General features: G+C 67.5%; 46 protein-coding genes, 1 tRNA gene, 3 pseudogenes and 2 riboswitches (1 of these 52 running past the window's edge). Of the genes and pseudogenes, 20 read left to right on the top strand and 30 right to left on the bottom strand.

The window, feature by feature from the left end:
* The 3 genes from A6W98_RS16685 to truA all read right to left on the bottom strand — a co-directional run.
* Positions 1-907, bottom strand: the 5' portion of a protein-coding gene (locus A6W98_RS16685) for a methyl-accepting chemotaxis protein (protein WP_042463424.1). It extends 1,310 nt beyond the left edge of the window; only the first 907 of its 2,217 coding nucleotides appear in the window; it begins with the start codon at positions 905-907; the stop codon falls past the left edge of the window.
* Positions 908-1,013: 106 nt separating this feature from the next.
* Entirely contained in the window at positions 1,014-2,267 is a 1,254-nt protein-coding gene (locus A6W98_RS16680) for a glycosyltransferase 87 family protein (protein WP_042463421.1), read from the bottom strand.
* 570 nt (positions 2,268-2,837) lie between these two features.
* Positions 2,838-3,608, bottom strand: a complete 771-nt coding sequence (truA, locus tag A6W98_RS16675) for a tRNA pseudouridine(38-40) synthase TruA (RefSeq protein ID WP_042463419.1) — start codon at positions 3,606-3,608, stop codon at positions 2,838-2,840.
* A gap of 108 nt (positions 3,609-3,716) precedes the next feature.
* On the opposite strand from truA, the gene A6W98_RS16670 reads away from it, so the two are divergent.
* The 4 genes from A6W98_RS16670 (at position 3,717) to ileS (ending at position 10,172) form a co-directional block, all read left to right on the top strand.
* Positions 3,717-5,147 (top strand): YcjX family GTP-binding protein, encoded by a 1,431-nt coding sequence (locus tag A6W98_RS16670; protein WP_042463417.1) that lies wholly within the window; start codon positions 3,717-3,719, stop codon positions 5,145-5,147.
* On the top strand, positions 5,144-6,220 hold the full coding sequence (locus A6W98_RS16665; RefSeq protein ID WP_042463415.1) for a YcjF family protein: 1,077 nt from the start codon (positions 5,144-5,146) through the stop codon (positions 6,218-6,220). The genes A6W98_RS16670 and A6W98_RS16665 overlap by 4 nt, the downstream gene beginning before the upstream one ends.
* A 104-nt stretch (positions 6,221-6,324) precedes the next feature.
* Positions 6,325-7,080 carry a VPLPA-CTERM sorting domain-containing protein gene (locus tag A6W98_RS21710; protein WP_042463412.1) on the top strand — a complete coding sequence of 252 codons (756 nt, stop codon included), beginning with the start codon at positions 6,325-6,327 and terminating at the stop codon, positions 7,078-7,080.
* A gap of 188 nt (positions 7,081-7,268) precedes the next feature.
* Complete coding sequence (gene ileS, locus A6W98_RS16655) at positions 7,269-10,172, top strand: isoleucine--tRNA ligase (protein ID WP_042463410.1); 2,904 nt, start codon at positions 7,269-7,271, stop codon at positions 10,170-10,172.
* A gap of 101 nt (positions 10,173-10,273) precedes the next feature.
* On the opposite strand, the gene A6W98_RS16650 is transcribed toward ileS, so the two are convergent.
* The 4 genes from A6W98_RS16650 to fsa form a co-directional block, all read right to left on the bottom strand.
* Positions 10,274-10,696, bottom strand: coding sequence for a hypothetical protein (locus A6W98_RS16650; protein WP_042463408.1), 423 nt, complete (start codon positions 10,694-10,696; stop codon positions 10,274-10,276).
* Positions 10,697-10,852: 156 nt separating this feature from the next.
* On the bottom strand, positions 10,853-11,776 hold the full coding sequence (locus tag A6W98_RS16645; protein WP_042463406.1) for a tyrosine recombinase XerC: 924 nt from the start codon (positions 11,774-11,776) through the stop codon (positions 10,853-10,855).
* Entirely contained in the window at positions 11,773-12,480 is a 708-nt protein-coding gene (locus A6W98_RS16640; RefSeq protein WP_042463403.1) for a DUF484 family protein, read from the bottom strand. The genes A6W98_RS16645 and A6W98_RS16640 overlap by 4 nt, the downstream gene beginning before the upstream one ends.
* A gap of 47 nt (positions 12,481-12,527) precedes the next feature.
* The gene (fsa, locus tag A6W98_RS16635; RefSeq protein ID WP_042463401.1) at positions 12,528-13,181 is read right to left on the bottom strand and encodes a fructose-6-phosphate aldolase; all 654 of its coding nucleotides are present in this window, start codon (positions 13,179-13,181) and stop codon (positions 12,528-12,530) included.
* Positions 13,182-13,286: 105 nt separating this feature from the next.
* Between fsa and A6W98_RS16630 the strand changes: the two genes are divergently transcribed.
* A complete protein-coding gene (locus tag A6W98_RS16630) occupies positions 13,287-15,476 on the top strand; it encodes a primosomal protein N' (RefSeq protein ID WP_042465306.1) in 2,190 nt (729 codons plus the stop codon).
* A 3-nt stretch (positions 15,477-15,479) separates the two neighbouring features.
* Here A6W98_RS16630 and A6W98_RS16625 read toward each other — a convergent pair whose 3' ends face one another.
* The gene (locus tag A6W98_RS16625) at positions 15,480-16,544 is read right to left on the bottom strand and encodes a YeeE/YedE family protein (protein ID WP_042463399.1); all 1,065 of its coding nucleotides are present in this window, start codon (positions 16,542-16,544) and stop codon (positions 15,480-15,482) included.
* A gap of 128 nt (positions 16,545-16,672) precedes the next feature.
* Here A6W98_RS16625 and A6W98_RS16620 point away from each other — a divergent pair, with 128 nt between their 5' ends.
* Positions 16,673-17,914 (top strand): MFS transporter, encoded by a 1,242-nt coding sequence (locus tag A6W98_RS16620; RefSeq protein WP_042463397.1) that lies wholly within the window; start codon positions 16,673-16,675, stop codon positions 17,912-17,914.
* Positions 17,915-18,085: 171 nt separating this feature from the next.
* On the opposite strand, the gene A6W98_RS16615 is transcribed toward A6W98_RS16620, so the two are convergent.
* From A6W98_RS16615 to A6W98_RS20525, 4 genes are all read right to left on the bottom strand, one after another.
* Positions 18,086-18,964, bottom strand: a complete 879-nt coding sequence (locus A6W98_RS16615; RefSeq protein ID WP_042463394.1) for a 50S ribosomal protein L11 methyltransferase — start codon at positions 18,962-18,964, stop codon at positions 18,086-18,088.
* A gap of 41 nt (positions 18,965-19,005) precedes the next feature.
* Complete coding sequence (locus A6W98_RS16610; RefSeq protein ID WP_196760194.1) at positions 19,006-19,557, bottom strand: P-loop NTPase family protein; 552 nt, start codon at positions 19,555-19,557, stop codon at positions 19,006-19,008.
* Positions 19,558-19,587: 30 nt separating this feature from the next.
* Positions 19,588-20,238 carry a peptide-methionine (S)-S-oxide reductase MsrA gene (gene msrA, locus A6W98_RS16605; RefSeq protein WP_042463389.1) on the bottom strand — a complete coding sequence of 217 codons (651 nt, stop codon included), beginning with the start codon at positions 20,236-20,238 and terminating at the stop codon, positions 19,588-19,590.
* Positions 20,239-21,354: 1,116 nt separating this feature from the next.
* On the bottom strand, positions 21,355-21,900 hold the full coding sequence (locus A6W98_RS20525) for a C-terminal helicase domain-containing protein (protein ID WP_072071717.1): 546 nt from the start codon (positions 21,898-21,900) through the stop codon (positions 21,355-21,357).
* A 50-nt stretch (positions 21,901-21,950) separates the two neighbouring features.
* Here A6W98_RS20525 and A6W98_RS16600 point away from each other — a divergent pair, with 50 nt between their 5' ends.
* Together A6W98_RS16600 and A6W98_RS16595 are read left to right on the top strand one after the other, a co-directional pair.
* Entirely contained in the window at positions 21,951-22,292 is a 342-nt protein-coding gene (locus tag A6W98_RS16600; RefSeq protein WP_042463387.1) for a hypothetical protein, read from the top strand.
* A gap of 84 nt (positions 22,293-22,376) precedes the next feature.
* Positions 22,377-23,117 carry a M48 family metallopeptidase gene (locus tag A6W98_RS16595; protein ID WP_063490947.1) on the top strand — a complete coding sequence of 247 codons (741 nt, stop codon included), beginning with the start codon at positions 22,377-22,379 and terminating at the stop codon, positions 23,115-23,117.
* Here the strand turns inward: A6W98_RS16595 and A6W98_RS21270 are convergent.
* On the bottom strand, positions 23,065-23,322 hold the full coding sequence (locus A6W98_RS21270; RefSeq protein WP_155734774.1) for a hypothetical protein: 258 nt from the start codon (positions 23,320-23,322) through the stop codon (positions 23,065-23,067). The two genes, A6W98_RS16595 and A6W98_RS21270, sit on opposite strands and share 53 nt — an antisense overlap.
* Positions 23,323-23,848: 526 nt before the next feature.
* On the opposite strand from A6W98_RS21270, the gene A6W98_RS16590 reads away from it, so the two are divergent.
* Positions 23,849-25,318 carry a B12-binding domain-containing radical SAM protein gene (locus tag A6W98_RS16590; protein WP_042463386.1) on the top strand — a complete coding sequence of 490 codons (1,470 nt, stop codon included), beginning with the start codon at positions 23,849-23,851 and terminating at the stop codon, positions 25,316-25,318.
* Between the two features lie 68 nt (positions 25,319-25,386).
* Here the strand turns inward: A6W98_RS16590 and A6W98_RS16585 are convergent, their stop codons facing one another.
* Entirely contained in the window at positions 25,387-26,829 is a 1,443-nt protein-coding gene (locus A6W98_RS16585) for an MORN repeat-containing protein (RefSeq protein WP_042463384.1), read from the bottom strand.
* A 173-nt stretch (positions 26,830-27,002) separates the two neighbouring features.
* On the opposite strand from A6W98_RS16585, the gene A6W98_RS16580 reads away from it, so the two are divergent.
* Positions 27,003-28,664 carry an NAD+ synthase gene (locus A6W98_RS16580; protein WP_042463381.1) on the top strand — a complete coding sequence of 554 codons (1,662 nt, stop codon included), beginning with the start codon at positions 27,003-27,005 and terminating at the stop codon, positions 28,662-28,664.
* A gap of 156 nt (positions 28,665-28,820) precedes the next feature.
* On the top strand, positions 28,821-29,414 hold the full coding sequence (gene wrbA, locus A6W98_RS16575; protein WP_042463378.1) for an NAD(P)H:quinone oxidoreductase type IV: 594 nt from the start codon (positions 28,821-28,823) through the stop codon (positions 29,412-29,414).
* A 45-nt stretch (positions 29,415-29,459) separates the two neighbouring features.
* Here the strand turns inward: wrbA and A6W98_RS16570 are convergent, their stop codons facing one another.
* The 3 genes from A6W98_RS16570 to A6W98_RS16560 form a co-directional block, all read right to left on the bottom strand.
* On the bottom strand, positions 29,460-30,407 hold the full coding sequence (locus A6W98_RS16570; RefSeq protein WP_042463376.1) for a 1-phosphofructokinase family hexose kinase: 948 nt from the start codon (positions 30,405-30,407) through the stop codon (positions 29,460-29,462).
* A gap of 134 nt (positions 30,408-30,541) precedes the next feature.
* Positions 30,542-31,459, bottom strand: a complete 918-nt coding sequence (locus A6W98_RS16565) for an MBL fold metallo-hydrolase (protein ID WP_042463374.1) — start codon at positions 31,457-31,459, stop codon at positions 30,542-30,544.
* A gap of 117 nt (positions 31,460-31,576) precedes the next feature.
* Positions 31,577-31,987 carry a metallopeptidase family protein gene (locus A6W98_RS16560; protein WP_042463373.1) on the bottom strand — a complete coding sequence of 137 codons (411 nt, stop codon included), beginning with the start codon at positions 31,985-31,987 and terminating at the stop codon, positions 31,577-31,579.
* A 54-nt stretch (positions 31,988-32,041) separates the two neighbouring features.
* Here A6W98_RS16560 and gltX point away from each other — a divergent pair, with 54 nt between their 5' ends.
* Positions 32,042-33,367 carry a glutamate--tRNA ligase gene (gltX, locus tag A6W98_RS16555; protein WP_042463371.1) on the top strand — a complete coding sequence of 442 codons (1,326 nt, stop codon included), beginning with the start codon at positions 32,042-32,044 and terminating at the stop codon, positions 33,365-33,367.
* Positions 33,368-33,589: 222 nt separating this feature from the next.
* Positions 33,590-33,845: pseudogene (locus A6W98_RS22030) on the top strand (IS5-like element IS711 family transposase); the annotation flags it as partial.
* On the opposite strand, the gene A6W98_RS21265 reads toward A6W98_RS22030, so the two are convergent.
* Positions 33,806-34,252 carry a hypothetical protein gene (locus tag A6W98_RS21265; protein WP_155734834.1) on the bottom strand — a complete coding sequence of 149 codons (447 nt, stop codon included), beginning with the start codon at positions 34,250-34,252 and terminating at the stop codon, positions 33,806-33,808. The pseudogene A6W98_RS22030 and the gene A6W98_RS21265 overlap by 40 nt on opposite strands.
* Before the next feature lie 398 nt (positions 34,253-34,650).
* Positions 34,651-35,220 carry a gamma-glutamylcyclotransferase family protein gene (locus A6W98_RS16540; RefSeq protein ID WP_042463365.1) on the bottom strand — a complete coding sequence of 190 codons (570 nt, stop codon included), beginning with the start codon at positions 35,218-35,220 and terminating at the stop codon, positions 34,651-34,653.
* A 152-nt stretch (positions 35,221-35,372) separates the two neighbouring features.
* A riboswitch (glycine riboswitch) is annotated at positions 35,373-35,464 on the top strand.
* 4 nt (positions 35,465-35,468) lie between these two features.
* Positions 35,469-35,531, top strand: a riboswitch (glycine riboswitch).
* A gap of 81 nt (positions 35,532-35,612) precedes the next feature.
* Here A6W98_RS16540 and gcvT point away from each other — a divergent pair.
* Genes gcvT through gcvP form a run of 3 tightly spaced genes read left to right on the top strand, consistent with a single transcriptional unit; the run spans position 35,613 to position 39,978 of the window.
* A complete protein-coding gene (gene gcvT, locus A6W98_RS16535) occupies positions 35,613-36,743 on the top strand; it encodes a glycine cleavage system aminomethyltransferase GcvT (protein WP_042463362.1) in 1,131 nt (376 codons plus the stop codon).
* A gap of 12 nt (positions 36,744-36,755) precedes the next feature.
* Positions 36,756-37,115, top strand: coding sequence for a glycine cleavage system protein GcvH (gene gcvH, locus A6W98_RS16530; protein WP_042463359.1), 360 nt, complete (start codon positions 36,756-36,758; stop codon positions 37,113-37,115).
* Positions 37,116-37,128: 13 nt separating this feature from the next.
* Positions 37,129-39,978, top strand: a complete 2,850-nt coding sequence (gene gcvP / locus A6W98_RS16525; RefSeq protein ID WP_042463357.1) for an aminomethyl-transferring glycine dehydrogenase — start codon at positions 37,129-37,131, stop codon at positions 39,976-39,978.
* A gap of 57 nt (positions 39,979-40,035) precedes the next feature.
* Here gcvP and A6W98_RS16520 read toward each other — a convergent pair whose 3' ends face one another.
* Positions 40,036-41,268 carry a DUF2254 domain-containing protein gene (locus A6W98_RS16520; RefSeq protein WP_042463355.1) on the bottom strand — a complete coding sequence of 411 codons (1,233 nt, stop codon included), beginning with the start codon at positions 41,266-41,268 and terminating at the stop codon, positions 40,036-40,038.
* A 590-nt stretch (positions 41,269-41,858) separates the two neighbouring features.
* Between A6W98_RS16520 and A6W98_RS16515 the strand changes: the two genes are divergently transcribed.
* Both A6W98_RS16515 and A6W98_RS22025 read left to right on the top strand, forming a co-directional pair.
* Positions 41,859-41,934: transfer RNA gene (locus A6W98_RS16515), tRNA-Ala, on the top strand.
* A gap of 169 nt (positions 41,935-42,103) precedes the next feature.
* The gene (locus tag A6W98_RS22025; protein ID WP_081251977.1) at positions 42,104-42,361 is read left to right on the top strand and encodes an AAA family ATPase; all 258 of its coding nucleotides are present in this window, start codon (positions 42,104-42,106) and stop codon (positions 42,359-42,361) included.
* A gap of 182 nt (positions 42,362-42,543) precedes the next feature.
* On the opposite strand, the pseudogene A6W98_RS20520 reads toward A6W98_RS22025, so the two are convergent.
* Positions 42,544-43,237: pseudogene (locus tag A6W98_RS20520) on the bottom strand (IS5 family transposase); the annotation flags it as partial.
* 59 nt (positions 43,238-43,296) lie between these two features.
* Here A6W98_RS20520 and A6W98_RS21255 point away from each other — a divergent pair.
* Positions 43,297-43,545: pseudogene (locus A6W98_RS21255) on the top strand (hypothetical protein); the annotation flags it as partial.
* A 121-nt stretch (positions 43,546-43,666) separates the two neighbouring features.
* On the opposite strand, the gene A6W98_RS16500 reads toward A6W98_RS21255, so the two are convergent.
* The 9 genes from A6W98_RS16500 to A6W98_RS16460 form a co-directional block, all read right to left on the bottom strand.
* Positions 43,667-45,169 (bottom strand): amidase, encoded by a 1,503-nt coding sequence (locus tag A6W98_RS16500; protein WP_042463350.1) that lies wholly within the window; start codon positions 45,167-45,169, stop codon positions 43,667-43,669.
* A gap of 26 nt (positions 45,170-45,195) precedes the next feature.
* Positions 45,196-46,761, bottom strand: coding sequence for a gamma-glutamyltransferase (locus A6W98_RS16495; RefSeq protein ID WP_042463347.1), 1,566 nt, complete (start codon positions 46,759-46,761; stop codon positions 45,196-45,198).
* Positions 46,761-47,900: a M20/M25/M40 family metallo-hydrolase gene (locus A6W98_RS16490; protein ID WP_042463344.1), complete on the bottom strand. Its 1,140-nt coding sequence runs from the start codon at positions 47,898-47,900 to the stop codon at positions 46,761-46,763. The genes A6W98_RS16495 and A6W98_RS16490 overlap by 1 nt, the downstream gene beginning before the upstream one ends.
* A 91-nt stretch (positions 47,901-47,991) precedes the next feature.
* Positions 47,992-49,161, bottom strand: a complete 1,170-nt coding sequence (locus tag A6W98_RS16485) for a M20 aminoacylase family protein (protein ID WP_042463341.1) — start codon at positions 49,159-49,161, stop codon at positions 47,992-47,994.
* Positions 49,158-50,846 (bottom strand): ABC transporter ATP-binding protein, encoded by a 1,689-nt coding sequence (locus tag A6W98_RS16480; protein WP_042463338.1) that lies wholly within the window; start codon positions 50,844-50,846, stop codon positions 49,158-49,160. Before A6W98_RS16480 ends, A6W98_RS16485 begins: the two co-directional genes overlap by 4 nt.
* A 1-nt stretch (position 50,847) precedes the next feature.
* Positions 50,848-51,735 carry an ABC transporter permease gene (locus A6W98_RS16475; protein ID WP_042463335.1) on the bottom strand — a complete coding sequence of 296 codons (888 nt, stop codon included), beginning with the start codon at positions 51,733-51,735 and terminating at the stop codon, positions 50,848-50,850.
* A 1-nt stretch (position 51,736) separates the two neighbouring features.
* A complete protein-coding gene (locus A6W98_RS16470) occupies positions 51,737-52,678 on the bottom strand; it encodes an ABC transporter permease (RefSeq protein WP_042463331.1) in 942 nt (313 codons plus the stop codon).
* A gap of 112 nt (positions 52,679-52,790) precedes the next feature.
* Positions 52,791-54,392: an ABC transporter substrate-binding protein gene (locus tag A6W98_RS16465; RefSeq protein WP_042463328.1), complete on the bottom strand. Its 1,602-nt coding sequence runs from the start codon at positions 54,390-54,392 to the stop codon at positions 52,791-52,793.
* A gap of 25 nt (positions 54,393-54,417) precedes the next feature.
* Entirely contained in the window at positions 54,418-55,977 is a 1,560-nt protein-coding gene (locus tag A6W98_RS16460) for a M81 family metallopeptidase (protein WP_042463325.1), read from the bottom strand.
* 165 nt (positions 55,978-56,142) lie between these two features.
* Here A6W98_RS16460 and A6W98_RS16455 point away from each other — a divergent pair, with 165 nt between their 5' ends.
* Positions 56,143-56,922 carry an IclR family transcriptional regulator gene (locus tag A6W98_RS16455; protein WP_247904411.1) on the top strand — a complete coding sequence of 260 codons (780 nt, stop codon included), beginning with the start codon at positions 56,143-56,145 and terminating at the stop codon, positions 56,920-56,922.
* The last annotated feature ends 168 nt before the right edge of the window (positions 56,923-57,090 follow it).

Genomic DNA, 57,090 nt, shown 5'->3' with positions numbered 1-57,090 from the left:
CCGGAGCCGAGAAGACCTCGGCGGGGACATCGACCAGCGCAGCCCAGGTCGTGTTCATCCCCGGCGCCGTGAACGGATAGACCAGGCGGGTGGCGCCGTCGGGCATGTCGCGGATCACGCGCATCCGGCCATCTGCCAGCGCGGCCGAGATCAGCTTGCCCCCGTTTTCGTCATAAGGCTGGTTCAGGTCGGCGGGATCGGCACTGGCCAGCCAGTTGCCGCCCTGGCTTACCAGCATGGAACGGCCGCCTTCGAAGGCGGTCATGTCGTTCATCGTGGCGGTCAGATCGCCGAGCCCGATATCGACCCCCGCGATGCCCACGATCTGTCCATCGACGCGGACCGGCAGGGTGACGCTGGTCATCAGGAAGCCGCCCTCGCTCATATAGGGTTCGGTTATGCCGGAGCGGCCGGTCGACAGGGGCAGCGTATACCACTCGTTGTCGGTGTTGACGGTGAAGGTGGCATAGCTCAGCCCGCCGCTGTCGGACTTGTGCCACCAAGGGGCGAAGATGCCCTCGGGGTTCAGGCCGCCTTCGCCCGACAGCAACTGGTTGGTGGGGCCGTCCGGAATGCCGGCCATCCAGGCGCCGAAGATATTGTCGTACTGGCCGGGCACGCCTCCGATCATCGCGATGATGTCGGGCCGCGTGGCGCGGCCGGTCTCGATATAGCCCGCGAGCGCGCCGCCCATTGCGCTGCCGACCGAGGTGGCCTCGGTGATCTGGCCCGCGACCTTCTGGGCCAGCAGGCCGGCTTTTTCGGAGGCGAGTTCCATCACTTCTCGGTTGACCCGCTGCGAGGATTGCCAGCCGCTGTAGAGCGAATGCCCAAGAACGATCGCCGACACGGCCACCCCTGTGACAAACAGGAGCTTGCCCGAAACCGTTCCAAACAGATGTGCCACTTGCCGCCTCCGTATTGCATCCCTTCGGTCTTTGCGCTGTCTGTCTAAACAAGCGGTGAAGGGCTTCACGGCGATTGCCTAAAACTCGAAGAAACTCTGCCTTGGGCTAGATTCGCGGCACGACCGGGGCGGTCACTGGGCTTTGCTGTGACCGGGGGCGCTGGCCGAGGCCGTAGAGGATCAGAAAGCCCGCGCTGCAGGCCAGCACGGCGTCGACAAGGACGACATGGTTCGCCGTGCCGGGGACGGGCAGCAGATCGAGCAGGGCCGGGCGCCAGATCAGCAGGGCCGGCACCAGCAGCAAGGTCTGAACCGTCCGGGGCAGATGGGCGGCCAGCGCCAGGACAAGCGCATAGACGGCGAAGTCATAGCCCTTGTGAGCCGACACGAAGGCCCCGGCGAGGCAGGCTCCGGCCAGCATCGGTATGCTCCAGTCGCATTGCGCCGGGCGCCGCCGTGCCAGCGCCCGTCCGGCGGCGGCAGATATGACAAGCGCGACTGCCAGTATCGCGATCCCCCGCGGATGGCTCCGCCCCCAGTCGAGCAGCCCGGGCAGGCCGTAAAGCAGTTCGGCCCTCGCGAGCTTGCTTGTCGCGCTCCCTGCATGCACCTCCAGCGCATGCAGGTAGTCTGAAAAAATCTGCGGATCGGCGAGGGTCAGCGCCGCCGCGGCGAGAAGGACGAGACCGGCCAGCAGACCCTTGGCTCTGGCCAGCCGCGCGGGCGGCATCAGTACCGCCACGACAAACCAGATCAACGAGAGATGCGGTTTCAGCGAGCAGAGCACCGCGCCCGTCAGGAAGACAGCGGCGCGGCTGTCGCGAAGGCCGAGATGGACGAGGCAGATCCCGAGCGCGACCAGCACGCTGGGCTGACCCACATAGAGCGCGCCGGCGGTCCCGCCGATCGAGACACCCAGCGTCACCCAGCAGGCGCGTAGCAGCCGGGCCGGGCCGTCGACCGCTGTGACCCGGGCGACCTGCCACAGGGCCAGCGCAAGCAGCGGCACGGTCGCCGCACCTATCGCGCTCCAGTAAAGTCTGGCCCCGGCCTCCGGGAGCAGCCCCATCGGAAAGGACAGCAGAAAGATACCCGGAGGAAAGACGAATGGGGCCATATAGTCCTGGCTCAGGCTGTCGGCCCAGCAGGCGGTGAAATTGTCGATGTCATAAGGCGACATCCCGTTGAAAAGGCAGTTTGTCCCCGCGATCAGCCAGGCCGTGTCCAGATGCCGCGACGGTCCGTCCGCGAAGATGGCCTTCCAGAGCGTGACGCCGCAGCCGAGCATCACCAGGAAAACGGAGAGGCAGGTGAAAAAGATCTGCCGATGGCGGGGCAGAAAAGCGCTTTCTGACGGCATGAGCGATCCGGAAATGACTGATCTAAAGAGAACGGCAAAAACGCGACAAGGATGCACAACGCGGTATGTCCGATCAAGTTGAGAAAGGACCATTTGAGCAGAGGCCGGGGCACGTCGGGAAAGCACCGGGGGTGGGCGCCTCGTGATCCATGTCCTGGGGAGGGGCGCGTTACCGCTTTGGCGCGTGTTTCGCTTGGCGCCGAAAGCTCGGGGCGTCCCTCGATGCCGGGACATATGTCTTGCGAAACATGGGGAGGTCTTGCCCGGATCTTTCGACCCCCCCCCCCCACAGACTGGGGCCGAAAGGACAAGGGGGGCGAGGGTTTCCCGCGGTCACGATTTCCGTGCTCCGGAGCCGTCATGTTTTGATATGGTTCAGACGCCTTCGGTTCGATCTTTTGAAAGGCGAGGCTCTCATCGCGTTCCAAAGCCGGCAGCCGTGGCAGAGAGGGCGCGGTTTACCGAAGCGACCGCGCGCGCTTGCAGTTGTCGGTGCGCCGCGCGTTGAAAGCGGGCGAATACGCGGCGCCGGGCCGTGACGCCGCAGTGTTAGGCTTTCGCAGGGGGCAGTCAGGTGTCGAAAGGCGACGGGTCGTAGCGCGCTGCGGCGAGGTACAGCCCGTCGGGCGGGCAGACCGGGCCGCAGGCGGCGCGGTCGCAGGCCTCGAGGGCCGCCTTGACGTCTTCGGGGGCCCAGGCACCCGCGCCGACCCGTTCGAGCGTGCCGACGAAGCTGCGCACCTGATTGTGCAGGAAGCTGCGGGCGCGGACGTGAAAGCGGAACTCGCGCCCGCCGGGATAGTCCAGCTCCTCGATGTCGAGCGCGTCGAGCGTCTTGACCGGCGAGGCAGCCTGGCAGAGCGAGGCGCGGAAGGTGGTGAAATCGTGCCGTCCCAGAAGATGCCGGGCCGCCTCCTGCATCGGCGCCAGCGCCAGCGGATGGCCCACCCGCCAGATGTGGCCCTTGTCATGCACCAAAGGCGCCCGGCGCGAGACCAGCCGGAACAGATAGCGTCTTTCCTGGGCCGAGAAGCGGGCATGGAAATCGTCGGACACCGCGGCGCAGGCCACCACCGCGACCGGATGCGGTTTCAGGTGATGGTTCAGCGCCTCCGACAGGCGGAACGGGTCCCAGTCCTTCGCCATGTCGCAATGCGCGACCTGACCCAGCGCATGCACGCCCGCATCGGTGCGCCCCGCCGCCGCGATCGAGGGCAGGTCGCGTTCCAGCCGGGCCAGCGCCGCCTCGACCGCGCCCTGCACCGAGGGGCGGTCGGCCTGGCGTTGCCAGCCGGAAAACGGCCTGCCGTCATATTCGAGTTTCAGTGCATAGCGGGGCATGGCGCCCCGGTTACCGCGACAATCCTTCCTTGGCAATCGGGCCGCTTGGGGGCTGGCAGTGGCGGCGCTGCGTGATTAACTGTCACCCGGACTTCGAAAGGAGCAATCGTGCGCATCGGCGATCTTGCGGATGGAATGACACGCGGCGTCGAAGGCATCGCCGCCTCGGTCTCCGAGACCTTCATGGAACCCGTGCTGCGGTTGGGCGTGACCGGCCTGTCGCGCGCGGGCAAGACCGTGTTCATCACCTCGCTGGTGGCGAACCTGCTGGACCGGGGGCGGATGCCGCAGCTGCGCGCGGCTGCCTCGGGGGCGATCGTCTCGGCCTATCTGAGACCGCAGCCCGACAATACCGTGCCGCGTTTCGATTACGAGGCGCATCTGGCGGCGATGACCGGGTCCGAGCCGCGCTGGCCCGACTCGACCCGTGCCGTCTCGGAATTGCGGCTGTCGCTGAAGGTGCGGCCCGGCGGGCTTGGCAGCATCTTCGGCGCGGTGACGGGCCCGCGCACGATCCATGTCGATATCGTCGATTATCCCGGCGAATGGCTGCTGGATCTGGCGCTGATGGACAAGGATTATGCCGAATGGGCGGCCGAGACGCTGGGCCGGCTCGACCGGCGGCCGGGCTCGGACGGGTTCGTCGCGGCGCTGGCCGGGATCGATCCCGGGGCGGCCTTCGACGAGGCCACCGCACAGCTTCTGGCCGCGCGCTTCACCGAGGCGCTGAACATCGCGCGCGAGGCGGGCTTTTCCGATTGCACCCCGGGGCGGTTCCTGTTGCCGGGAGAGATGGCTGGCTCGCCCGTCCTGACCTTCGCGCCCCTGCCGGTGCCGGGCGGCAGCACGCCCCGCGGCAGCCTCTGGCGCGAGATGGAGCGCCGCTATGAGGCCTACAAGCGCGAGGTGGTCAAACCCTTCTTCCGCGATCATTTCTCGCGGATCGACCGGCAGGTGGTGCTGGTCGATGCGCTGGGCGCCATCCATGCCGGGCCCCGCGCGGTCGAGGATCTGCGCCGCGCGATGACCGAGATCCTCGGCGCGTTCCGGCCCGGGCGCAACGCCTGGCTCACACGCTTCCTGACGGGCAAGCGGGTCGAGAAGATCCTGTTCGCCGCGACCAAGGCCGACCATCTGCACCATTCCCAGCATGCCCGGCTGACCTCGATCATGCAGGCGCTGATGAAGGAGGCGCGGCGCCGCGCCGATTTCGCGGGTGCCGATACCGCCGCGATGGCCATTGCCGCGCTTCGGGCGACGGTCGAGGAAACCCGCGAGCAGCGCGGCGAAAGCTATGACTGCGTGCGCGGCACGCTGATGTCGACCGGTCGGCAGGCCGCGCTTTACCCGGGCGAGCTGCCCGAGGATCCGGCGCTGTTGCTGGAGCCCGCCCGCGAGGGGGCCGAGGACTGGCTCGACGGCGATTACCAGGTCATGCATTTCGCCCCGGCCCGGCTGACGATGAAACCGGGCGAGGGGCCGCCGCATATCCGGCTCGACAAGGCCGCCGAATTCCTGCTGGGAGATCGCCTGAGATGACCCGCCGTCCCGTTGTGTTCGACCTCGAGGACGAGGAAAGGTCCTTTGCGCGGCCTGCCCGAAATTCCGCCCCCCGGCCCGATCCGTTTTCCGATCCGCAGGAGGACGAGCCGCCGCGCGGTCCGGCCGACGCGCCGCCGGTGCCCGATGACGAGGACGAGATGGCGCCCGAGGGCCGGGCGATGAAGACCGTGGCGCTGCTGGCGTCGCGGCGTTCGTCGCGGCTCGCCCGGTTCTTCTGGACCTCCTTCGTGACGCTTCTTGGCTTCGTGATCTCGGTCGCGGCCTGGAATTTCGTGATCGGGCTCTTCCAGCGCAACGAGATCCTCGGCGCCGTGGCCTTGGGGCTGGTGGGGCTGGTCGTGCTGGCGGTGCTGTTGATTTCGCTGCGCGAGATGGCGGCCTTTGCCCGGCTCCGGCGGCTCGACACGCTGCATCGCGAGGCCGAGGCCGCGATCGGGGCCAATGACGTCAAGGCGGCGCGGGCGCTGGTCGACCGGCTGACGACGTTCTACCGGGCGCGCGAGGATACCCGCTGGGGCCGGGCCCGGCTGGCCGAGAAGCGCGACGAGCTGTTCGATGCCGACGGGCTGATGGGGCTGGCCGAGCGCGAGCTTCTGGCGCCGCTCGATGCCGTTGCCACGCGCGAGATCGAGGCGGCGGCGCGGCAGGTGGCGGCGATCACCGCCATCGTCCCGCTGGCGCTGGCCGATCTGCTGACCGCGCTGACCGCGAATCTGAGGATGATCCGCCGCATCGCCGAGATCTATGGCGGGCGCGGCGGGGTGCTGGGCTCGATCCGGCTGGCGCGGGCGGTGATGACCCATCTCGTCGCCACCGGCGCGGTCGCGGTGGGTGATGACATGATCGGTTCGATCGCGGGCGGGGGCATGCTGGCCAAGGTGTCGCGCCGCTTCGGCGAGGGCGTGGTGAATGGCGCGCTGACCGCCCGGGTCGGCGTCGCCGCGATGGAGGTCTGCCGCCCGCTGCCGTTCCGCGAGGCACGCCGGCCCTCGGTCAGCGCGCTGGTCAAGCGGGCGCTGACCGGCGTCTTCTCTCGCGCCGACGGCTGAGCGGGCGGGGCCCGTTAACCCTTGTTTGCTTGAGCGGGTACTCATCCCAGGGTAGAGTTGTGGCGGGCCCGGCGACTGGCCGGGCGATCCGGGGAGAGCCTGCCATGACCCATGCCGTTCCGGCCGCCCTGCTGGGGGCTGCCCTTGTTCTTGCCGCCGAGGGCGCGGCTGCCTCCACCGTCTACGGGATCGATTTTCCCGGCGGCGACATGTCCTTCGCCGACAGGGTCCTGCGTTTCTCGCCGGGCTTCGGCTTCGGGGGCGACGTGGCGCCCTGCAATGACGCCTCCCTCGCCCTTGGCGTGGCCTGGGCGGCGCCAGACCGCTATCTCGGCGAATGCAGCGGCTATGTCTCGCTGGGCGAGGGCGGCGAGCTGGTTCTGGGCTTTGCCGACAATTTCCTAGTGCCCTCGGGCGATGACGCACCCGATCTGCAGATCTTCGCGGGCGGCGATCATGACGAGCATTTCATGGCCTGGATCGGGGCCGGAACCGAGGAAAGCGGCGCGAGCTGGCATCAGCTGACGGGGCCGGCGGGTCCTGTCCTGTTCGGCGGCTCGCTTGGCTTCGACATCGACAGCCTGGCCGGGGTCGCGCCCGGGATGCGCTTCTCGCTGGTCGCGATCTACGACATGCCGCGCTATTGCAACCGCGAGACGGGGCGCATGGTCTACAGCGTCGGCGAGGCCTGCGGAACGGATAACCAGAATCTGCCCTATGACGGCCCCTGGGCCGGGGTCGACATCTACGGGCTGGGGGCGATCAGCACGGTTCCGGCGCCGGTGCCGCTGCCTGCGACCGGGCTGATGCTGGCCGCGGCGCTGGGCGGGCTGGCTGCGCTCCGGCGCCGCAACGGGTAACGGCGCTTTACCTCGGTCCGGGGCCTGTCTATAGAACCGGCATGCCTTGCCCTGTCTGGCCGATCCGTCGAATTACGGGCCCGGCGCTCTGATCCAGAGCGACCGGGCAAAGGCGCTTGACCCGTCGCGCCGAACTTTCCAGACATCAACAAGACCGTAATCCGGATCGCACTCCGAGGATTTTTGCCATGTGTGCCGAGACACCCGACTACAAAGACACCCTTTTCCTGCCCGAAACCGACTTCCCGATGCGCGCCGGTCTGCCCAAGCGCGAGCCCGACTGGCTGGAGCGCTGGGCCCGGATCGGCATCTACGACCGGCTGCGCGAGAAGGAGGGCAGGGCGCCCTTCACGCTCCATGACGGCCCTCCCTATGCCAACGGGCATCTGCATATCGGCCACGGGCTGAACAAGATCCTCAAGGACTTCATCGTCCGCAGCCAGCAGATGATGGGCCGGGACGCCCGCTATGTGCCGGGCTGGGACTGCCACGGCCTGCCCATCGAGTGGAAGATCGAGGAACAGTACCGCGCCAAGGGGCTCGACAAGGACAAGGTCGATGTCGTCGATTTCCGCCAGGAATGCCGCCGCTTCGCCGAGGGCTGGGTCGATGTCCAGCGCGAGGAGTTCAAGCGCCTGGGCGTCACCGGCAACTGGGCCGATCCCTATCTGACCATGGACTTCCATGCCGAGGCGGTGATCGCCGAGGAATTCATGAAATTCCTGATGAACGGCACGCTTTACCAGGGTTCGAAGCCGGTGATGTGGTCGCCGGTCGAGAAGACCGCGCTGGCCGAGGCCGAGGTGGAATATCACGACCATCAGAGCCACACGATCTGGGTGAAGTTCCCCATCGTTTCGGGCGCCTCCGAGGCGCTGGACGGCGCGCAGGTGGTGATCTGGACCACCACGCCCTGGACCATCCCGCAGAACCGCGCGGTCTGCTTCGGTCCCGGGATCGGCTATGGTCTTTACGAGATCACCGGCACGCCCGAGGAATGCTGGGCGAAGGTTGGCGACCGTTTCATCCTTGCCGATGCGCTGGCCGAAAGCGTGCTGGGCTCGGCCCGGCTGACGCCGGGGATGTGGACGCGGGTCGCCGATGTGTCCGCCGACGAGCTGGGCGCGCTGACGCTTGCGCATCCCTTCCGCGGCATCGAGGGAGGCAATGGCGAATGGGACTATGACGTGCCCATGCTGCCCGGCGATCATGTCACCGACGATGCCGGCACGGGCTTTGTCCATACCGCCCCCAGCCATGGCGATGACGACTATCAGATCGGGCTGAAATTCCGCCTGCCCATGACCCATAACGTCCTGGAAGACGGCTCCTACCGCGCCGATCTGCCGCTTTTCGCGGGGGCGCTGATCATCCGGCCCGACGGCAAGGAGGGCGATGCCAACCGCCGTGTCATCGACAAGCTGGTCGAGGCGGGCGCGCTGATCGCGCGCGGGCGGCTCAAGCACAGCTATCCGCATAGCTGGCGGTCCAAGGCGCCGCTGATCTACCGCAACACGCCGCAATGGTTCGCCGCCATCGACCACAAGCTGGATGACGGCATGGACACCTATGGCGACACCATCCGCGCCCGCGCCCTGGCCTCGATCGACCAGCTGGTGAAATGGACGCCGCAATCGGGCCGCAACCGCATCCATTCGATGATCGAGTCGCGCCCCGACTGGGTGCTGTCGCGCCAGCGCGCCTGGGGCGTGCCGCTGACCTGCTTCGTCAAGACCGGCACCAGGCCCGACGATCCCGATTTTCTGTTGAAGGATCCGGCCGTCAATGCGCGCATCACTGCCGCCTTCGAGGCCGAAGGGGCCGATGCCTGGTACGCGCCCGGCGCCAAGGAACGCTTCCTCGGCAAGGATTACAATGCCGAGGACTATACCCAGGTCTTCGACGTGCTGGATGTGTGGTTCGACAGCGGCTCGACCCATGCCTTCGTGCTGCGCGACCGCGCGGATGGTTCGGAGGACGGCATTGCCGATCTGTATCTCGAAGGGACCGACCAGCACCGGGGCTGGTTCCATTCCTCGATGCTGCAGGCCTGCGGCACGCTGGGCCGCGCGCCCTATCGCGGCGTGCTGACCCACGGCTTCACGCTGGACGAGAAGGGCAACAAGATGTCCAAGTCGCTCGGCAACACCATCGTGCCCGAGGAGGTCGTCAAGCAATACGGCGCCGATATCCTCCGGCTCTGGGTGGCGCAGACCGACTATACCAATGACCAGCGGATCGGTCCCGAGATCCTGAAGGGCGTGGCCGACAGCTATCGGCGGCTGCGCAATACCATGCGCTTCATGCTGGGCAACCTGGCGGGCTTCTCCGAGGCCGAGAAGGTGGCGCCGGCCGAGATGCCGGAACTGGAACGCTGGGTGCTGCACCGGCTGGCCGAGCTCGATGTGAAGGTGCGCGAGGGCTATGACGCCTACGACTTCCAGGGCGTGTTCCAGGCGCTGTTCAACTTCTGCACCGTCGATCTGTCGGCCTTCTATTTCGACATCCGCAAGGACGCGCTTTACTGCGATGCGGCCGACGGGCTTACCCGTCGTGCGGCGCGCACGGTGCTTGACATCCTGTTCCACCGGCTGACCACCTGGCTTGCGCCGGTCCTCGTCTTCACGATGGAGGATGTGTGGCTTTCGCGCTTCCCCGAGGATGCGGGCTCGGTGCATCTGCAGGATATTCCTGAAACGCCCGCCGACTGGCGCGACGAGGCGCTGGCCGCGAAATGGGCCGATATCCGCCAGGTGCGCCGCGTCGTGACCGCCGCGCTCGAGCTTCAGCGCAAGGACAAGGTCATCGGGGCCAGCCTCGAAGCCGCGCCGGTGGTTCATGTGCGCGATGCCGAGGTGCTGAAGGCGCTGAAATCGGTCGATTTCGCCGATATCTGTATCACCTCGGCGGTGCAGCTCAGCGGCGATCCGCGCCCGCAGGAGGCCTTCCGCCTGCCCGATGTCGATGGCGTCGGCGTGGTCTTCGAGAAGGCCGAGGGCGAGAAATGCGGCCGCTGCTGGAAGATCCTGCCTGATGTGGGGCAGCACGCGCATCCGCAGACCTGCGCCCGGTGCAGCGCGGTTCTGGGCTAGGCACGGTTGCGCAGAGGCGACGGCGCAACGGCATATGTCATCTCCGGGGGCCGCGCATCTGGCGGTCCCCGAAGATGGCGGACAGGCTCAGGCTTCCCGCGTCAGGCGTCCTGTGCCGTAAGCATCTGCTGCATCGCGGTGTAAAGCGCCTCTGCCTGGGTCGTGGCCTGGTCGGCCGAAGAGCCGGTATTGCTCAGGCTCGAGATGACGCCCTGCATGATCGATTCGGTCTGGCTGGGCGGCGGCGGGGGCGGCGGCGTGTCGTCGGCGACCTCGGTCCGCAGCTTCAGCGCAGAGGCGGCGTCGGTGTCGCTGGTGGTTTCCGACGTGTCGTCGGAGTTCCTCAGTGACAGCGTGGGGGACGCAGAGTCTTTGCTGTCTTCGATTTCCAGGCGGTCGAGACGCTTTTCTTCGGCGCGCCTGGATGTCGTGTCGGCAACCTCGGACGGCGGAGACGGCGGCGGAGGGCTTTGCCGCGCAGCGCCGAGCCCGGTAAGTGCCGAGCTGGTCATCGAGATATTCATGGCGGTCCTTTCCAGCAGTCGCAATGGGCCGGCGCCGTGTCGGGGGACACGGTCCGAGCTTATTCATTGAACACCGGAAAGGTGGATCAAATTGGACATGATCGGGGCATTTCTGCAAAGAACGCGCCGGGCGTCGGTCCGCTGCCTCCGCGCCGCTCAGGCCTTGGGGTGGGCGGCTTCGTAGATCTCCATCAGCCGCACGGTATCCACCGCGGTATAGGCTTGCGTCGTCGACAGCGAGGCATGGCCCAGAAGCTCCTGGATGGTCCGGAGATCGCCCCCGGCGGCCAGCAGATGCGTGGCAAAGCTGTGGCGAAGCGCGTGCGGCGTGGCCGAGGCGGGCAGCCCCAGCCGTGTGCGCGCGCCTTCCATCGCCCGGGCCACCAGGCGCGGGTTCAGGGCCCCGCCGCGGGCGCCGCGGAACAGGGGCGCGTCGGGGGTGGTCTCGAACGGGCAGAGATCGAGATAGGCGTCGACCGCCTGGCGCGCCACCGGCAGCGCGGGCACCAGCCGCTCCTTGCCGCCCTTGCCGCGGATCCTCAGCACCTCGGGCAGCGGCGCATCGCGGCCCTTCAGCCCCAGCGCCTCGGAAATCCTCAGCCCCGAGCCGTAGAGAAGCGTCGCGACCGCCGCGTCGCGCGCGGCGATCCAGGGCGCGGCCGGGGTCGTGCCGAGATCGGCAATCACCTCGCGGGCGGCCTCCTCGGCCAGCGGGCGGGGCAGCTTGCGGGTGAATTTCGGCGCCCGGACCGACAGCACCGCGGTCGGCTCGAAGCCCTCGCGCTTGCCGAACCAGCGGAAGAAGCCCTTCACCGCGGACAGCGCCCGCGCCAGCGAACGCGGCCCGAGCCCGCGGCCGCGCTCATGCGCCATCCAGGCCCGCAGATCGCGCAGCTCGACCCGCTTCAGCCGGGCCGGACCGGCGGGCTCGCCGTCATATTCGGCGAGAAAGCACAGAAACCGGCGCAGATCGGTGGCATAGGCCCGGATCGTGGCCTCGGACGCGCCGTCCAGCGCGCGCTCTTCGGCCAGCCAGGCCTCGAGCGCATCGCGCAGCGCCGGGCTGAGCGCGAGGCTCATGCCAGCCAGCGCCTGAGCACCCTTTCGACGGCTCCGGCGAAGAAATCCATCAGGTCGGTGCCCTGATTGGGGGTGAATTGCTGTGCATCGGCCGAGCCCAAGGCCAGCAGCGCGGGCTGCCGGGCCTCGCCGAGATCGAGCGTCAGCACCGCCTCGGAGCGCAGCGCGTCCGCGCCGGCGCCGTAGACCTGCTCGCAATGGGGGGGCGTGCGGCGCAGCACCACCCGACGCGGCGGCCGGTTGGTGCCGTTGCCGGCATAGCTGCGCGCAAAGCCGGCGCTCATGATCCGCACCGCGTCCCCGGGCGCGGCCCGTGCCGCCTCGGCCCGGTCGCCGTCGGTCTCGAGCACCAGCCGCACGCAATCGACGCGCAGGGTCGCCGCCAGATCGTCGTCCAGAAGGCTCAGCAGGGTCTCGAAATCGGGCGCTTCCAGCAGGCGCAGCACGGCGCGGTGGATCTGGTTGGTGCCCGCGAGATTCTCGTAGGCGGCGGCAATGACGGAACGGTGGGTCTCTTCCAGCCGGTCGAGCCGCGCCTCGAGCCGTTCCATCGCGATGCCGCGCAGATCGACGATATTGTCGCCCATCATCTTGTCATTGGCCGCGACAAGGGCGCGCATCAGGTCCGGGTCGTCGAGGATCACCGTGGGTTCGTCGATGATCCTCGCGCGAAGATCGTCCGCTATCGCGGCGGTGCTGCTCATGTTTCCTGCCTCATGGGTGTCGTGTTTTGCGGCAGGATACACCAGGCTCAGAGGATTTTCTGCCCCGTTTTTTGCCAGTCGGCCATGAAGGCGGCGAGCCCCTTGTCGGTCAGCGGATGCGCGGCCATGGATTGCAGCACCGCGGGCGGGGCGGTCACGACATCGGCACCGATCTTGGCGGCCTCGCTGATATGGTTGACCGAGCGGATCGAGGCGGCGAGGATCTCGGTCCTGAAATCGTAGTTGTTGTAGATCGTGCGGATATCGGCGATCAGGTCCAGACCGTCGAGGTTGATGTCGTCGAGCCGGCCGATGAAGGGCGAGACGAAGGTGGCACCGGCCTTGGCGGCAAGGATCGCCTGCGCGGCGGAAAAACACAGCGTGACATTGACCATGTGCCCTTCGCCGGAAAGCGTCTTGCAGGCCTTCAGCCCGTCCCAGGTCAGCGGCACCTTGACCGCGATGTTCGACGCGATCTGCGCCAGCTTGCGGCCTTCCTCGATCATCGCGGCGGCCTCTGTCGCCACCACCTCGGCCGAGACCGGGCCCTCGACCAGATCGCAGATCTCTTTCGTGACCTCGAGGATGTCGCGGCCCGATTTCTGGATCAGCGACGGGTTGGTGGTCACGCCATCCACGATCCCGAGGTCGTGGAGTTCGCGGATCGCCTCGATATCGGCGGTATCGACGAAGAATTTCATGGAAGAAGCCTCCCCGGGCCTTGCTGCAATCTGTCGCGGAGGTGATAGCCGATGCGGGGCCGGGCTGAAACCCCGCCCGAAGCCCTGGCCGAGTGGGGCGTTGCGATGAGAGAGGTTTTTCCCGAAGGGGCACGGGTGGGCGTGCTGACGGCGCAGCCGCTGGGCCATGTGCTCGATTATCTGGCGCCCGAGGGCGGCTGCGGGCTGGGCGATTATGTCGAGGTGCCGCTGGGCCCGCGCCGGGTGATGGGCGTGGTCTGGGGGCCGGGCGAGGGCAGCTTCGATGCCGCAAAGCTGCGCCGGGTGGGCCGCGTGCTCGACGCCCGGCCGATGCGGGACGAGATGCGGGCCTTCCTGACCCGGGCCGCCGATTACACGCTGACGCCCTTGTCGCTGATGCTGCGGCTGGCGACCCGGACGCCGGGGCTGGGCGAGGCGCCGGGCGCGCTGCGCGTCTATCGCCGGGGCGAGGGCCAGCCCGATCGGATGACGGTCCCGCGCGAGCGGGTGCTGGAGGTGCTCGAGGCCTTCGGCGGACTGTCCTTCACCCTGTCCGAGCTGGCGACCGAGGCCGGGGTTTCGACCGGGGTGGTCAAGGGGCTGGTGCCCTCGGGCGCGGTGCTGGAAGAGGATCAGCCGCGCGACCGGCCCTATCCGCGGCTCGATCCCGCGCGGCCCGGCAAGGCGCTGGCGGGCGATCAGGCCGAGGCCGCGCAGACGCTTTGCGCGGGGCTTGCCTCGGGGGCCTATGGCACCACGCTTCTGAAGGGGGTGACCGGCTCGGGCAAGACCGAGGTCTATCTCGAGGCCGTTGCCGAATGCCTGCGGCAGGGCCGCCAGGCGCTGGTGCTCTTGCCCGAGATCGCGCTGACCGCCGAGTTCCTGACCCGGGTCGAGGCCCGTTTCGGCGCGCGCCCTGCCGAATGGCATTCGGGCGTGACCTCGGTCGAGCGGCGCAGGCTGTGGCGGATGGCGGGCGAGGGGGGCGCGCAGCTTGTGGTGGGGGCGCGCTCGGCGCTGTTCCTGCCGTTTCAGGATCTTGGCCTGATTGTCGTCGATGAGGAACATGACAGTTCCTACAAGCAGGAAGAGGGGGTTCTCTACAATGCGCGCGACATGGCGGTGCTGCGGGCCTCGCTTTGTTCGGCACAGGTGGTTCTGGCCTCGGCCACGCCGTCGCTGGAAAGCTGGGCCAATGCCGATGCCGGGAAATATGCGCGGCTCGACCTGTCCTCGCGCTTCGGCACCGCGACCCTGCCCGAGATGCAGGCCATCGACATGCGCGCCGAAGAGACCGCGCCCGGGCGCTGGATCTCGCCCGCGCTCGAGGCGGCGGTGCGGGCGCGGCTGGGGGCTTCGCGGCAGTCGCTTCTGTTCCTGAACCGGCGGGGCTATGCGCCGCTGACGGTCTGCCGCGCCTGCGGCCACATGATCGGCTGCGAGCATTGCGATGCGCGGATGGTCGAGCACCGCTTCCAGCGGCGGCTGGTCTGCCATCAATGCGGCGAGAGCCGTTCGATCCCCGAGGCCTGCCCGTCCTGCGGCGTCGAGGGCAAGCTGGCGCCGGTCGGACCGGGGGTCGAGCGGCTGGCCGAAGAGGCGGTGGCGCTGTTTCCCGAGGCGCGGGTCGCGGTGCTGTCCTCGGACCTGTTCGGCTCGGCCCGCGCGCTCAAGGCCCAGATCGAGGCCATCGCGGGGGGCGAGGCCGATATCATCATCGGCACCCAGCTTGTCGCCAAGGGCCACAATTTTCCGCTGTTGACGCTGGTCGGCGTGATCGATGCCGATCTGGGCCTGCAGGGCTCGGACCTGCGCGCGGCCGAGCGCACCTTCCAGCTGATGCGCCAGGTCGCGGGGCGGGCCGGGCGCGGCTCCGAGCGGGGGCTGGCGCTGTTGCAGACCTATCAGCCCGAACATCCGGTGATCCGCGCGATCCTGACCGGCGACGAGGAAGGCTTCTGGCGCGCCGAGGCGGAAGAACGCCGCGCGGCCGGGGTGCCGCCCTATGGAAGGATGGCGGGGATCATCCTGTCGGCGCCCGAGGCAAGGCCTGCCTTCGATCTGGGCACCTGGCTGGCGCGCAATGACGGTGCGCTGCGGCGGGTCGGAGCGCAGGTCTTCGGCCCGGCGCCCGCGCCGGTCGCGCGGATCCGCGGCCGCCACCGGGTCCGGTTGCTGGTCAAGGCGCCGAAGGGCGTGCCGCTGCAGGCCGCCATCTCCGACTGGATCGCGCCGGTCAAGCTGCCGCCGAACCTGCGGCTCGCGGTCGATATCGACCCGCAAAGCTTCATGTGAGGCTCAGACCGGACGCGCGGCCCCGGTCGGCCGGTCGAGAAGGTAATCGGTCGCCATCGCGCCGAGCCACATGCTGAAAAGCGCAAGCCAGGCGGTGCCCGCGAAGATCGAGGCGCCGGTCACGCCCGCGCCGATGGAACACCCGCCCGCCAGCATGCCGCCGAAACCCATCAGCGCCGCCCCGATCATCGCCTTGCGCATGTTGACCTCGGATTCGAAGCCCTGCAGCCGCAGGTCGCCGCCGATCCAGGCGGCGGCGAAGGCCCCCAGGAACACGCCGGGCACCAGCCCGATGTCGAATTGCAATAGCGCCGGGCGTTCGAGGAAGAACATCAGCGTGTTGGCCGAGGGGCCGGTGAAGGTCAGGCTCTGCACCTGGACCGGGTCGAAGGCGACCTGCGACAGCCCGAAGGTCAGCACCCAGCCGACCGCGACGGCAAAGCCGACCCCAGCCCCGAAGACAAGCTTGCGAAACGAGATCCGGTTGCGCCGCGCCAGATACAGGGCCAGCACCGCGATCACGAGGCCGATCCCCAGCCCGCCCTCGCGCGGCAGCCCCAGCTCGCGCAGAAGATCGCTGTTGCGCCCGCCCGCCGTCACCCAAAGCGCCGCGATCCGGTCGCGCAGCGGCGCCAGCCAGCCATGCAGGCTCATTTGCCCGACGACGGCGAAGATCAGCCCCGAGACCACCGAGCGCAGGTTGCCGGTCGCGGCCAGCACCAGCAGCCGCCCGGCGCAGCCGCGCGCCAGCACCATGCCGATGCCGAAGAGAAGTCCCCCCGCGATGGCCCCCGACCACGAGCCCGGCACCGCCATGATCCGCGCATCGCCCGAGCGCATCAGGCCCGACAGCTCGGCCGCCTGCACCCAGACCAGCGCGGTCGAGAAGCACAGAAGCCAGACCGCCAGCCGGGCGCCAAGCTGGCCGCGCGCGACCTCGACCGCCGCCGCGCGCAGGCAGAAGGCCGAGCGTTGCGCGGCAACGCCGAAGAGGCCGCCGGCGATCAGCCCGAACAGGGTGGCCGTCGGCCCCTCTCCGAACCGGTCCACCAGTTGGACGATATCCATGCAGGTCTCCTCTCTCCCCTCAGGCGGTTTTCTGCGTCGGCCCGGCCCCGCCCGCCTTGATCTGGGTCACGGCCGGAGCGGGCGGGAAACGTCTCGCCAAACGCAGGTTTCATGGATAATGGAAAACCATGTCCCTGTCTTTCCGTCCCATCCGCCTCGATGATGCCGGAACGTTGCCGTTATGGCGCCGTCCGGTGTCGCTTCTGTTCGTCATGGCCTTTGCCATGCCGGTGGCCTTCGCCACCTGGTCGGCGCTTCTGAACAATTTCGTCATCGAGGCGGCGGGCTTCACCGGGGTCGAGATCGGCTGGCTGCATACCGTGCGCGAGGTGCCGGGCTTTCTGGCGATCGGGGTGATCGCGCTGATCATGTTCATGCGCGAGCAGGTTCTGGGGGTCGTCGCGCTGCTGCTGCTGGGGGCGGCGACGGCGGTCACCGCCTGGTTCCCCTCGCTTGGCGGCATCCTCACCATCACCATGCTCAGCTCGATCGGGTTCCACTATTACGAGACGGTGAACCAGTCGCTGCAGCTGCAATGGATCGAGAAGGACAAGGCGCCGCAAACGCTGGGCTGGCTGATGGCGGCGGGCTCGGCCGCCTCGCTTCTGGCCTATGGGCTGCTGGTGGTCACCTGGAAGAGTTTCGATCTGTCCTACAATTTCGTCTATCTCGCCTCGGGCGGGTTCACCGCCGCGGCCGCGCTGTTCTGCCTGCTGGCCTATCCGCAATTCGAGGCGCCGAACCCGCAGCTCAAGCGGCTGATCCTGCGCCGCCGCTACTGGCTGTACTACCTGCTGCAATTCATGTCGGGCGCGCGGCGGCAGATCTTCACCGTCTTCGCCGCCTTCATGATGGTCGAGCGGTTCGGCTTCGAGGTGCATGAGGTCACGGCGCTTTTCCTGATCAACTTCGTCGCCGGCATGATCTTCGCGCCGCTGATGGGGAGAGCGGTCGCACGCTGGGGCGAAAGGCGGGCGCTGGCCTTCGAATATGTCGGGCTGATCTGCGTCTTCCTCGCCTATGGCGGGATCTACTATCTGGGCTGGGGCGTGGTTCTGGCGGCCACGCTTTACGTGATCGACCACATGTTCTTCGCGCTGGCCTTCGCGCTCAAGACCTATTTCCAGAAGATCGCCGATCCGGGCGACATCGCCCCGACCGCCGCCGTGGCCTTCACCATCAACCATATCGCGGCGGTGTTCCTGCCCGCGGCGCTGGGCTATCTCTGGGTCACCTCGCCGGGGGGCGTGTTCCTGCTGGCGGCGGGGATGGCGGCGGCCTCGCTGTCGCTGGCGCTGATGATCCCGCGCCATCCCGCGCCCGGCAACGAGACGGTGTTCTCGCGGCTGATGCCCGCCCCGGCCGAATAGGCCCGGCACCCCTGTCAGGCGCGGGGGCGATCGTTGCCGAGCGGGATGGCCGTCCTGGCCCGGGCCTTGGCCCGGAAGGCCCGGCCTTCAGGCCATGCCGCGACATCGCCTCCCTGAAGGTCGGAGCCGCAGGGAGGCCTTCCAGTCCCGCCGGATGTCCGGACCGCGCAGCTAGGCGGCGGGTTTCTGCATGCACAGCGTCGTCCAGTCGCCGATCTGCTCGGAGTCCTTCAGCTCGAGCGCGCAGGCGGTATAGGCCGCCGCCACATCCCCGGCCTGTTCGTTCAGCAGCCCCGACAGGATCGCAACACCGCCGGGCGCCAGTCCTACTGCGATTTCGGGGGCCAGATCGATCAGCGGCGCCTTCAGGATATTGGCGAAGATCAGCCCGAACGGCGCCTCGGCCGCCAGCGCGGGATGATCGAAACCGGTCGCCTCGAGGCAGCGGATGCGCTCGGACAGCCCGTTGGCCGCCACATTGGTCGCGGCCACCTCGACCGCCACCGGATCGATGTCGGAGGCGAGGATCGGCACCTGCCACAGATGCGCCGCCGCCATCGCCAGAACCGCCGTGCCGCAGCCGATATCGGCGACCGAGCGCGGCGCGAAGCCCGCCTCGGCCAGCCGGTCGACGGCGCGCAGGCAGCCCAGCGTGGTGCCGTGATGCCCGGTGCCGAAGGCCATCGAGGCCTCGATCAGCAGCGGCACCGGGCCTTCGGGGACACGGTCGGCATCGTGGCTGCCGTAAAGGAAGAACCGTCCGGCCTCGACCGGGGCCAGATCGCGCCGGACCTTGGCCACCCAGTCGGTCTCGGGCACTTCGGACACGGTGAAGGGACGCGCGCCGTGAAGCGTCGCCAGCAGCGCCAGCCCGGCCTCGTCGGGCGCCTCGGTGAAGAAGGCGCCGAGTTCCCACAGCCCCGAGCCGTCCTCCATCTCGAAGACGCCCACGCCCATCGGCTCGGGTTCGAGCCGCTCCTCAATGGCCTCGGCCAGCGCCTCGGCGGCTTCCTTGGCGGTCAGCGTGGTCAGCGCGGAATAGGTGGGCATCGGGGCGGCCTTTCGGATGGTCTGAAAACAGGATCCAGCGCCTAGGCCGCGCCGACGGTCTGGTCAAGCGCCGCGATCGCCGTCTCGACCAGCGCCGCGGGCGGTGCGGAGGCGTCGAGCCGGATCACCGGACAGGGCATCTCTTCGAGCCAGAGCTCGTGCTTGAGCCGGGTGCGCCCGGTGAAGTCGGGGAAATCGTAGCCCATCGCATAATCCATGAAGGCCTGATGCGCCTCTGCCCGGGGCCCGCCCGGCAGGATCGCATCGCCATAGCGCAGGCGTTCGCGCCGACGCAGTTGCGCCAGACGCCGCGCGGGCGGCAGGGTCAGGAACACCACATGGCTGAACCAGGGCGCAAGCGGGTCGCCCCAGCCCAGCAGCGACCCGGCCAGGATCCAGTCGGGACGCGGCAGGAACACCTCCTTCATCAGCGCCAGCCTCTCTTCGGGTCGACGCTTGCGGGTGAAGGGCGGATCGGAGGGATGCCAGTAGAAATCGTCAGTGTCGAAACACTGCGAGGCAAGGCGGATGGCCAGTCCCCGCGCAAGCGTCGAACAGCCCGCACCGCTGGCGCCGGTGATGTGAATGCGCATCCCCATGGTCCTCGCCGAAAGCCTTCGGGATCAGGTGTCCTCCCCCCCGGGACAAGCTACCCCGGTGCCGCCGAGCCCGCAATAACCGCCCGGATTCTTGGCAAGGTATTGCTGGTGATAGGCTTCGGCATGGAAGAAGGGCGGCGCGGCCCGGATTTCGGTGGTGATCGCGCGGTGGCCCGCCGCCCTCAGGCGGTCCTGATAGGCCGCGAGGCTGGCTTCGGCGGTGGCCGTCTGCGCCTCGGTCTGGGTGAAGATGACCGAGCGGTACTGCGTGCCCCGGTCATTGCCCTGCCGCATGCCCTGGGTCGGGTCGTGGCCCTCCCAGAAGGTGCGGAGCAGCCGCTCGAGCGGGATCTCGGCCGGGTCGTAGACGACACGCACCACCTCGGCATGGCCGGTGCGCCCGGTGCAGATCTCCTCATAGGTCGGGTTCGGGGTAAAGCCGCCGGCATAGCCCGCCGCGGTCATCCAGACCCCCGGCAGCTTCCAGAACAGCCGCTCGACGCCCCAGAAACAGCCCATGCCGAAGACGATCTCTTCCATCCCCTCGGGGACCGGCGCCTTCAGCGGGCGCCCGAAGATATGGTGGGTCTCGGCGGTGGCGATCGGCTCGGGACGGCCTTTCAGCGCCTCGGCTTCGCGCACCATATCGGTCTTTCGGCCCAGAAGGGAAAACATGGACGCACCTCCATTGCTTGAGTTGACGATGAATATAGGCGCCCCGCGCGGGCCGCCCATGCCCGGCACCTGGAATTGATCGAATTCCGGAGGAGGTGGCCCGGGCCCCGGGTGGGCGGCGCCGGAGCGTGGAGCTGGACAAGGACATGGGCACGGAGGAGGGATGGCGCGCCCGGCGTCGCTGAAGCTTATGGCCGCTATCCCGATCCATCGCGTGGCCGCGCCGACAGGTCGCGACGGGGAGGACGGCGCAGCAGGCAGGTAGTCGCGCGGCCGGGCCCCAGACGTGTGTCCGGTCGGGAGGGGGATCCGCGCGCCTGGGGGGATGATGCGGGCGGTCCGCCCGCGCAGGGCAAGGTTCCGCAAGACCCGCCTTCCCGGCCCGCGAGCTTTCGAGGTCGGGATGGGCTGCGATCATCGGTCCCTAGGTGCTGTTCTGCCAGATGTCGTCTGATATGAGGCGCCGGGCCCGGCGTCATGGCGTCTGGCGTGAAGAGGCGTCGATGCCAGGCCGCAGTCCGGCGATCTGTCCCGGCCTGATTGTCATGCCGGACGCAAGCTGACATGCGGCATGGTGGAGCGGCCTTCATTTCCCGGGGGTGCCTCCCGGCAGGGATGAGGGCGGGCGGCGCCCGATCCCTTCGCCGGTTGCGGCCTCGTATCTTCGGGCTTGTCGCGCCGAACGCGCAGTTTTCGGCCCGTGGCGGAGTTCAGGCCCGCGATATTGGTCTTCTGCGGAGGCTGCCTTGGCGTGCAGGCAGGGCGTGCGACGGGCAGGTGCCGGTAAAGGCGTCACGACGGGATCGGGATCATGCCGCGCCGGATTGGCGAGGCGTGCCGGACCGGCAAGGCACCATGCCCGGTTTGCGGCGGCCGGAGATTTCGTCGAAGCGACCTGCTCGGAAGTGGGGAGGTGTGCATGTCCGACCTCCACGGCCCGCGCGCGGGCAGCGCCCCGCTGTGCGCGGCCCGGCAATGTCGATTGGTCCTCGAAGCGCCGCTGGGTGCATTGCGCCATGCTTGCCTTCGAATGGAATTTCTTGCGCAATCTCCGCATCGGAATTAGCGAACCAATCTACGAAAATTTCGTGATGAAGACGCTGAAGATCACCAAGATCAAGGCCCGGCCGTTCCATTTTCTCGGTTCAGTCCGGCGTTGTTGCGCAAATGCAGTGTGGATTCATGTTGCGAATGCAGCGTGCTAGCCAGGGCATCCCTGCTATCTGCTGCTACGGCGGCCATCTCATGCGCAATGGTCGTCACTCGGTCCAGCATCAAGTTCAACGCAGCTGAATCGAAGCCATCGTCCGACTGCAGGTTCAATACCTGTACCCGTCGTGTCTGGCCGTATCGATAGAGGCGACCAATTCGTTGCACCAGTCGCGACGGGTTCCACGGTAGGTCGTAGTTCACCATGACATGGCAAGACTCTTGCAAGTTTAGGCCTTCGCCACCGGCCTCGGTCGATATCATCACCCGGGCTTGGCCAGTATTGAATGCCTGTACAGCGTCAGTTTTCTCCTCCAGGCCAAGTGAGCCATTGATTGTGCGACACACGACGCCAGGCATTGAGTCCTCGATGGTCTTGCGCAAGTAGTCCTGAGTTGCACGATATTCAGTGAAGACTAGTAGGCTCTGGCCCTCTTGCAGTAGAGGCTGCACGATTTGCGAGACGAAGACCTCAGATTTAGTATCCTCCTCTCTTTCCTGAAATGCAGCAGGCCGTCGATGATGCGCAGGCCAAGGCCGAGGAACTGGGCCGCGAGATCGAGGAGCTGGTCGAGGAACACGGGGTTGAGGGCGGCCTCCTGGCCGATGCGCTGACGGAGGCGGGCAAGCTAACCGCCGCCTCCGTCAAAGAACGCCAGAAATCTGACGAGGCCGAGCCGGAGGAGGCCAAGCTGCTGAAACAGGTGGCCAAGCTTATGACGGCCGAGACGGCGGCGAAGAAAGCTGTCAAGGAAGCCGAGGAGGCGCTGACTGAGGCCACACTGACGAAGTACCCCAAGCTGTACGGGCGACTGCCCCCCACGGATGGCGCGGTCATACGATGAAAGAAAAGAAAGTCAGACGCTGCCTAGAAGCTGAGATTTCGGATCCCGACACTGTCGAAACGCTGCTGCAGATACTGAAGAACCATGGTGAATACTGAACACCACATCATCGGAGGGACGCCGGTCGAGGTCCGCTGGAAGGCGATCAAGAACCTCCATGTCGGTGTCTATCCGCCTGATGGCCAGGTCAGAGTCGCCGCCCCGCTGAGCGTCAGTCTCGATGCCGTCAAGCTGGCTGTACTCACGAGAATGGATTGGGTTCGCCGCAAACAGGCCCGTTTCCTCGCTCAGGAGCGCCAGACTCGCCGGCAGTACGTCTCCGGCGAGACGCACTTCGTTTTCGGCCGGCCTCTTCGACTGGATGTGATCCACTGGGACAAGAAGGTCCACCGGATCGAACTCATCGGCAGTGACCGGCTCCGCTATTCGGTGCCGGCAGACACAACGCCTGCAGTACGCAGGCGTTGTGTGGAGAATTGGTACAAGGCTCGCCTAAGGGAGCACGTGGCTCCACGGCTCGAGCATTGGTCATCGCACTTAGGCGTTGCCACCGAAGCTTGGGGCATCCGGCCAATGAAAACGAAATGGGGGAGCTGCAATCCGGACAAGAAGATCGTCTGGCTCAACCTCGAGCTCGCGAAGAAACCCGTTCGGGCGATTGAGTACGTACTGCTGCATGAGCTCGCCCACTTGATATCGCCGCGCCATGATGAGCGTTTCATCAAGGTCCTTGACGACAATATGCCGAAGTGGCGCAGCATACGGGACGAGCTCAATCAGTATCCGCTTGCCGCGTGGGAAGATCTGCAGACTTTGGCTCGGTGACGTCGTCGCTCGGCCTGTCGGTTGCGCGCGATTCTTCCAGTGCCTGCCGCCGTAACTCCATTCCCCGTTCCACAAATCGCCGAACCCGTTCCGGATCTGGTTCGACATCTCGTATCGAAGAGCGGTAGGCGATGGTGACCTGGATGGCGCCAACGATGCATGCGCCGATACCAAACACGTCGAAGATAATCTCGAATTCAGTCACGAGGCCGCCTCCCTTGTGTGACGAGCTCGTGACATCGGTTCAATGCAGCGTGGGGTGACATTCGAGATCGGCTGCCCTCTGCAGCACCCGTGACGCAGTTCTCAGACTCGGTTGGCTTGCCTGGCCCGCACGCTTGAAAGCTTCGACAGCGGCGTCCAAGGCCACGTCGCTGGTGCCCTGCCTGCGCCCTTCCCGGTGACCGTGGCCGCAGGATAACTGTGTCCGGGGAAAGGGGGACTGCAGCCGTCAGCTGATTTGCGAAACAGCGCCCTTCAGTCCGGAAAGACTGGGCGGGTCGGATTTGTCGTGCGACGCTGCGTCTTTTTGCTGCGCACGGCCTTTTTCTTTTGCGCGGTTTCGGTTTTCGGGGAGTATTTCTTCCGGATTTTTTGGCGCGGAGAAGGGGGGTGTTTGTGTCGACGGAATTGAAACTGTGACCGATCTCCGATTCCCGTTAATTTTTTCCGGGAATTCGGCAATTTCTGTGAAATCCCAGATATAATTTTTTACCTAAGGTTGAAGTCAAATGCGCATTGCAATTGTAGATCTGAATAATTTTTCCCGTTATCCAACGCTTTCGGTCGGCCAGATCGCCGCCATCCTGCGCCGGGCCGGGCACGAGGTCGCGGTGATCTCGCCTTTTGCCGTAGGGGTCGGCAGCTACCGGCGCGTGACCCGGCCGCATGCGTTGGGCTACTACGAATCGGTGCTGCGCCATGCCACCGCGGTCAGCGGCGCCCGGGTGGTGCGCGATCTGCGCCGGAAGGTCGTCGCCGCCCGCAGCCCCGCCAGCGCGCGCGCTCAGACCGCGACCCTGGCCGAGGTGCAGAATGCGCTCGATCGCGGCACTGATCTGCTGTTGATCTCGGCCTACAGCATGTATCGTGAGGTTTGCGGTGCGATTGCGGCCGAGGCAGCGCGCTGCGGCGTTCCGGTGGTCGTCGGCGGGCCGATGTTCGGCATGCCCGAGATCGCGGCGCACTGGCTCGACCTGCCGGGGATCTCCGGTGTCTTCGCCGGCGAGGCCGAGGGCCATCTGCTGGATCTTGTCGACAGCGTCACGGGCAACGGGCGCGCGGTGCCCGGGCTGGCCACGCCCGACCGGCCCGAGCTTGTCCCGGCGGCGCCCTTCGCCGATTTCGACGCGTTGCCCTTTCCCGACTATTCCGACTTTCCCTGGGACCGCTATCCCAACCGGATCGTGCCGATGATGACCGGCCGGGGCTGCGGCTGGGGGGTGTGTACCTTTTGCAGCGACGTGCAGACGACGTCGGGCCGTACTTTCCGCAGCCGGTCCTTCGCGCATGTGCGCGACGAGATGGCCTGGCAAAGCCGCCGCCACCGGACCGGCATCTTCACCTTTCTCGATCTCAAGCTGAATTCGGACCTCGCAGTCTGGCACGGGCTGATCGACGAGGCCCAGAGCGTGGCACCGGGCTGCGAATGGACGGCTTCGGTCCATGTCCAGTCCAATGGCGAGAACGGGCTGGGGCCGGATGCGCTGAAGGCGGCGCGCCGCGCCGGGCTGTCCCGCATCACCACCGGGCTCGAATCGGCGGCGCAGGGGGTGCTGAACGCGATGGGACGGGGCACCAATGCCGAGCTCCTGTCACGCTTCGTGCGGCATGCTTCCGAGGCCGGGATCAGCGTACGCATGACCTCGATCCTCGGCTATCCGGGCGAAACCGCCGAGGATGTGCTGTGTACGGCCCGGTTTCTGGCCGAGCACCGGCCCTATATCGATCGCGTGGTGGTCAACCGGCTGGCCATTGTCGGGCACACGCCGCTGGGCCGGGCGATCCGGCGCAATCCGGATCGATACCCGCAGATCGGCGCGCTGATGCAGAATCTCGAGACCGGCCTGATGGACCACGAAAACGAGACCTTCCACAGTGCCGGGCATCTGTCCGCGGCCATGCGGATGCTGCGAGAGGTGCACCGGATCAACCGAAAGCCGCTGAAGGGGGCCTCGCTGACCTTCGAGGGGGTCATGTAGCCCCGTCCCGCCCGAGGGGTGCCGCGCGGCATTCGGAGGGCGTCAGGGCGGCGGCTGGTTGCCGCTCTTCAGTCGGCGGGCAGCGGCGCGTTCGGTGCGGCCGGACGGTCGGTCGTGTCCTCGGGGGTGGTCGTCAGCATCCCGTTGGTCCAGGTGCCCGAACGGATCTCGCCATCGGCATATTTCATGACGCCCTTGCCCTCGTAGCGGCCGTCCGAGAACATGCCCTCATAGACGTCGCCATTGGCATAGGTCGCGCGGCCCTTGCCGTCGAACTTGCCGGCCTTCCAGCCGCCGGTATAGCTGAACCCGTCGGGCATGGTGATGGTGCCCTGACCTTCGCGCTGGCCCTCGACGAAGCCGCCCGAATAGACCGAGCCGTCGGCATAGGTCGCGGTGCCCTCGCCATGGCGGAGCCCGCCCTTCCAGTCGCCGGTATAGCTGTAGCCGCCGGCATGGGTCATCGTGCCCTTGCCGTTATAGGCGGCGTCCTTGAACTGGCCCTCATAGACCAGCCCGTCGGGGAAGGTCGCCTTGCCCGCGCCGCCGATCACGCCGCCGGTCCATTCGCCCTCATAGGTCGAGCCGTCGGCATAGGTGACCTTGCCCGTGCCGTCGGGCATGTCGGCGCGGAACTGGCCTTCATAGACCGCGCCGTCGGGATAGGTGAGCCGGCCCTCGCCCTCGATCCGGCCCGCGACCCAGTCGCCCTCGTAGCGGTAGCCGTCGGCGCCGATCAGCGTGCCCTTGCCGTGGCGCTTGTCGTTGCGGTACTCGCCCTCGTAGACATCGCCATTGGCGAAGGTGACCTTGCCACTGCCATGCCGCTCGCCATTGACGAACTGGCCCTCGTAGATGTCGCCATTGGGCTGGGTCAGGGTGCCGAGACCGTTCATCTCGCCATCCTTCCAGGACCCGGAATAGCTCAGCCCCTCGGGCGTGGTCAGCGTGCCCTTGCCCGAGCGCTGGTTCTGCTTCATCTCGCCTTCATAGACGCGCCCGCCGGGATAGGTGATCTTGCCCTTGCCGTCCTTGACGCCGTTGACCCAGCTGCCTTCATAGACATAGCCGTTGGGGCTGGTCATCCTGCCGATGCCGTGATGCACGGCATTGCGGAACTCGCCCTCGTAGCGGACGCCATTGGCATAGACCGCGACACCGGTGCCGGTGATCTTGCCATCCTGCCATTCGCCCTCGTAGGTGCCGCCATCGGCGAAGGTGATCTTGCCGGTGCCGTCGGGCTTGCCGTCGGTGAATTCGCCCTCGTAGACCGAGCCGTTGACCAGGCGCGCGATGCCCTTGCCCTCGATCCGGCCGTCGACCCACTGGCCCGAATATTCATAGCCGTTGGGCAGCCGGTAGGTGCCGGTGCCGTCCTGCTTGCCGTTCTTGAAGGTGCCCTCGTAGATGCCGCCATTGTCGTATTGCTTGGTCACGACATTGCCGTCGTCCTGGGCGAGTGCAGCCCCGCCCGCAGCCAGCGCCGCAACCAGAGCCAGACGCGCCGTCATCCTGCCTGTTTTCTGCACCAAAGCCCCCATCGCCCTGACTTGCCGCGGTTCTTTTTGAAAGCGCGGAAACCCTAGTGGAGCCTCGCCGGGCTTACAACGGTTTTCACCATCCGACGGCTTTCACTTGCCTGTCAGTCTGCTAAGAGGCGGGGCAGGACGCGACGAGGAATGCCATGGCCGACGACCGGTTCCGCCTCACCCTGGCCCAGTACGACCCGACGGTCGGGGCGCTGGAAGACAATGCCGCCAAGGCGCGCGCCGCTTGGGCGGCCGGGCGCGATGCGGGGGCCGACATGGTGGCGCTGCCCGAGATGTTCCTGACCGGCTACCAGCTGCAGGACCTGGCGCAGAGGCCCGCCTTCCTGGCCGATGTCGCGGCCCGGCTCGAGGCGCTGGCCCGCGACTGCGCCGATGGCCCCGCGCTCGGGATCGGGGCGCCGGTCGTCGAGGGCGGGCGCCATCACAACGCCTATTTCGTCCTTCACCGGGGCCAGGTGCTGGCGCGGGTCTTCAAGCATCACCTGCCCAATGACGAGGTGTTCGACGAGAAGCGGGTCTTTGACGGCGGTCCGATCGTCGGGCCGGTGCGGGTCGGTCCGCTTCGGATCGGGATGCCGGTCTGCGAGGATGCCTGGTACGAGGATGTGGCCGAGGCGCTGGCCGAGACCGGGGCCGAGATCCTTCTGGTGCCGAATGGCTCGCCCTATCACCGCGGCAAGCATGACAGCCGGATGAACATCATGGTCTCGCGGGTGGTCGAGACCGGGCTGCCGCTGGTCTATCTCAATCTCGTCGGCGGGCAGGACGATCAGGTCTTCGACGGCGGGTCGTTCGTGCTCAACCCGGGCGGGGCGCTGGCGCTGCAGATGCCGGTGCTGGAAGAGGGCCTTGCCCATGTCGACTTCCGCCGCACGCCCGAGGGCTGGCGCGCCGATCGCGGCCCGCGCGCGGTCCTGCCCGATGCCTGGGAACAGGATTACCGGGTGATGGTGACGGCGCTTGGCGCCTATGTCGAGAAATCGGGGTTCTCGAAGGTGGTGCTGGGGCTGTCGGGCGGCATCGACTCGGCGCTGGTGGCGGCGATCGCGGCCGATGCGCTGGGTCCGGAGAACGTGCATTGCGTGATGCTGCCCTCGGACTTCACCTCGGCCGGGTCGCTCGAGGATGCGGCGGCGGTGGCCGGGGCGCTGGGCTGCCGGCTCGACGAGGTGCCGATCTCGGCACCGCAGGCGGCCGCAACCGAGGTCCTGGCGCCGCTTTTCGCGGGGACCGAGCCGGGCGTCACCGAGGAGAACCTGCAATCGCGGTTGCGTGGGCTGCTGTTGATGGCGATCTCGAACAAGTTCGGCGAGATGCTGCTGACCACCGGCAACAAGTCGGAAGTGGCGGTCGGCTATGCCACGATCTATGGCGACATGGCGGGCGGCTACAATCCGATCAAGGATCTCTACAAGACGCGCGTCTTCGAGACCTGCCGCTGGCGCAACGCCCATCACCGGCCCTGGATGAAGGGGCCCGCGGGCGAGGTGATCCCGTCCCGGGTGATCGAGAAGCCGCCCTCGGCGGAATTGCGCGCCGATCAGAAGGACGAGGACAGCCTGCCGCCCTATCCGGTGCTCGACCGGATACTCGAGGGGCTGGTCGATGATGGGCGTTCGGTCGAGGATCTGGTGGCCGAGGGGCTCGACAGGGACATTGTGAAACGCGTCGAGCATCTGATCTATATCAGCGAATACAAGCGCTTCCAGTCCGCCCCCGGGGCTCGGCTGACGCAGCGGGCGTTCTGGCTCGACCGCCGCTATCCGATCGTGAACCGCTGGCGCGACCCGTCCTGAACGGGGCGGCGATTTTTCGACGAAAAATCGGTCCCGGTCGCACCGTACCCGTCGCACGGTGCCCTCTCGCACAGGGCGCCTGCGCCCGCGGCCTCTGGACCGCGGCGGTCCGGGCCATATCTCAGGCAGAGCCGAAACCCGAACGAGGTATCTGCCATGACCAGACCCAAACTCGCCATCATCTTCTATTCGACCTACGGAACCAATCACCAGATCGCCGAGGCCGCGGCCGAGGCCGCCACAGAGGCAGGCGCAGAGGTCCGCCTTCGGCGCGTGGCCGAGACCGCGCCCGAGGATGTCGTGAAGGGCCAGGCCGCCTGGGCCGAGCAGCTCGAGAAGATGGCCGACATTCCGGTCGCCACGCCCGAGGACATGGCCTGGGCCGATGCCTATTTCTTCTCGGCGCCGACCCGCTTCGGGGTCGTGGCCAGCCAGATGCGGGCCTTCATCGATACGCTGGGGCCGGTCTGGCAGGATGGCAAGCTTGCCGGCAAGGCCGCGACCGCCACCACCAGCGCGATGAATGCGCATGGCGGTCAGGAAGCCACGCTGCTCACGCTTTATCCGACCTTCATGCATTGGGGATCGATCCTGGTGCCGCCGGGCTATACCGACCCGGCGATCTTCGAGGCGGGCGGCAATCCCTATGGCTATTCCGCCAAGGCCGGAGAGTTCGACGACAAGGGCAGGGCGGCCGTCGCCCATCAGGCCCGGCTGCTGGTCGAGATCGCCGGAAAGCTGATCGCCTGACGGCAGTCGGACGTCCCGGTCAAAGAGGGTCCGGGACGCCCGGCCTCAGAGCTCCGTCACCGGGCAGCGCTCAAGAAGCGCCTCGGTATCCTCGCGGGTGCAGAGCGCGGTGGCATCCGTCATCACCGCCGCGCTGGCTGCGGCCGCGCCCCATTGCAGCGCCCGGGCGAGGCCCTCATCCCGTGCCAGCGCCAGCACGAAGGCGCCGACGAAGCTGTCTCCCGCGCCCACCAGCGAGCGGACCGGCACCCTGGCCGCGCCGACATGCAGCCTGAGCCCCTCGGCCGCCAGCACGTTGCCCTCGGCGCCCCGGGCGATCACCACCACCTTGGCCACGCCCCGCGCCACCAGCTCGGCTGCGAAATCCACGCTGTCCTTGCGGTCGGGCAAGGCGCGCCCGGCCAGTTCTTCTGCCTCGAGCCCGTCCATGCGCAGCACATAGGGCACCGCGTCCCGTGCCCGGGCCAGCCGGAACAGCGCCGGTCCCGACGTGTCGGCGATCACCCGCGCGCCGCGCGCCCCGATCTTGGTGCAGACCCGTTCGGTGAAATCCTCGGGCAGGCCGCGCGGCAGGCTGCCCGAGATCACCACATAGCCCGATTTGGGCACCGCCGTCGTCACCGCCGCCAGCGTTGCCTTCAGCCCGGCCTCGTTCCAGATCGGCCCCGGCAGCACGAAGCGGAACTGCTCGCCCGAGGCGCTGTCGGTGACCGCAAGGCTCATCCGGGTTTCGCCCGGCGCGACCAGCGGAATGAGCCGGATGCCCTCATGTTCGAGAAGCGCGCGCAGCTTGTCGCCGTTATGGCCGCCCAGCGCCACCAGCGCGAGGCTTTCGCCGCCCAGAAGCCGGATCGCGCGCGAGACATTGATGCCGCCGCCGCCCGGATCGGTCACCGGCGGGGCGCAGCGCAGCTTGTCGCCGGGCACGACATGGGCAACCGACGTGGACAGGTCCACGGTCGGGTTGAGCGTGACGGTCAGGATATCGTGCATGAGTGGGGGGTCCTTGGCATTCGCGGGGCGACACTGCCACTCCGGCCGCCCGAGGCCAAGCCCGTTTCCGCCCGACAGCGATGATCGGGCCGAATGCGCCGGGGCGGCTGCCATCCTCGCCCCGGCGTCGCTGATTATTCGAGCATCATCTGATAGCTGGCAGGCAGATAGCGATAGCCGGTCTCCTGTTTCTCGACATAGCCCAAGGCCGGGAACGGCATGTGATAGCCGATGAAGGGCATCCGCTCGGCCGCCAGCATGTCGAGCAGCCGCCGCCGCGTGGCTGCCGCCGCTTCCTTGTCGCGGTCATAGAGCACCTCCCAGTCGGGATGGGCCAGCGACCAGATATAGTGATTGGCGAAATCGGCGCCGAGCAGCAGTGCCTTGCCGTCGCTCTCCAGCCGGTAGGCCATGTGCCCGGGCGTATGGCCGAAGGCCGCCACCGCAGTCACGCCGGGTGCGGCCTCGTCGCCATCTTCGAGAAAGCGCGTCTTTTCGGCGAGCGGGCGCATCTTCGTCTCGAAGCTCTCGTCGCCCGACATGTCCCAGGCATCGAACTCGACCGCGCCGGTGACATAGCGGGCATTGGAAAAGGTCTCGGTCCCGTTCTCCATCAGCCCGCCGATATGGTCGCCATGCATATGGGTGATGATGACGGTGTCGATCTGGTCGGGGGTATAGCCCGCGGCCTCCAGCGCGGCGACGGTGCCCCGGGGCGCAAGACCGGTATCGAACAGGATCAGCTCGGCCCCGGTATTGACCACGGTCGGGGTGAAGAAGAACTGCGCCTTGTCGGCCGGGATCATCGCCGCCTCGGAGACGGCGGCGAATCGTTCGGGCGCGACATTCAGCCCGAAGATCGTCTGCGGGTCGGGCACGGTGCGACTGCCCGCAAGGATCGTCGTCACCTCGAAGCTGCCCAGGGCGAAGCGGTTGAAGGGCGGCCGGGCCGGGCCCATCATCGGCGCGGCGGCCCGGGCCGGACGGACGGCGGCGGCCAGCGGCAAGGCGGCCCCGGCCAGAAGCGCGTGGCGGCGGGTCATCTTGGTCATGGCGGGTCTCCCTCTGCTGCCCCGGCCCGGGGCCGGAGCTTCCCCGCAGGGAAGGATAGCGGCGATCCGCGGGCCTGCCATCTCACGACGGCGCGAGGGCGCGCGGCCGGGACGGGGTCATTCCCACCAGGGATCGATCGAGGCGATGTCGTCGTCGGACCAGCCGAAATGATGCGCGATCTCGTGGATCAGCACATGGGTCACCAGCTCGGTCAGGGTCACCTCCTCGCGATCGACCCATTCGTCGAGGATCGCACGGCGGAACAGCCAGACCGTATCGGGCCGCTCGGGCTGGTCCATCACCGATTTCTCGGTCAGCGGGATGCCGTCGTAAAGCCCGGTCAGCTCGAACGGGCTTTCGATATCGAGCTCGCGGAGCATCTCGTCCGAGGCGAGATCCTCGACCCGGATCGCCACCGCGCGGGCCGGTCCTCGGAACGGCTCGGGCAGTGCGTCGCGGGCGGCGGCGGCAAGGTCGGCGATCTCGTCGAGCGAGGGCGGAAGGCCATGTCGGATCGGGTCTGTCATGGGCCCGATATGGACAAAACCGCGCCGTTGTGGAAGAGCGGGCACTCAAGGAGAATGCCCATGACCACCGTCACCCGTTTCGCGCCGTCGCCCACCGGCTACATTCATGTGGGCAACCTGCGCACCGCGTTGTTCAACTACATGATCGCCCGCAAGGCCGGCGGCACCTTCATCCTGCGCTTCGACGATACCGACCCGGAACGGTCCAAGCAGGAATATATCGACGGCATCCGCGAGGATCTGGAATGGCTGGGCTTCAGCTGGGACCGCGAAGAGCAGCAATCGGCCCGTCTCGACCGCTATTCCGAGGTTGCCGCCGAGCTGCGCGCCTCGGGGCGGCTTTACGAATGTTTCGAGACACCGACCGAGCTGGACCTCAAGCGCAAGAAGCAGCTGAACATGGGCAAGCCGCCGGTCTATGACCGTGCCGCTCTGGAGCTGTCCGAGGACGAGAAGGCCGCGCTTCGGGCCGAGCGCCCGGGGCATTGGCGCTTTTTGCTCGACCGCGAGCGGATCGAGTGGACCGACGGCATTCTCGGCGACATCTCGATCGACGCGGCCAGCGTCTCGGACCCGGTGCTGATCCGGGGCGACGGCCAGGTGCTTTATACCTTCGCCTCGGTGGTCGACGACGTGGACATGGGCGTGACCCATATCGTGCGCGGGTCCGACCATGTCACCAACACCGCGACCCAGATCCAGATCATCCGGGCCATCGGCGGCACCCCCCCGACCTTCGCCCACCATTCGCTGCTGACCGGGCCCCAGGGCGAGGCGCTGTCGAAACGGCTGGGCCACCTGTCGCTGCGCGATCTGCGCAAGCAGGGGGTCGAGCCGATGGCGCTGCTGTCACTGATGGCCCGTCTCGGCTCGTCCCAGCCGGTCGAGCTGGCGGGCAGCCTCGACGAGCTGATCGAAGGCTTCGACATCTCGACCTTCGGCGCCGCCCCCACCAAGTTCGACGAACACGACCTGTTCCCGCTGACCTCCCGGCATCTGCACGGGCTGCCCTTCGCCGCGGTCCGGGAAGAGATCGCGGCGCTGGGCGTTCCGGACGACCGGGCCGAGCGGTTCTGGCAGGCGGTGCGCGAGAACATCGTCACCCGCCACGATCTGGCCGGCTGGTGGGCGCTTTGCCGCGACGGCGCGGAACCGCTGGTCGACGAGGAGGATCGCGACTTCATCGCCGAGGCGCTGACGATGCTGCCCGAGCCGCCCTATGACGAGAACAGCTGGTCGGCCTGGACCCAGGCGGTGAAGGAAAAGACCGGCCGCAAGGGCCGCAAGCTGTTCATGCCGCTGCGCAAGGCCGTCACTGGCCGCGAGCGCGGCCCGGAACTGGGCGACCTGCTGCCGCTGTTCCAGAAGAAACCGGGCTGAGCCCCGGCCGGGCTCCGGCAGCCAGCCCCTTGTGGGGGCTGGATTGCCCTCGCGAGGCGATCTTTCAGCCGTTTCGATGTGTTGCGAGGGAGCCGGGGACGCGCTGACCGTCTGCGCGTATCGCTGATTAGGCCCTGTCTGCATTCAGGGGTTTCCCATCTGCAGCGAGTTCCGATTCAGGATCGAAAACGAAGGCGATCTTGAGCAGGCGACCGCTGACGGATGAGCGCGGAGCAAGCGGCATCTGCCCCCGGACGAGATGGGGTGCCGGGGCGGAGCGGCGCTGACAATCGGTTATCTGTGGGCGCAGTGCCGTGCTGGCGCGCAGGTGCGGTTCCGCAGATGGACGATGGAGGGGCCCCCGGAGCGCCTTTTCCATGAGTTGAGTGCAGCCCCTAACTTCGAATGCGTCCTCATCGACAGCACCATTTGCAAGGCTCACGCGGATACGACGGGCGAAAGAGGGGCCAAGCCGGCCCCCGGCGCGATGGCGGCATATGTCCGCAGCTTCGACCCGGAGGCCGAGAAGCTCAGCAGCGGACGGCGCGGCTGTTCAACCGCCTCGAAGGAACGCTGTCGGGGCTTGAAGGCCTTTCGGACGATTTGCGCGCGGGCAGGGCGGTGGCAATGGAAGAGGCCCGGGTCGCGAAGGGTCATGGTTTCAGCCGACAGGCGACGACCCGCTTGAAGGCTCCTTGAGACGCCGCCAGGGCCGGAAAGCCGGTGTTCCTCCACCTCGAGACGCAAAAGGACGCGATGGCTTGTGCCGCCGCCACGCCGGGCCTGCTTCAGAGCCTCGCAGGCGTCATCAATCGCGATGACGGTGATCTGCCTGTCGGCGGCGTCGTCGCAGGCACGCTCCCGGAGGAAGATCGGATGCTGCACCCGGAATCCGAAAGGCCCGGCGCCGGGGCGCAGGACCGTCTGGAAGCCGCCCGGATGCGCCTGTTTGTCGAGCCGGGCATGCTGTAGGCAAGTCTCGGCATCGAGGTCTGTCGGGGGACCGGGGGGGGGCAGGTCCGGATATGCGTCTTTGATATCGCCTTTGGCGGGGACAGCACACGGCGGGTAGTGGGCGGAGGGCCGAATATCGCGCCGACGGGACGTTGGCATTCGACAGCTACGTCTGACGGATGGCGGTCCGGGAAGCGGTTCTGCTTCGGCACGGACGGTTCGCTGTTCTCCGTGGAAGGGTCGAACCGGGGCTGAAAGCTGGCACGGTCGGTGCGGCCCGATGACAAGCCGGGAAGCTCATGGAAGCAGAAGCTTCCCTGTCCTCCGCCTCAGCCCGGCAGAATCCGTCGCACGCCCCGCGCCTTCAGCCCGGCATCCACCGTGTCCCGCTCGGCTGCGTTCAGCAACTGCGCGCGCGGATAGCGGGGGGCATCTCGGTCGTTCAGCACCGGCGCGTCCCAGCCCCCGGTGGTGGCGAAGAATGCCTCGGCCCCGGCCGGGCCGAACTCGCGCAGATAGCCCTGCACCACGGTGTCGAGATAGCTGAGCAGGATCGGGTGGCGGATGTCGGGCGGCTCGGCCAGGCCCTCGGGGATGGCGTAGACATGCACGTCGATCCGCGCGGCAAGCCCATGGTCCACCACCTTGCCCACCGCATGCCGGTCATAGGCGTATTCGCGCTGGTCGAGCGCGGTCCAGTCGCCCCCGGGTACCGCCGCGATCAACCCGTCAAGAGTGACGCCCGGTGCCGGTTCCGCCGTCAGATAGGCCACCGGACGCAGTGGCGTGTGCCGCCAGACCCTGCGCCAGCCGGAGATCCGCGCCCGGACCGCGTCGCGATAGCCATGGGTCGCGCGGTTCACCAGCGATCCGTAGCCGAAGAAGAAGGGATCCTGCATCCTCCCAAGAATGCAGGCCGCGCGGGGCAGTTCAAGTCCTTGCCCTTGCGGGGCCGTGCAAGCCCTTGCCCGCGCGGGACCGCGCAAGTCCTTGTTCGCGCGGGACCGCGCAAGCCCTTGCCGGTGCTGCGCCCATGATCTAGATCAAGCGCCAACCGTCCACGGGAGAATCCGGCCGCAAGGCCGGTGCCGAAGGAGCAACCGCCCCGGTAAACTCTCAGGCAGCAAGGACCGCGGACGGACACGGACTCTGGAGAGAGGCGCGCGAGGCGTCCGCCGAAGGGATAGCGATCTCAGGCGAAGGGACAGAGGGGGCATCGGAAGGGACGTCCATGGGGGGCGTCCTCGATGCCGCGATGCCAGCACGCATCCGGCCAGGGGAATGGTTTGCCATGTCGGCCTTGCAGCGCACCGCGCTTTACGATCTGCATCTGGAACTGGGCGCGAAGATGGTGCCCTTCGCGGGCTACGAGATGCCCGTGCAATACGGCCTTGGCGTGATGAAGGAACACCTGCATTGCCGGGCGCGCGCGGGGCTGTTCGATGTCAGCCATATGGGGCAGGTCAGCCTGCGCCCGAAATCGGGCATGGTCGAGCATGCGGCCATCGCGCTGGAACATCTGGTGCCGGTGGATCTGGTCGGGCTGAAGCTTGGCCGCCAGCGCTATGCGATGTTCACCAACGAGACGGGCGGCATCCGCGACGACCTGATGGTGGCGCGGCGCTGCGACGATCTTTTCGTCGTGCTGAACGCCGCCTGCAAGACAGAGGACATCGCCCATCTGCATGCGACCATCGGCTGCGATTGCGACATCGTCGAGCTGACCGCCCGCGCCCTTCTGGCGCTGCAGGGGCCCGAGGCCGCCGCGGTGCTGGAAACCGTCGCGCCCGGCGTTTCCGACATGCGCTTCATGGATGTGGCGATCATCGACACGGCCGACGGCCCGCTCTGGGTGTCGCGCTCGGGCTATACCGGCGAGGACGGGTTCGAGATCTCGGTGCCGGTCGAGCGTGCCGAGGCGCTGGCCCGCCAGCTTCTGGCGCATGAGGCGGTCGAGGCGATCGGGCTCGGCGCCCGCGACAGCCTGCGGCTGGAGGCTGGGCTTTGCCTTTACGGGCATGACATCGACACCGGGACCTCGCCGGTCGAGGCCGATCTTGCCTGGGCGATCCAGAAGGTCCGCCGCACCGGCGGTGCGCGCGAAGGCGGCTTTCCGGGAGCGGCGCGCATCCTCGGGGAACTGGATACCGGCGCGGCCCGCCAGCGGGTGGGGCTGCGCCCCGAAGGCCGGGCGCCGATGCGCGAGGGCACCGCGCTTTACGCCGCCGAGACCGGTGGCGAGCCCGTCGGCACGGTGACCTCGGGCGGGTTCGGCCCGTCGGTCGGGGTGCCGGTCTCGATGGGTTATGTGCCCGTTGATCTTGCCCTGGAAGGGGCCAAACTCTGGGGCGAGGTGCGCGGCAAACGCCTGCCGGCCGAAATCGTGCGCCTGCCGTTCCGCCCATCGACCTACAAGCGCTGAGGGACAATACCGATGAAATTCACCGAACAGCACGAATGGCTCCGCGTCGAGGACGATCTCGTCGTCGTGGGCATCACCGAGCATGCCGCCGAACAGCTTGGCGACGTGGTCTTCGTCGATCTGCCCGAGGAGGGCACCACCGTCTCGAAGGATGACGAGGTCGTGGTGATCGAAAGCGTCAAGGCGGCTTCCGACATCCTCGCGCCCCTGGATGGCGAGATCGTCGAGGTCAACCAGGCGCTGACCGACGCGCCCGCCAAGGTCAACGAGGACCCGGCCGGCGACGGCTGGTTTTTCAAGATGAAGCTCGAGGACCTCTCGGCGCTCGACGAGTTCATGGACGAAGCCGCCTATCGCGCCTTTATCGACTGATTTCGGGAATCCCATGCCTTATACCCCCAGCACCTACCTGCCTTACGATTTCGCGAACCGCCGCCATATCGGCCCCTCTCCGGAGGAGATGACCGAAATGCTGGAGGTGCTGGGGCTTGAAAGCCTCGAGGAGCTGATCGGGCAGACCGTGCCCGACAGCATCCTTCAGGCCGAGCCGCTCGATTTCGGAAAGCCCAAATCCGAACGCGAGATGCTGTGGTTCATGCGCCAGATCGCAAAGAAGAACCGCGCCTTCACCACCCTGATCGGGCAGGGCTATTACGGCACCGTGACGCCGCCCGCGATCCAGCGCAACATCCTGGAAAACCCGGCCTGGTACACCGCCTACACCCCCTACCAGCCGGAAATCAGCCAGGGCCGGCTCGAGGCGCTGCTGAACTACCAGACCATGGTTTCGGACCTGACCGGGCTCGAGATCGCCAATGCGTCGCTCCTGGACGAGGCCACCGCCTGTGCCGAGGCGATGACCATGGCGCAGCGGGTGGCGAAATCGAAGGCGGGCGCGATCTTCGTCGATGAGGCCTGCCATCCGCAGAACATCTCGGTGATCCGGACCCGGGCCGAGCCTCTGGGGATCGAGGTCATCGTCGGCGACCCCTTCGCCGATCTGGACCCCGAGAAGGTCTTTGCCGGCATCTTCCAATATCCCGGCACCTACGGCCATATCCACGATTTCACCGGCCCGATCGCCGATCTGCACGCGGCCCAGGCGCTGGGCATCGTCGTCGCCGATCCGATGGCGCTGGTCGTGCTGAAGGAGCCGGGCGCGATGGGAGCCGACATCGCCGTGGGCTCGACCCAGCGCTTCGGCGTGCCGATGGGCTTTGGCGGCCCGCACGCGGCCTATATGGCCTGCCGCGGCGCCTACAAGCGGGCGATGCCGGGCCGGATCGTCGGCGTCTCGGTCGATGCGCGCGGCAACAAGGCCTATCGTCTGGCGCTTCAGACCCGCGAGCAGCATATCCGCCGCGAGAAGGCGACCTCGAATGTCTGCACCGCCCAGGCACTGCTGGCGGTGATGGCGGGCTTCTATGCCGTCTTCCACGGGCCCAAGGGGCTGAAGGCCATCGCCCAGCGCATCCACCGCAAGGCCGTGCGCACCGCGCGCGGGCTGCAGGAGGCGGGCTTTGCCGTCGAACCGGCCGAATTCTTCGACACCTTCACCGTCGAGGTCGGCCCGATGCAGGGCGTGATCTACAACGCGGCCCTGGCCGAGAAGATCAACCTGCGCCGGATCGGCAAGACCAAGCTGGGCATCGCGCTGGACGAGACCACCCGGCCCGCATCCATCGAGGCGCTCTGGCGCGCCTTCGGGGTCACGCGCAAGGACAAGGGCGGTGACGGCGAATACCGCTTCCCCGAGGGCATGAGCCGCAAGAGCGATTTCCTGACCCATCCGGTCTTCCAGATGAACCGGGCCGAGACCGAGATGATGCGCTACATGCGCCGTCTGGCCGATCGCGACCTCGCGCTCGACCGGGCGATGATCCCTCTGGGCTCCTGCACCATGAAGCTGAATGCCGCGGTCGAGATGATGCCGATCACCTGGCCGGAATTCTCGAATGTCCACCCGCTGGCGCCGGCCGATCAGGTCCGGGGCTTTGCCGAGATGCTGGACGATCTGGCCGACAAGCTCTGCCGGATCACCGGCTATGACGCGATGTCCTTCCAGCCCAATTCGGGGGCGGCGGGCGAATATGCCGGGCTCATGACCATCGCCGCCTATCACCGGGCGCGGGGCGAGGGGCACCGGCGGATCTGCCTGATCCCGACCTCGGCCCATGGCACCAACCCGGCCTCGGCGCATATGGCTGGGATGAAGGTCGTCGCGGTCAAATCGGCCGAGAACGGCGATATCGATCTGGAGGATTTCCGCGCCAAGGCCCAAGCCGCGGGCGGCGATCTGGCAGCCTGCATGATCACCTATCCCTCGACCCATGGCGTCTTCGAGGAGACCGTGCGCGAGGTCTGCGAGATCACCCATGCCCATGGCGGGCAGGTCTATCTGGACGGGGCCAACCTGAACGCGCTGGTCGGGCTCGTCAGGCCGGGCGAGATCGGGTCGGATGTCAGCCACCTGAACCTGCACAAGACCTTCTGCATCCCGCATGGCGGCGGCGGTCCGGGCATGGGGCCGATCGGCGTCAAGGCGCATCTGGCGCCCTATCTGCCCGCCGATCCGGTGGCGGGCGGGACCGGCGCGGTCAGCGGCGCGATGCATGGCTCGGCCTCGATCCTGCCGATCAGCTATGCCTATGTGCTGCTGATGGGCGGCGCCGGGCTGACCCAGGCCACCAAGGTCGCGATCCTGAACGCCAATTACATCGCGAAGCGGCTCGAGGGCGCCTATGACGTGCTCTTCAAGGGCCGGAACGGCCGGGTCGCGCATGAATGCATCATCGATACCCGCGATTTCGTGGAAACGGCGGGGGTCACCGTCGACGATATCGCCAAGCGGCTGGTCGATTGCGGCTTCCATGCGCCCACCATGAGCTGGCCGGTGGCGGGCACGCTGATGATCGAGCCGACCGAGTCGGAGACCAAGGCCGAGCTCGACCGCTTTGTCACCGCGATGCTGGCTATCCGCGACGAGATCCGCGAGATCGCGGAGGGCCGGATCGAGAAGGGCAACAACCCGCTCAAGAAGGCGCCGCATACGGTCGAGGATCTGGTGGCCGACTGGGACCGCCCCTATTCGCGCGAGCGGGGCTGCTTCCCGCCGGGCGCATTCCGGGTCGACAAGTACTGGCCGCCGGTCGGGCGGGTCGACAACGCCTATGGCGACCGCAACCTGATCTGCACCTGCCCGCCGGTCGAAGACGTCGCCGACGCGGCCGAATAGGCCCGCGCGGACAGGAACGCGGCCCCGGCCTCTGCCCGGGGCCGTTTTCGTTTGCGGCTATAAACCGGCCAGCTGCCTCAGCCCGGCCTTGTCCTCGTCCAGCACCAGCGCCGCCTCGGCATGGGCCAGCGCCCGCCGGGTCATCGCCTCGGCGGCACGGGCCAGCGCCGGGTCGTCGCCCTGACGCAGCGTGTTCAGCGCATGGATCAGCCGCCGCGCCACCTCGCGCATCGACGCCCCGTCGCGGGCGATGGCGGAGAAGGCGTCCTCGACCAGATCGTCGGCGCGCAATGGCGGGGCATGAAGCCGCGGATAGCGGATCTCGTCGCCTGCGGCCGGGCATTCGGCCAGCAGCTGTTCGAGCCGTCCGAGAATGTCGATGGCGGTGCCGGGGTCGTTCAGCCCGGGCGAGAGTGCCCGCGAGGCGATCTCGGACAGCACCGCCAGAGCGAAACGCGCATCCTGCTCGAAGCTGCGCACCGCCTCGATCTCGAAGGCGGCACAGATCGCGTCTCGGTCGATGTCGCCCGGCGGGTTCACATGCGCCAGCGCCCGTCCGGCAACGAGGAAACTGCCGGGCACGGCCGCGACCCAGATTTCCGCCCCGGCCTTTTCGGCGAGAACGGACAATGCGGCCATGTCGACAAGCTGCACATAGCCGCCCCGCGGCGCGGGCACCGGCCGGGCCCCGGCGGGCGGCACCGCGCCATCGGGCAGGGGGGTGGCCAGCATGCTGGGGGCGTTGCGCGCCGCGGTCAGCGTGTCGCGGGCGCGGGCGGCGGCCTGGGCGATGGTCTCGTCCATGCTGCCCAGCCGGGACAGATGGTCGATCCAGCGCAGGATCGCGACCACCACCAGCACCACGACCAGCACGGTGAAGGCGAACAGCACGAAGGGCGCCGCGCCGGTATAGGCGCCCGCCCGGAACAGGATGATCGAGACCAGCGCGAAGATGAAGGCGCCGATGAAGGTCGCCAGCACGGTCTGGGTCGTGGTGTCCTCCAGCAACAGCCGGTGCGAGCGCGGCGTCACCTGCGACGAGGCCTGGCGATGCGTTGTCACCATGATCGACAGCGAGAAGGTCGCGACCGCCAGCATCGACGAGGCCAGCACGTCGAGCACTGGCATCACCGCATCCTCGCCCAGCCGGTCGGCCAGTTCCTGCGGGATGACCGGCCCCAGCAGCGCCGCCGCCCCCGCCGCGACGATGCCGAGCACCGCGATCAGGCTGGTGCGCACCCAGAGCCGACGCGACAGGCGCAGAACCTGCCAGAGCCGAAGCGATTTCATCCGAGGGCCTCCCGCTGTCGCTGCATCCGTTCGATCCTAGCCCGTGGCCGGGGCGGGTAAAGCCGGTTGCGGTCCGGAGGCGCCGACCTGTTCTGCCTGACCCGGGTGCGGTTGCTGCGATGCGGTCGCAACATGGACGGTATTGGGGCGCCCTGGCCGGTCTGCCGAAACCGAGCTGCTGTGTTACCGCTCTCTGCCTGCCCGCCGACAGGCCGGGGCAGGGCCCGGACGCGGCACCCGGCTTGCTGACGGGGGAGGGAGCGCGAGATCGACCACGCCCCGCCCGGGAAGGGCCGAAAGGAGGATCCGCCGCGGCTGGTCGATTTTCGGGCTGCCTGATGCGGAGCCTGCCGGATGATGGCGCCGCAGGGCTCCGCGGCCGCGGATGCTGCTGCCGGAGGCGCGGCTGGCCAGCTGCGACACCTGTGGTCATCAGGCGGCGCACCGCTTCTGAGCCTGTTCTTCAGGGGCTGCGAGGCGGCCCGGCCGGCCGAAGCGCGGCCCGTGGAGGAGATTGCGAAATTTGTATGTCATCATATGGGGCAGACGGCTTGACATCCCCCTCGCCATACTGCAAATCACCGCTCACCGGGGCCGTAGCTCAGTTGGGAGAGCGCGTCGTTCGCAATGACGAGGTCAGGGGTTCGATCCCCCTCGGCTCCACCAAAGTTACCTTGAAAAGCATCAGATAGTTCTGCCTTTGTTGTCAGAGGATATGCCTCTGCCGCGCAGACGGGTGCTGTTTTCCCTTTGATAATCCACGCTGCCTCGATCCGCGCCCTTGGCGTGTTGATCGCTTCGCAGCCCTTCCCCCTGTCAAACCCGAGGATGGCCCATGAGCGCCAATTTCTTCGTCGTGAAGGGCGGCCCCGGTGCGGGCAAGACCAGCCTGATCACCGAGCTTGCCCGCCGCGGCTTTCATACGATCCCCGAATCCGGTCGCGCGATCATTCGCGAGCAAATGCAGAGCGGCGGAGACGCCGTCCCTTGGGGCCTGGACAACGCAGCGCTCGACCGGTCCCAGCTCACTACCGACATCGGCCCTTATCGCTGCGATGTCCCTTGGAGGCCCAGGCGGACAATGGCACGCTAGAAGATTGACATGCAGAATGGAGGGTGCCCCAAATGCCGCATATAGGGTCAGGATGCATTGATTTCGTGCGTACAGCATGTTTCACGGCTTCGAAAACGGAGCGATGACATGAGAGATATCTTCTGGCTGATCGACGCGCAGATGGCACGGCTGGCCCCTTTCTTTCCCAAGTCCCATGGCAAGGCGAGCGCAGCCGGGTAGTCCGCTTTCCAAGCCCGAGCGTTCCTTCGGATTGGTATGATTGCCGTGCCGCGGCGTGCGATGACGGCGCCGTGACAGCGGCGTGTGTCGCAGGCACCATCCGCGGTCACGGTGCCGATGTCCTCGGGGATCTGGCCTAACAGGTCCGGCAAGACGGGACTGTCGCCTTCCCAGCTGGGGGGTGAACTCGACGGCCCGGATGTCCGAAGTGGCGGCATCCATGGCCAGATGCACCTTTCGCCATTGGCGGCGCCCCTGAACGCCATGCTTGCGCGCTTGCCATTCCCCGTCGCCAAGGAACTTGATGCCAGTGCTGTCCACCAGAAGGTTCAGTGGTCCGTCGGCACGGCGATAGGAGATCTGAACCTTGAGGGGTTTCTGTCTGCGGCACGGCGTCGAGATGTCCGGAACGGGCCAGTCCAACCCGGCCAAGCGCAAGAGGCTCGCGACCATCGCGGCGGTCTGCCTGAGCGGCAGCTTGAACAGAACCTTGATCGACAGGCAGAACTGGATCGCGGCATTCGAAAAGACCGGTGGGCGTCCTTGGCGTCCCTCATGCGGTGCGTGCCAGGCCATCTCCTTGTCCAGATAGATCAGCAACGTCTCGCGCTTCCGAAGCGCATCGTTGCAGGTGGACCAGTTCGTCCTGAGATGGCAGGCGGGTTTGAGCTTGCTCGTGCAGTCCGTCTAACCGCATGGATTCGCAATGTGAATCCTTACACCGGCTGAGTTCTGCAACAACGCCGTATGGAAGGGCATTCCGGAAACGCTGGAGCGGAACCACGCCCGCAGCAGGATCGAGGCGAGGATGCGCTGCCTGAAGTCCGTCGGCGAGCGCATCGCGGCACGAGACCCCGACCGCCAGACCGCCGAAATCCACCTCCGCGTCATTCGCCATTGTCCTCGGACCAATGGAGCGACATGGCTCATTCATGAACCGTTTCAACGCCCTCGGCACCGCCCAGATCGTCCGCGTGGCCTGACGTCAGCGGGGTAAGGTGCAATCATCCTCCAGATGAAAGTTGCGCAACAACGCCTATGCCATCACCTTCATCTCGCTGCCGTGGCTTGCATCCATGGCGGAGTAGAGATCCGCCGCGAAACCTACGGCACATCGAGAAACCCCGGTGACGTGCGAAGGGGCGGTGCGGCCGACAGGGTCGGGATATCGGGTCCGGATGGCGCGAGATCGGGCAGGCCCGCGATAGCCGCCTCCAGTTCCGCGGCTATTGCAAGCAGGCCCAGATCGCCATGCCGCCTCCCGATCAGCTGCACCCCGAAGGGCAGGCCCTGTGCGTCGCGCCCACAGGGGAGGATGATCGCCGGATGTCCCGGGATCGTCGCGGCATAGGCCGGAGCGAGCCAGTGATAGTAGCTCTGCAGCGGTTGACCGTCGATCTCGGCCGGGAAGGCTTCGTGCCAGTCGCGCGGCTGCACGGTCACCGCGGGCGAAATCAGGACGTCGAATTCGTCGAAGAAGCTCAGCCAGCGGCGCGCATAGGCGCCCTGGCTCGCCAGCGCCTGTGCCACATCCGTAGCACTGTAGCGGCGCCCCTCGCGCACATTATCGGCCACCAGCGCGCCCACGAGATCGGGTGTCTCGTCCAGAAACCGCGCATGGGTGGCCTGAAACATGACCGCACGCAGGACCGAGAAGATGCGGTCGGCGCCGGTGCAATCGGGCGTGCTCTCCTCGCTTGCCCCGAGGAAGGGCAGAAGCGGCGCCAGCACGCTGCGGAATGTCTGCCGGGTGGCTGCCGAAACCGGGGCGAAGCCGAAATCCTCGGTCACGGCAACGCGCAGCGAGGAAAGGTCGCGACGGGGCAGGCGCGCGAAATCGGCTGCTTCCCAGGGCGTGCGTCCCCCGATCACCGTCGTGAACGGGTCGCGGGCATCGGGGCGGGCGAGGACCGACAGCATCAGGGCGCAATCGGCGACGCTGCGCGCCATGGGGCCTGCGGTCGGTTGCGGCAGCAGCGCCGTGGCCCGGTCGGGGCCGGGGACAAGGCCAAAGCTCGGACGGAAGCCCACGACACCGCAATAGGCCGCGGGTGTGCGCAGCGACCCGCCAAGATCGGAGCCCGAGGCCAGAGGCGCAAACCCGCAGGCCAGCGCCACCGCCGAGCCGCCCGAGGATCCGCCGCAATTGCGCGTCAGGTCATGCGGGTTCGCGGTGGTGCCATGGACGCGGTTGCGCGTATTGGCGCCCGCGCTCCATTCCGGCACGTTGGTCTTGCAGAAGGGCAGCGCTCCGGCGGCGCGCAGACCGGCCACCAGCGCATCATCGGCCGAAGGAATGTTGTCGCGGAAGATCTGGGAGCCATAGGTCGTGGGCAGCCCGGCGACATCGTTCATGTCCTTGATCGCCACCGGCAGCCCGTGCAGCGGACCGAGCGGACGCCCCGCCGCGCGGTCCGCATCGGCCTGACGGGCGCCCGCGAGCAGCGCGTCGGGGTCGCAAGAGACGACCGCGTTCACCGCGGGATCGATGGCCTCGATCCGGGCGATGCAGGCGCGCGCCAGCTCTTCGGCGGAAAGCTGGCCGCGACCGATCAGGCGGCGCGCCTCGAGGGCGCCCATGTCGGCGGGGTCGGTGGCATCGGACATGTCAGTCTCCCTTGATGGAGGGCAGGTCAGCCCTGCTCGGCAACGGCATCGCCCCAGGCGCTTGTGGGCTCGGTCATTCCGGACCGCATCGAACCCTCCTGCAGGACGCCGGACGGGCAGGCGAAGGGGTAGGGCAGGATCGATTTGCGGGTGACGGTGACGGGCGCGACGGCCTTGAGCGCATCGCAGATCCGGCCCGGGAGGCGGTCGTCGACGACGATCCGGTCGGTCCCGGACACATCGATCCTCGGTTGGGCAAAGGCGGCCTCGAGATCCATCCCGAAATCCGTGAGGAAGGAGGCAATCTGGGTCACCGCGCCGACGATCTTGCGCCCGCCCGCCGCGCCCAATGCGAAGCGGCGACCGCCCGCATGGCCGAGCGCGGGGCAGACATTCATCAGGCAGGGCCTGTCCGGCCCCAGCGAGTTCGGGCGCCCCTGCACCGGATCGAACCACATGATGCCATTGTTCAGCAGCAACCCGGTCGAGGGCGAGACCACGCGCGCGCCGAAAAGCGACAGCAGCGTCTGGGTATGCGCCACCATGTTGCCGTCACGGTCGACGACGGAAAAATGGGTCGTCGAACCGGGGGCGGCCGAAATTTCGCCATCGGCGCCCATCCCGCTCAGCCGGTCGCGATAGGCCGCGATCAGCGCCCGGGCATAGGCGGGACAGGCCTCGTCGGGGCCGGACAGGGTCTCGCCTGCCAGACCCGCCATCGCGCGGGCGAAGGTCGGGCCCGCGGTCAGCCCCGGCATGACATGGAAGAGCGCATCGCGATAGGGCACCGCCAGCGGCGTCTCGAACCGGGCGCGGTTCCCGGCCAGATCGTCCAGTCCGAGATAGCCGCCCTTGTCCCGCACATCCCGCGCCAGTGCCGCGCCGAGATCACCGCCATGGAGCGCCTTCGCCCCCTCGCGCGCAAGGATGTCGAGGCTGTCGGCCATGCGCGACTGGTCCAGCCGGTCGTCGCTGTCCGCGGCCCAGGAAAAGCTCCGGGGCCACTGGCCGTCGGTCAGGAACAGCGCCGCCGCGTCCGCGTCGCTGGCCAGATCGCGGGTGGCGCTGGCGATGATGAGGGCGGCGTACCAGTCGATGGCAAGCCCGCGCCGCGCCGCCGCGATGGCCGGGGCGACAAGCTCGGCCCAGGGCAGCCGGCCCCAGCGCCGATGCGCGGCCTCGAGCCCGTCGACAAGGGCGGGAACCGCAACCGCCTTGGCGCCCAGAACGTTGCGATCCTCGACCACCCGGTCCCAGGGAAACAGATCCCCCGCGAGGCCCTCGCCCGAGAGCGGGAAATCCTCGATGCGCAGCGAGGCGGGCGCGCGCATGCCGAAATTCAGCGCATGCGCCCGGCCGGTATCGGCACGCCAATGCAGCGCCGCGCCGCCCCCGGCGGGCCCGGACATCCAGGGTTCCAGCACCCCCAGAACGAAGCTGCAGGCAACGGCGGCATCCACCGCGTCGCCGCCCGCGCGCAGCGCCTCGGCGCCTGCCTCGGCCGCCTGGCGGTGCTGGGCCGCGACCACGCCGCGGTCGGTTTCGACCACATGCTTGCGGATCTCCATCGTCCGCGACAGGGCCGCCGACATCAGGCCCCCAGCCGGCAGTAGAGCGCCGCGGCCAGCTTCGCCCGCTCGAGCAGGCTGTCGATATGGATATGCTCGTTCAGCGTATGCAGATCCTTGCCGCAGACCCCGATGGAATCGAGCGTCGGAATGCCGAGCGCGCCGGTGAAATTGCCGTCCGAGCCGCCGCCTGCCGAGGCCCCCGAGATCTCGAAGCCGATCTCGCCCGCGATCTCCTGGGCCAGCGCCAGCATCGCCATGGTGCCGGGCTGGTCGGGCTCCCAGACGGGCCGTGTCACGCCGCGGCGGACCTCCATCACCACCTCGCCCGCATCGGAGTTGAGCGCCATCATCCGGGCCACGCCCTCGTCCAGCAGGTCCTGGGTCTTGGCCATGCTCAGCACCTCGGCATCGCAGACCGAGGAGACGCAGTTGACCCATTGGCCGGCGCGGAAGACCCCCACCGAGAAGGTGCAGTCATCGGTCGTCATGCCCTCGATCTCGGCCACCTTCCGCGCCATGGCGGCAATCGCCGAGCGCCCGTCGGAAAGCTGCCAGCCCGCATGGCTGGGCTTGCCGCGGGTCTGCAGGTCGAAGCGCGCGATGGCGTAGCGGCCGATCACCGCGCCGCCATCGGGACGGGCGGGTTCGGGCACGAGGATGAACTTGTGGCGCCTGGCCTCCGCCTCGATCAGCTCGCGGGTCGAGGGGGTGCCGATTTCCTCGTCGGGGGTGAACAGGACCGTGACCGGCAGCGGCGTCTCGACGCCCGCGGCCAGCAGCTTGCGCAGAGCGTCCAGATAGACGTAGTTGCCGCCCTTCATGTCCATCAGCCCGGGGCCGTAGCAGACATCGCCCTCGACCCGGAAGGGCAGCTTTTCCAGCGTGCCGATGGGGTGGACGGTGTCCATATGGCCCAGGAGCAGGATCCCGCCCTCGCCCGCGCGCGGGTGGGGCATCGTCGCACGCAGGCTGTCGCCAAGGCCCATCCGGCCCGGGATGCGCTCGACCCGCGCGCCCAGTGCGGCAAGCTCGTGCTGGACCAGGTCCATCATCCGGTTCACCGCCGCCGCGTCGAAGGTCGGGCTTTCGGTCTCGATCCAGGGTTTCAGGCCAGCCAGCATCTCGTCGGTATCGAAGGGCAGGGAGAGCGGATCGGTCATTGGCAATACCTCTTGGTTCGGCGCCCGCTGCGGGGGCCGTTGGGACGGCGGCGGGGCTGACCCCGCCGGGAACGGAAACGGGCCGGGTTGTCTAGCCCGTGGGCGCCAGCCGGGCCTCGACGAGGCGCGCATAGACCGACGCGCCGACCGGCAGGATGCCGGTATCGAGCACGAAGGCCGGGTTGTGCAGCGGAACCGACCCCGCATGGCCGACCCGGCAATAGGCCCCGGGCACGACTTTCAGCATATCGGCGAAATCCTCCGAGCCGGTCATCTGGTCCTCCGTCAGGGTCGCCATGTCCGGGCCGACGACATCTGCTGCCGCGGCGATATAGGCCGCCGAAAGCTCGGGATCGTTCATGAGCACGTCGAAGACATTGCGCAGATCGACGCCGATCTCGACGCCATAGGCCTCGCCGAGCCCGGCGCAGAGCGCGCGGATCCGGTCATGCGCCATCCCGGCCACCTCGTCGTGGAAATAACGGATCGTGCCGGTGATCACGGCGGTGTCGGGAACGACGTTATAGGCGGACCCGGCATTGAAGGTGGTGACCGAGATCACCACCGGTTTCGTCGGCGGCGTGTTGCGGCTGACCACGCTTTGCAATTGCTGGACCAGGGCGGTGCCGATCACGATCGGGTCCTTCGACTGGTGCGGCATGGCGGCATGACTGCCGGTGCCCCTGACCGTGATGTCGAAGAAGCTCGCCCCGGCCATGGCGGGGCCGGGCGTGACGGTGACCTTGCCCGGCTCGGCATTCGGGTCATTGTGCATGCCGTAGATCTCGTCGCAGGGGAAGCGCTCGAACAGCCCCTCGGCGATCATCCGGCGCGCGCCCCCCAGACCCTCTTCGGCGGGCTGGAAGATCAGAACGACGGTGCCGTCGAAATCGCGGGTCTCCGCCAGGTACCGCGCCGCCCCCAGCAGCATCGTCGTATGGCCGTCATGGCCGCAGGCATGCATCCGCCCGGCTTCCTGCGAGGCATAGGGCAGCCCCGAGGCCTCGACGATCGGGAGCGCGTCCATGTCGGCGCGCAGCCCCACCCGGCGGTTGCCGCCGCCCTTGCCCTTGATCAGCCCCACGACGCCGGTCCCGCCGATGCCCTCATGCACCTCGTCGACGCCGAAGCCGCGCAGCTTGTCGGCGACGATGCCGGCGGTGCGGGTCTCCTCGAAGCCAAGCTCGGGATGGGTGTGGAAATCCTCGAAGATCGCCGTCAGCTCGGCGGCGAAGTCCTGGATCCTTGGCAGGACGGTCATGCGGTCTCTCCTTTCGTGCCGGGGGCGGTGTCGAGCGCCCGGAAATTGGCAAAATCCCAATGCCGCCCCGGCGCGGCCTCGATCAGGCTGCGGGTATAGGCGTGGTGCGGATCGGACAGGACATTGGCGGCCGGCCCGTGTTCGACCACGCGGCCCTTCTGCATCACCAGCACCTCGTCGCAGATCTGGGCGGCCACCCGCAGGTCGTGGGTGATGAAGAGCATGGCGATGCCGAACCGGGCCTGGACGTCGTCCAGAAGCTCGAGCACCTGCGCCTGCACGCTGACATCGAGCGCCGAGACGGCCTCGTCCGCGACCAGAAGATCGGGTTTCATCGCCACCGCGCGGGCAATGGCGATGCGCTGGCGCTGTCCGCCCGAGAACTGGTGCGGATAGCGGTCGAGCGCGTCGCGCGGCAGGCCGACCAGCTCCATCAGCTCGGCGGCCCTCTCCAGCGCCTCGGCCCGGGAGGCGCCGTAATTGACCGGGCCTTCGCAGAGGCTCCGGGCCACGGTCCAGCGCGGGTTCAGCGACCGGTAGGGGTCCTGAAAGACGATCTGCAGATGCTTGCGGTGGGGGCGCAGGGCGCGGCGGTTCAGCCGCGAGATCTCGGACCCCGCCACATGGACCTGACCGCCCGTGGGATCGATCAGGCGCATGATGCAGCGCGCGACGGTCGACTTGCCCGACCCGCTTTCGCCGACGATCCCCAGCGTCTGGCCCGGGCCGATGCCGAAGCTGACATCGGTCGCGGCCTTGACGCCGCCGGTTTTGCGAAAGAGTTTGCCGCCCCCGCCATAGGTCATCTCCAGCGCCTCGACCTTCAGGACGTCGGGCTCGGCGCTGCCGGGCCGGGCCGGGCGCGGGGCGAGGTTCGGCACCGCGTTCAGAAGCTTGCGTGTATAGTCTTCCCGTGGATTGGTCAGCAGCTCGCGGATGGGGGCGTGTTCGACGATGCGGCCGTTCTGCATGACGCTGACGGTATCGGCGATCTCGGCCACGACACCCATGTCATGGGTGATGAACAGCAAGGCCGTGCCCTTGCGTTCCTGCAGCTCGGCGACCAGCTTGAGGATCTGCTGCTGGGTCGTCACGTCAAGCGCGGTGGTCGGTTCGTCCGCGATCAGCAGATGCGGGTCCAGCACCAGCGCCATCGCGATCATGATCCGCTGCCGCTGCCCGCCCGAAAGCTGATGCGGGAAGGACTGATAGATCCGCTCGACATCGGGCAGATGCACCTGATCCATGATGTCGAGCGTGCGCTTTCTGGCCTCGGCCGCCGACAGATCGGTGTGCATGTTCAGCACTTCCTCGATCTGCGCACCCACCCGCAGCACCGGGTTCAGGGCCGTCATCGGTTCCTGAAAGATCATCGACAGCCTGAGCGCCCGCAGCTCGCGCATCTGCGAGGCCGAGGCCTGGGTGATCTCGAACCCCTCGAGATCGATCGAGCCAGCCTGCAATTCGAGCGCGCCCTTCGGCAACAGCCCCATGGTCGCGAGCGAGGTGACCGACTTGCCCGATCCGCTTTCGCCGACGAGGCAATGGGTTTCGCCCGCGCGGATATCGAGATCGATGCCGTCCAGCACCGGCTTGGCGTCGGGGCGGCCGGTCAGGCCGACCCTGAGGCCGCGGATCTTCAGCACCCGCGGTGCCTCCGAGAAATCCCTGGACTTGAACTCCATCTCAGCCCTCCCGCTTTTTCAGGCGCGGATCCAGAAGATCGCGCGCGGTGTCGCCCAGAAGGTTGATCGCGAGGATGCACAGCGACAGCAGCAGCCCGGGCCAGAAGATCATGCCGGGCTTGATCTGGAAGAAGGTGCGTCCCTCGGCCATGATGTTGCCCCAGGTCGGGATCTCGGTCGAGACGCCCGCGCCGAGGAAGCTGAGGATCGCCTCGATCAGGATCGCCGAGGCGCAGATATAGGTGCCCTGCACGATCAGCGGCGCCAGCGTGTTGGGCATCAGGTGCTGGATCAGGATCTTCGGCATCGAGGAGCCCAGCGCGATCGCGGCCTCGACATAGGGTTCCTCGCGCGCGCCGAGCACGACCGAGCGCACCAGCCGTACCACGCGGGGTACCTCGGGGATGGTGATGGCGATGATGACAGACCCGAGGCTCGGGCCGTTCAGCGCCACCAGCGCGATGGCCAGGAGGATCGCGGGGATCGCCATGAGGCTGTCCATGATCCGCATGACGATGCCGTCGACGGCCCGGAAGAAGCCGGCGACAAGCCCGATCAGAAGGCCGGTCAGTACGCTGACACAGGCCGCGCCGACCCCGATCAGAAGCGACACGCGCCCGCCGGTCATCACCCGGCTGAAGATGTCGCGCCCATATTGGTCGGTGCCCAGAAGATGCGCGTCCGAGGGCGGCTTGAGCCGCGCCAGCGAATTCATGTCCATCGGGTCGTATGGCACGTAGAGCGGCGCGCAGATCGAGGCCAGCACGATGGCCAGCAGGATCGCCGCGGCAATCATCGGACCGGGGCCGATGCGGGCGCCCGCGGGCAGCGAGAAGAGGCCCGTCAGCACATGGAAGGCGCTTGGGCGGGAGGAGATGTCCTTGGCCATGTCAGTACCGGATCCTGGGATCGAAGATTGAATAGGAAATGTCGACGAGCAGGTTCACGAAGACATAGATCCCCGCGGTCAGCAGGATCATCGCCTGGATCACCGGATAGTCGCGCGCGAGGATCGCATCGACGGTCAGCCGCCCGATGCCGGGGATGTTGAACACGCTTTCGGTCACCACCACGCCCGAGATCAGCAATGCAAAGCCGGTCCCGATGATCGTCAGGATCGGGACGGCCGCGTTTCTCAGCGCATGGCGGAACAGCACGACATTCTCGCGCACGCCCTTGGCGCGGGCAGTGCGGATATAGTCCTCGCCCAGCACTTCCAGCATCGAGGCGCGGGTCATCCGCGCGATCAGCGCCACATAGATCGTGGCCAGGGTCAGCGAGGGCAGGATCGCGCGCGCAAGGAACGGCCCGAGCCCGTCCGAGAGCGGCTTGTAGCCCTGCACCGGCACCCAGCGCAGGTCGATCGCGAAGATATGGATCAGGATATAGCCGATCACGAAGACCGGTACCGAAAAGCCCAGCACCGAAAAGGACATCACCAGGAAATCGACCCAGCTGCGGTGGCGCCAGGCGGCGATCACGCCCATGGGCACGGCGAGCAGGACCGAGATCACGATGGTCATCATCGCGATGTTGATGGTGGGGCCGAGGCGGCTGGCGATCATGCCCGAAACCGGGGTGTTCGAGATCAGCGAGGTTCCGAAATCGCCGCGCAGGGTCTGGCCCGCCCAGGTGAGGAACTGGACATAGAGCGGATCGTTCAGACCGAGCCGGTCGCGGATGCGTTCAAGCTGGGCCGGGGTGGCGGCATCGCCCGCGAGGATCGCGGCCGGATCGCCCGGGGTCAGCCGAAGCAGGAGAAAGACGAAGATCGCGACGATGATCATCACGGGGATCGTGGCAAGCACGCGTCGCAGGATATAACCGAGCATGGCCAGCGCTCCTAGCGGGAGGTTGGGCCGGCTCCGGCGCGGAAGGCGCGCAGGAGAAGGCGCGTGGCGGGAAGGGGGACCGGAGGCGCGGCGCGCGCCCCCGGCATCGGGATTACTCGCCGTCCTTGGTGATGTTCCAGAACACCGGCACCGGCGACTGGATCATGTTGTCGATCACATCGCGGCGGGCCTGGGGCATGGCGTATTCCCCAAGGTGGATGTAGTTGACGTTGTCCATGACATGGGCCTGGATCTTCGAGGCCGCGGCCTTGCGCGCGGCATCGTCGGGCGCCTGGGCAAAGTCGCTGCGCAGGGCCTCGATCTCGGGATCGTCGGGCCAGCCGAACCAGGCATCGTCGCCGCGGCCATTGACCATGACATTGATCAGCGGGTCCGAGATCTCGGGGATCATCCAGTTGGTGAAGAACAGGTTCCAGCCGCCTTCATCCGGCGGGCTCTGCTGGGCGCGGCGCTGGACCACGGATTGCCAGTCCATCGCCTGCATGTCCACGTTGAAGCCCGCATTGCGCAGCGCCTGGGCCGCCACGACCGGCTGGTTGGTCAGGCTGACCACGTCGGTGGGCTGCATCAGGACGACCGGCGTGCCGTCATAGCCCGCCTCTTCCAGCAGCGCGCGGGCCTCATCGGGATGGGCGCCCGAGGTGATCGGCTCGCTTCCGGTCTCGTCGGCCAGCGGGGTGCCGCAGCCGAAGATCGCGCCGCAGATCGTGTAATATTCCGGCGAGCCCATCATCGTGGCCAGCACGTCCTCCTGGCTCAGCGCCAGCAGCGCGGCCTGGCGCACCTTCTTGTTGTCGAAGGGAGGATACAGGAAGTTCGGACGGCCGATGGTCACATAGCCCAGCGGGTCGCGCATCTCGACGGTGACATCGGGCGAGGCGTCGAGGATCGGCTTGAGGTCGACCTGGATCTGCTCGATATAGTCGATCTCGCCATTGGCCAGCGCGTTGATGGCAGTCAGGTTGTCGGGCATCGTCGTCCAGACCACGTGATCCACGTTGACGACCTTGCCGCCCGCCATCCACGAGGGCGGCTCGTCGCGCGGCACGTAATCCTCGAACTTGTCATAGGTGGCCGAGACGCCGGGCTCGTAGGCGTCGGTGTTGAAGACGAAAGGCCCCGAGCCGACATATTCGGTGATCGTCTCGTCGGGCGAGGTGGCGGCGATGCGCGCCGGCATGATGAAGGGCGGCAGCGCCGATTGCTTGGAGATGACGTTCAGAAGCGGCGGGAAGGGCGAGGCAAGCGTCCAGACGACGGTCTTGTCATCGGCGGCCGTCAGGCTGGCGGTCACGTCGAAGATCATCTGGCCGCCGGAATCGCGCTTGCCCCAGCGTTCCAGCGAGGCAACGACATCCGTGGCGGTGACGGGGGCGCCATCATGGAATTTCAGCCCGTCGCGCAGCGTGAAGGTGTAGGTCAGCTTGTCGTCCGACACGGTCCAGTCGGCCATCTGCGGCTGCGGCTGGAAGTTCTCGTCCACCGCGGTCAGCACGTCATAGATCATGTAGGCGTGGTCGCGGGTGATATGCGCGGTGGTGATCACCGGGTCGAGCACACGCAGCGACGAATGCATGACGGCGGTGATCGTGGTGTCGGCGAAGGAGGCCGCGGGGGCCAGCAGCGCCCCCCCGGCCAGAAGCGCGGCCGCAAGGCGGCGCGTTCCGCGGATATTGGGTCTCAAGGTCGGCATGGGATCCTCTCTGTTGGTCTTCGCGTTATGGACGGGCGATGGCGGTGGCCGGTTCTGCGTGGCCTTGCGCCGCCCCCGCGCCGGCGCCCGCCGGGTCGAAGGCGGGGCCGTTGGGAGAAAGTCTCAGTCCCTTTCGCAGTCGCGTAAAGGGCAGATCGGCTGGGTTGAAGGGCATCGGGCCCGGTGCGCAGGCCACAAGGATTTCTGCGGCGATGGGCGCGAAGTCGGCCCGGAAATGGGTCGAGCTCTTGACCACAAGGACCGATTGCTCCTCGGGCACGATCCCGACGAAGCGGAACATCTCGCGATCCGCCATCTGTGCGATATGGCTTGTCACCGCGACACGCACGCCGCCGATGCGCAGGCAGGCCGAGGGCCCCAGGTCCAGCCGGGTGCCGCCGTAATAGGGGCCGGTGGCCTGAAGGGCCCCGTCGGAAAGCGTTTCGACCACGGCCTCGACCTCGACCGGCCGGTCGTCGGGCAGCCCGGGATGGCCCCCGATCCGAAACCGCGCCGTCGCGCCGATGCCTGCCGCATGGGCCGCCGCCGCGGCAGCCGGGTCCGCCATCAGCCCGATGGCCGCGTTCTGCGCGTCCGCCGCGATCAGCGCCTGCAGGAGCCCGGTGGTCGCGGACACGCCCCCGGCCCCCGGGTTGTCCTGGGTGTCGGCGATCACCACCGGCCCTGTCGCCTGCGCCGCCAGCCGCACCGCCTCGGCGACGGCCGCCCCGGGCTGGAACGTGCGGTTGTCGAAGCGCGTCTCGGCCGCCTCATAGGCGGCTGCGATACGGTCTGCGGCCCGGTCGGCCTCGGCCTGGGTCGCGGCATAGGCAACTGCGCTGGGACCGCAATCGGGGATGTCGGCCGCCGGAAAGCCCATGAACAGCGAGACCGACCAGGCGCCCGCGGCGTCCTCCGCGTCAAGCCCGGCATAAAGCGCATCGGCGGGCGCCATCATCGTCGTCTGGAACGGGATCGGAACCAGGTAGGACATCTGCCGGAACGCCTTTGCGGGCCGCGTGCCGGTTCGGACGATCCGGTCGAGCAGGCGCGCCGCCGCCGCCCCGGTCGCCGCCATGTCCACATGCGGATAGGTGCGAAAGCCGACGCAGGCATCGAGGCTTTCCACGAAGGGCACAGAGATATTGCCATGCAGGTCGAGAGCCGCGACGACCGGCACATCCGGCCCGACCAGGTCGCGCACCCGGCGCGCGATCTCGGCTTCGCCGTCGTCCAGATGCTCGGCCACCATCGCGCCGTGCAGGTCGAGAAATACGCCATCGAGCGTGCCCGCCCCGGCGATGCCCGCAATGATCTCATCGGCGATGATCTCGAAGGCCTCGCGCGTGACATGCGCCGAGGGGATTGCGCCCGTCCAGAGGATGGGCACCGCGTCCCAGCCGAGCTCTGCGGCGACGGCAAGCGCCCCCGATATCCCGAGATTCACGCCACGCGCAGCCTCCGCCATCTCGGCGCCCCTGGACATGGGGATATATCCTCCCCCCTGCCGAAAGGCGGCAATATCCGCCGGGCTCGGCGCGAAGGTATTCGTCTCGTGAAGAAAGCCGGCCAGGGCAACCCGCATCTTGTCTCTCCGCTGTTGGCAGGCCTCGCCGGTCTTGTCGCCGACCTTGGCTTGTGTATCGTCTATCGATACGCTAGTATTGTGTAGCGAGCCTAGTGGCCCGTTTTTGGATTCGTCAAGCCGGTGATTTCAATGGCGAGCATTCTTCGCGCCGAACCGGCGCAAATGACTGATTTTCAGGCGGCAGAGGAAGACAAGCTCTTCCTGCGCGCGGTCGGCAGGACGATGCGCGTCCTGAGCGCCTTTCACCATGCCAGCGGGCCTCTCAGCCTGTCCGAGATCGCGACCCGGGCAGAGCTCGATCGCTCGGCGGTCCAGCGGATGGTGCATACGCTTGTCAGGCTGGGCTACATGCGGCGCAGCCTCGACGACCGCGGTTATCTGCCGGGGGTCCGGCTTCTCGATCACACGCTCGACCTGCTTCGGCTTGATCCGGTGGTGCAGAAGGCGACGCCGGTCTTGCTGGAATTGCGCAAGACCGTGCGCGAGCGCGTCGATTTCAGCCTCTATGACGAAACCCGTCTGGTCTATGCGCTGCGCATGCAGAGCAAGCGCGAGACGTTCTATGCGACCCTCGTGGGCCACAGCGTGCCGACATTTTGTACCGCCGGGGGCAGGGCGGTGCTGTCGGCCTTGTCCGATGACGCCGCCCGCGCGGTCGTGATGCGCTCGCAGCTGCACAAGTTCACCTCTAAGACCGTCAACGATCCCGAAGGCATCCTTGCGTTGATCGCCCAGGCCCGATCCGACGGCTATGCGGTCGTGGTGGACGAATTCGTTCAGGGCGAGGTTGCCATAGGGGTCGCCGTCGCGGGCCGCGACGGGGTGCCGCTCGGCGCGATCCACGTCGCCGGGTCGCTTTCGGAGTGGACGCGCGATGCATTCGTGCGCCATGCCGCACCGGTGGCGGCAGAGGCCGCCCGGGCCATCAATGGCAGCCTTTAGCGGAGGCCTCTCGTTTCGAGGTCATCTCCCGCAGGATGGTTCCAGGTCGGCGTTTTTACATAATCGAAGAAATCAGAGTCTGCAGCGGCTTGTACGAAGGACTTCTTGCTCGCCAATCATCGCAATATCCTGCCTCGAAAGCAGCTTGGCTACGCAAGATCCTTCGAT

The organism is Rhodovulum sulfidophilum DSM 1374 (assembly GCF_001633165.1).
GTDB lineage: Bacteria > Pseudomonadota > Alphaproteobacteria > Rhodobacterales > Rhodobacteraceae > Rhodovulum > Rhodovulum sulfidophilum.
Note: the sequence above shows the minus strand (reverse complement) of the source record. Positions and strands in the feature narration are given on the sequence as shown.

Coding starts and splice junctions, on each gene's coding strand:
- A6W98_RS16680 (WP_042463421.1), bottom strand. CDS start 2,267: ATGCCGTCAGAAAGCGCTTTTCTGCCCCGCCATCGGCAGATCTTTTTC.
- truA (WP_042463419.1), bottom strand. CDS start 3,608: ATGCCCCGCTATGCACTGAAACTCGAATATGACGGCAGGCCGTTTTCC.
- A6W98_RS16665 (WP_042463415.1), top strand. CDS start 5,144: ATGACCCGCCGTCCCGTTGTGTTCGACCTCGAGGACGAGGAAAGGTCC.
- A6W98_RS21710 (WP_042463412.1), top strand. CDS start 6,325: ATGACCCATGCCGTTCCGGCCGCCCTGCTGGGGGCTGCCCTTGTTCTT.
- ileS (WP_042463410.1), top strand. CDS start 7,269: ATGTGTGCCGAGACACCCGACTACAAAGACACCCTTTTCCTGCCCGAA.
- A6W98_RS16650 (WP_042463408.1), bottom strand. CDS start 10,696: ATGAATATCTCGATGACCAGCTCGGCACTTACCGGGCTCGGCGCTGCG.
- A6W98_RS16645 (WP_042463406.1), bottom strand. CDS start 11,776: ATGAGCCTCGCGCTCAGCCCGGCGCTGCGCGATGCGCTCGAGGCCTGG.
- A6W98_RS16640 (WP_042463403.1), bottom strand. CDS start 12,480: ATGAGCAGCACCGCCGCGATAGCGGACGATCTTCGCGCGAGGATCATC.
- fsa (WP_042463401.1), bottom strand. CDS start 13,181: ATGAAATTCTTCGTCGATACCGCCGATATCGAGGCGATCCGCGAACTC.
- A6W98_RS16630 (WP_042465306.1), top strand. CDS start 13,287: ATGAGAGAGGTTTTTCCCGAAGGGGCACGGGTGGGCGTGCTGACGGCG.
- A6W98_RS16625 (WP_042463399.1), bottom strand. CDS start 16,544: ATGGATATCGTCCAACTGGTGGACCGGTTCGGAGAGGGGCCGACGGCC.
- A6W98_RS16620 (WP_042463397.1), top strand. CDS start 16,673: ATGTCCCTGTCTTTCCGTCCCATCCGCCTCGATGATGCCGGAACGTTG.
- A6W98_RS16615 (WP_042463394.1), bottom strand. CDS start 18,964: ATGCCCACCTATTCCGCGCTGACCACGCTGACCGCCAAGGAAGCCGCC.
- A6W98_RS16610 (WP_196760194.1), bottom strand. CDS start 19,557: ATGCGCATTCACATCACCGGCGCCAGCGGTGCGGGCTGTTCGACGCTT.
- msrA (WP_042463389.1), bottom strand. CDS start 20,238: ATGTTTTCCCTTCTGGGCCGAAAGACCGATATGGTGCGCGAAGCCGAG.
- A6W98_RS16600 (WP_042463387.1), top strand. CDS start 21,951: ATGCAGCAGGCCGTCGATGATGCGCAGGCCAAGGCCGAGGAACTGGGC.
- A6W98_RS16595 (WP_063490947.1), top strand. CDS start 22,377: ATGGTGAATACTGAACACCACATCATCGGAGGGACGCCGGTCGAGGTC.
- A6W98_RS16590 (WP_042463386.1), top strand. CDS start 23,849: ATGCGCATTGCAATTGTAGATCTGAATAATTTTTCCCGTTATCCAACG.
- A6W98_RS16585 (WP_042463384.1), bottom strand. CDS start 26,829: ATGACGGCGCGTCTGGCTCTGGTTGCGGCGCTGGCTGCGGGCGGGGCT.
- A6W98_RS16580 (WP_042463381.1), top strand. CDS start 27,003: ATGGCCGACGACCGGTTCCGCCTCACCCTGGCCCAGTACGACCCGACG.
- wrbA (WP_042463378.1), top strand. CDS start 28,821: ATGACCAGACCCAAACTCGCCATCATCTTCTATTCGACCTACGGAACC.
- A6W98_RS16570 (WP_042463376.1), bottom strand. CDS start 30,407: ATGCACGATATCCTGACCGTCACGCTCAACCCGACCGTGGACCTGTCC.
- A6W98_RS16565 (WP_042463374.1), bottom strand. CDS start 31,459: ATGACCAAGATGACCCGCCGCCACGCGCTTCTGGCCGGGGCCGCCTTG.
- A6W98_RS16560 (WP_042463373.1), bottom strand. CDS start 31,987: ATGACAGACCCGATCCGACATGGCCTTCCGCCCTCGCTCGACGAGATC.
- gltX (WP_042463371.1), top strand. CDS start 32,042: ATGCCCATGACCACCGTCACCCGTTTCGCGCCGTCGCCCACCGGCTAC.
- A6W98_RS16540 (WP_042463365.1), bottom strand. CDS start 35,220: ATGCAGGATCCCTTCTTCTTCGGCTACGGATCGCTGGTGAACCGCGCG.
- gcvT (WP_042463362.1), top strand. CDS start 35,613: ATGTCGGCCTTGCAGCGCACCGCGCTTTACGATCTGCATCTGGAACTG.
- gcvH (WP_042463359.1), top strand. CDS start 36,756: ATGAAATTCACCGAACAGCACGAATGGCTCCGCGTCGAGGACGATCTC.
- gcvP (WP_042463357.1), top strand. CDS start 37,129: ATGCCTTATACCCCCAGCACCTACCTGCCTTACGATTTCGCGAACCGC.
- A6W98_RS16520 (WP_042463355.1), bottom strand. CDS start 41,268: ATGAAATCGCTTCGGCTCTGGCAGGTTCTGCGCCTGTCGCGTCGGCTC.
- A6W98_RS22025 (WP_081251977.1), top strand. CDS start 42,104: ATGAGCGCCAATTTCTTCGTCGTGAAGGGCGGCCCCGGTGCGGGCAAG.
- A6W98_RS16500 (WP_042463350.1), bottom strand. CDS start 45,169: ATGTCCGATGCCACCGACCCCGCCGACATGGGCGCCCTCGAGGCGCGC.
- A6W98_RS16495 (WP_042463347.1), bottom strand. CDS start 46,761: ATGTCGGCGGCCCTGTCGCGGACGATGGAGATCCGCAAGCATGTGGTC.
- A6W98_RS16490 (WP_042463344.1), bottom strand. CDS start 47,900: ATGACCGATCCGCTCTCCCTGCCCTTCGATACCGACGAGATGCTGGCT.
- A6W98_RS16485 (WP_042463341.1), bottom strand. CDS start 49,161: ATGACCGTCCTGCCAAGGATCCAGGACTTCGCCGCCGAGCTGACGGCG.
- A6W98_RS16480 (WP_042463338.1), bottom strand. CDS start 50,846: ATGGAGTTCAAGTCCAGGGATTTCTCGGAGGCACCGCGGGTGCTGAAG.
- A6W98_RS16475 (WP_042463335.1), bottom strand. CDS start 51,735: ATGGCCAAGGACATCTCCTCCCGCCCAAGCGCCTTCCATGTGCTGACG.
- A6W98_RS16470 (WP_042463331.1), bottom strand. CDS start 52,678: ATGCTCGGTTATATCCTGCGACGCGTGCTTGCCACGATCCCCGTGATG.
- A6W98_RS16465 (WP_042463328.1), bottom strand. CDS start 54,392: ATGCCGACCTTGAGACCCAATATCCGCGGAACGCGCCGCCTTGCGGCC.
- A6W98_RS16460 (WP_042463325.1), bottom strand. CDS start 55,977: ATGCGGGTTGCCCTGGCCGGCTTTCTTCACGAGACGAATACCTTCGCG.
- A6W98_RS16455 (WP_247904411.1), top strand. CDS start 56,143: ATGACTGATTTTCAGGCGGCAGAGGAAGACAAGCTCTTCCTGCGCGCG.